Source organism: Derxia lacustris (assembly GCF_002105195.1).
GTDB classification, from domain to species: Bacteria; Pseudomonadota; Gammaproteobacteria; order Burkholderiales; family Burkholderiaceae_E; genus Derxia; species Derxia lacustris.
On the sequence record NZ_MUHU01000002.1, the window covers coordinates 115,344 to 170,241 of the forward strand.

Below are 54,898 nucleotides of genomic sequence, written 5' to 3' on the forward strand. Positions count from 1 at the left end.
TCACCTGGCAATACCTCGATCTGCATGAAAAGCCGGTGGCGCTGCTCAATCTCGACGGCTTCTACGATCCGCTGCTCGACTTTCTGCGCAACTGCGTCGAGCGCGGTTTTCTGGCCGCCGACACGCTGGCGCGGCTGGTCGTGCACACCGATCCGCAGGCGCTGGCCGACTGGCTCGCGCAGCAATTGCGCGATGCCGACACCGCGCCGCAAGCCGTCGACCGGCTCTGACGCGCAGCCCGCCGCAGCGCGCCGAAACAACCTGAAACACCGTGCTATGCTCCGCGCCCCTTGCGGCGCGGCCCCCTCCGAAGCGGCCGCTTCCGCCGTCGCAATCACGCCTCCGGGAGCATCCATGACCGCCCAACTCATCGACGGCAAGGCCCTCAGTGTCAGGCTGCGCGCCGACATCGCCGGCGCCGCTGCCGCACTCGCCGAACGCGGTCATCGCCCCGGCCTCGCCGTCATCCTGGTCGGCGACGACCCGGCCAGCGCCGTCTATGTGCGCAACAAGGTCAAGGCCTGCGAGGAAGCCGGCTTCCATTCGGTGCTCGAACGCTACGACGCCGCGCTCAGCGAAGCCGCGCTGCTGGCGCGCATCGCCGCGCTCAATGCCGACGCCTCGATCCACGGCATCCTGGTGCAGATGCCGCTGCCGAAGCACATCGACGCCGGCAAGGTGGTCGAGGCGATTTCGGTGGCCAAGGATGTGGATGGCTATTCGGTGGCCAGCGCCGGCGAGCTGGTCGCAGGCCTGCCCGGCTTTCGGCCCTGCACGCCCTACGGCTGCATGAAGATGCTGGAAAGCATCGGCGCCGAGCTGCGCGGCAAGCATGCCGTCGTCATCGGCCGCAGCGCGACCGTGGGCAAGCCGATGGCGCTACTGCTGCTCGCCGCCAACGCCACCGTCACCGTCTGCCACAGCGCCACGCCCGACCTCGGCCGCCACACGCGCGAGGCCGACATCGTCGTGGCCGCCGTGGGCCGGCGCAACGTGCTCACGGCCGACATGGTCAAGCCCGGCGCCATCGTCATCGACGTCGGCATCAACCGCGACGACGCCGGCAAGCTCTGCGGCGACGTGGACTTTGAAGCGGTGAAGGAAGTGGCCGGCTGGATCTCGCCCGTGCCCGGCGGCGTCGGCCCGATGACCATTGCCATGCTGTTGCAGAACACGCTCGAATCGGCCCAGCGCACGGCCGGCTGAGCACCCGCAGCGGGCGTGCAACGCGCCTGCCGCCCGCCTGCACGACGACACCTCGGCACCTGGCATCGGCGCCCGGAAGCGCGAAGCGGCCGCTCTATACTGGCCCGATCGCAATTCCCCAGAGGCGCTCGTCCATGTCGATCACGAATCCCCTGCTCGATTTCTCCGGTCTGCCGCGCTTTGGCGACATCAGGCCCGAGCACATCACGCCCGCCATCGAGGCGCTGCTGGCCGAATGCAAGGCCACCGTCGAGACGCTCGAAGCGCCCGGGCTGCCGGCCAGCTGGGACAGCTTCGTCACCCCGCTCGACGACGCCACCGAACGCCTCGGCCGCGCCTGGGGCATCGTCGGTCATCTCAACTCGGTGGTCGACACGCCCGAGCAGCGCGCCGCCTACAACGAGAACCTGCCGCGCGTCACCGAGTTCTGGACCGCGCTGTCGCAGAACGAGGCGCTCTACGCCAAGTACAAGGCGCTGCGCGCGTCGCCCGAGTTCGACACGCTGGCGCCCGCGCGCAAGAAGATCGTCGAGAACTCGCTGCGCGATTTCCGCCTGGGTGGCGCCGAGCTGACCGATGCCGCGAAGGAACGCTTCGCCGCGATCCAGGAACGCCAGGCCGAGCTGTCGCAGAAGTTTTCCGAGCATGTGCTCGACGCGACCAATGCCTGGTCGCTGCTGATCGAGGACGAAGCCGAACTCGCCGGCCTGCCCGACGACGCCAAGCAGGCCGCGCGCGAACGCGCCGAGCAGGACGGCAAGCCCGGCTACAAGTTCACGCTGCATTTCCCGTCCTATTTCCCGGTGCTGCAATACGCCGACAAGCGCGAGCTGCGCGAGCAGATCTACCGCGCCAACGCCACCCGCGCGTCGGAATTCGGCCCGGCCGAACTCGACAACACGCCGCTCATGAAGGAGCTGCTCGCGCTGCGCGCCGAAGAGGCCGCGCTGCTCGGCTATGCCAGCTTCGCCGAGGTGTCGCTGGTGCCCAAGATGGCCGAGACGCCGGCCGAGGTTGAGGGCTTTCTGCGCGATCTGGCCGCGCGCGCCAAGCCCTATGCCCAGCGCGACGTGCAGGAGCTGCAAGCCTTTGCAAAAGTCGAGCTGGGCCTCGACGAGCTCAAGCCCTGGGACGTGGCCTATGCCTCCGAAAAGCTGCGCGAGAAGCGCTACTCGTTCTCGGAGCAGGAGCTGAAGCAGTACTTCCCCGAGCCCAAGGCGCTCGGCGGCCTGTTCCGCGTGATCGAGACGCTGTTCGGCGTGCGCGTGAAGCCCGACGAGGCGCCGGTGTGGCATCCCGACGTGCGCTTCCACCGCATCGAGGCGCTCGACGGCCGGCTGCTCGGCCAGTTCTACATCGACCTGTATGCGCGCGAAGGCAAGCGCTCCGGCGCCTGGATGGACGACGCGCGCGGCCGCCGCCTGCGCCCGGACGGCAGCCTGCAAACGCCGGTCACCTATCTCACCTGCAACTTCTCGGCGCCGGTCGGCGGCAAGCCGGCGGTGTTCACACACGACGAGGTGCTGACGCTGTTCCACGAGTTCGGCCACGGCCTGCATCACATGCTCACGCGGGTCGAGGAGCTGGGCGTGGCCGGCATCAACGGCGTGGAATGGGACGCCGTCGAGCTGCCGTCGCAGTTCATGGAGAACTTCTGCTGGGAGTGGGAAGTGCTGTCGCACATGACCGGCCATGTCGACACCGGCGCGCCGCTGCCGCGCGCGCTCTACGACAAGATGATCGCCGCCAAGAACTTCCAGGCCGGCATGCAGACGGTGCGTCAGATCGAGTTCTCGCTGTTCGACATGCTGCTGCACGGCAGCTTCGATCCGGCCGGCGAAGTGACCATCCAGCAGCTGCTCGACGCGGTGCGCGAGGAAGTGGCGGTGCTGGTGCCGCCGCCGTTCAACCGGTTCCAGAACAGCTTCTCGCACATCTTTGCCGGCGGTTATGCGGCCGGCTACTACAGCTACAAGTGGGCCGAGGTGCTGTCCGCCGACGCCTACGGCAAGTTCGAGGAACACGGCGGGCTCAATCCCGCGACCGGCGCCGAGTTCCTCGAAACCATCCTGTCGGTAGGTGGCAGCCGGCCGGCGCTCGACTCCTTCGTGGCCTTCCGTGGCCGCAAGCCGAGCATCGATGCGCTGCTGCGCCACAACGGCATGGCCGAGCCGGTCGCGGCTTGAACGCGATGAAGCCGCACCGCTCTTCCGCGACCGGCCCCGGTCGGCGCCCGCTGGCCGCACCGCATCGGCTCGGCGCCGGGCTGCTGCTCGCGGCACTCGCCGCGGCCACGCCGGCGCTGGCCCAGTTCAAGTACGTGGACGAGAAGGGCGTGACGGTCTACAGCGACCGCCCGCCGCCCGCGAACGCGCGCACCTCCCAGCCGATCGAGCTGGGCAAGGGTGCCCAGCCGGCGGATGCCGGCGCCGGCCTGCCCTATGCGCTGGCCCAGGCGGTGCGCAAGGCGCCGGTCACGCTCTATACCCAGGCCAGCTGCGCGCCCTGCGACCAGGGCCGCAGCCTGCTGCTGGCGCGCGGCGTGCCGTTCACCGAGCGCACGCTGTCCACGCGCGACGATCTCGACGCCTTCCGCAAGCTCGGCTTCGACGACTTCCTGCCCGCCGTCATGATCGGCGCGACCCGGCTGGTCAACATCGCGCCCGAGCAATGGCAGGCCGCGCTCGACTCGGCCGGTTATCCGAAGACCTCGCAGCTGCCGCGCAGCTGGCGCAATCCCGCGCCCGCGCCGCTGGTCGAAGCGCGCGCCCAGCCGGTCGAACCGGCCGCGGCGCCAGCCGCCGCCACGCCCGAGCCGGCGCCGGCGACACCTGCCGCGGCCGTCCCCGCGACGCCGCCCGGTTTCCGTTTCTGATGCGCCGGACGCCGCATCGCGTCCCTCCTCTCCCTCGGCCGTGACCCCCACCGACACCACGCCATCGCCCCCCACCGCCGAAACCGCGCCGCCCTCGACTCCACCGGCCAGCGCCGCGCCGCCGCCCGCGAGCGCCGGCGGCCAGCAGCGCCGCATCGCCCAGCTCCAGGCCGCCGTCGCGCAATGGCGCGAGCAGTTTCGCGTCGCCCGCGATGCCCGCAATGCCGCGCTCGGCGAGCTCGCCGGCGAACGCCGGGCGCTGAAGCAGGCCGCCACGCGCGAGCGCAATCTCGCGGCCCAGCTCGAACAGGCGCGGCGCCAGAACGAACAGCTGCGCAGCCAGCTGCGCGACACGCGCCACACCGTCGCCGGCCTGCGCGCGCGGATCGAATCGGCGGCGCCGGCCGGCCGGCACCGCAACGCCAACGGCGCCGAGGCCGGCGATCGCGCGGAGCTGGTGCATCGGGTGGCGCGCGGCGCCAGCCTGGTCGAAGCCAGCGTGGCGCTGATCCGGGCCCAGCTCGGCGACGGCGCGCGCATCGAGGCGCGGGCCTTCGCCCATGGCCTGATGCACGATGAAACCGCAGCCGAGATCGGTCGGCTGTGCGCGGCGATCCAGGCCCAGGCCGACGGCTTTCCACGGCTGGTCCGGCATCTGCTCGCGCAGGTGCGGCCGGACTGGGTCCGGCGCCATGCCCCGGTCGAGCACATCGGCGCCGAGCTCTGGGCCTCGGTCGAGACCGGACTGGCCGTCTGCGACGCCTGGCTGGCCGCGCTGCCGGACCGGCTCGACGCGATGCAGGCCGAGCAGCTGCGCCTGGTCGCCCAGCGGCTGGTGGCCAGCGAGCGCCACGACCGCGCGCTCGCCGCGCTCGACCGGCTGCGTCCGGCCATCGACCTGCTCGACGCCGGCGCGCAACGGCGCCTGCGCTGGCTCGATGCCCAGCTGCAGCGCTGGCAGGCCGCCCGCGCCGCCGCCCTGGCGTCGCCTCCGGTGCCGCAGCGGCTGCGGCTCGGCATCCTCGACTACAAGCTGCTCGACTTCGACAAGGCTTCGTCGAATCTCGGCGACTACGTGCAGACGCTCGCCTTCCTGTCCAACCTGCTGCGGTTTCGCAATCTGCGCTTCGTCAGCGCTGAACCCGGGCTCGCCGAGCGGATGGACGAACTGCGCGCGCGCATCGATCCGGCCCGAAGCCTCGACGGCCCGGCGACCGAGGTCGAGCTCACGCTGGTCGACCGCGACTTCGCCACCAGCCGCCACTATCCGGCGCCGACCTGGCTGGTGGCCTTCGGCTGGTACATGCATCCGAGCTTCGGCGACCACTTCGACTTCCCGTTCCCGGCGCCGCTGCTGCCGATCTATCTGTCCTTCCACATCAACCGCGCGGCGATGCTCTCGCCGGCTGCGGTGCAGCACCTGCGCGCGCATGCGCCGATCGGCTGCCGCGACTGGAGCACCGTCTACCTGCTGCGCGACTACGGCATCGAAGCCTTCTTCTCCGGCTGCATGACGACGACGCTCGGCAAGCTGTTCGCGCCGCTGGCGCCGGCCGCCGAGCGCGGACGGATCGCGCTGGTGGATTACCGGCCGCAGGACGGCGAGTTCGACGATGCCGAGATCGAGCGCTTCACCCAGGCCGGACTCGACGTGCGCGAGGGCGACTTCCTCACCAACCTCGGCAATGCGGTCGATCTGCTGGAGCGCTATCGCGGCTTCGGCGGGATCGCCACCTCGCGGCTGCACTGCTATCTGCCCTGCCGCGCGCTCGGACTCGATGTGCGCTTTCGGCCAGGCCGGCTGTCCGATCTGCGCTTCGAAGGGTTGCTCGACCTCGACGCCGCCGCCTTTGCCCGCATCCGCGACGGCATCGAGGACAAGCTCGCCGCCGTGCTCGGCAGCCTGCTGGCCGGCGCGGACGAAGCCGAGGTGCGCCGCGTCTGGCGTGCCGCCTGCGCCGCCGATCTGGCCCTGGCCGACGACTACTGCCGGCGCGCCATCGACCTCGGGCCGGCCTCGTTCGATCCGGCCACGGTGGCCGCCGGGCTGCGCGCCCGCGTGCTGGACGGCGGCCGCGCGGCCGAGCCGGGGCAGATTCCGGTCGCCTTCGCAGTCGATGCCCGGCTCGGCGAACAGCTGGCGGTCACGGTCGAATCGGCCATCGCCAACAGCAGCCGCATGCTGCATCTGCATGTGATGACACGCGGCCTCGGCCCCGACTGGCAGCGCCGCTTCCTGGCCGACTTCGGTGCGCTCGCGCGAATCAGCCTGTACGACTTCGACGCCGTGAGCTACGGCGACGCCCTGCACATGCTGGCCCACACCACCGTCTCGACGATGGACCGGCTGATGCTGCCCGACCTGCTGCCCGGCTGCGGCAAGGTCATCTATCTCGATGTCGACACGCTGGTGCTCGGCGACCTCGCCGAACTGTGGTCGATCGACCTCGGCACGGCGCCGATCGCCGGCAAGTCGAGCACCTTTGCGCTCTGGCGCAGCGGCTACAACCTCGTCTATCACGCGGCCCGCTCGCTGCCGCACGAGCAGGCCTGGCAGCTGCGCCGCGCCATGCATGCGCGCGGCCCGCTGATGTTCGACGCCTTCAACGCCGGCGTCGTCGTCATGAACCTCGACCGCATGCGCGCCGACGACTTCGCGGCGCGCTACCTCCCGCTGGTCGAGCGCTACGGCTGCAACGATCAGGACGCGCTCAACGTCTATGCGCGCACCGAGCGCATTCCGCTCGGCGTCGAATGGAATGCCGTGCCGGCCCAGGACGTGACCGACGGCGCCAAGATCCTGCACTTCGCGGGCGGCGTGAAGCCCTGGGACGAACGCTTCATCGCGCGCGCCGACGAATACCGCGACTGGCAGCGCCGCTTCCTGCTGCGCGCGGGCCCGCGCCCCGCCGCCGATGCCGGTGCCGATCCGGCCTTCGTGCCGCGCCAGCAGATCGCGACCGCCACCCATGCGCGCCGGCACATCGCCGAATTGCAGGTGCTGCGCGAGCTGCTCCAGCCGCGTGCCGCCGCCGCGCCGCTGCGCATCCTGTCGTTCGGCTGCTCGCTCGGCTATGAATGCCTGGACATCGTCGAAGTCTTCCCCGAGGCGAAGGTGATCGGCTGCGACATCAATCCGGCCGCGCTCGCCGAGGCGCGCGAGCGTTGCGCCGGCGTGGCCGAGATCGTCGAATCGCGGCCCGAGCTGCTGCGCCAGCTCGGGCCCTTCGATCTGGTCGTGGCCTTCAATGTGCTGTGCCGCTATCCGGCCACCGAGGGTCAGGCCGACATCGGCGCCATCTACCCGATCGCGCTGATGGACGAGGCGCTCGCGGCAATCGACGCGGTGGTGGCGGTCGGCGGCATCCTGGCCGTCTACAACGCCCCCTATCTGTTCGAGACCACCACGCTCGCCACGCGCTACCGGCCGAGCGGCGCCGCCGGCTTCACCGGCAACGGCTGGCAGGAAAAATACGCGGCCGACGGTCGTCAGCTGACCCGCGCGCTCTACCGGCTCGACGGGCAGACGCTGACGCGGCGCGCCTGCGCCGATGCGCTGGCGCAGCAGGCCGGGCCGGCGCAGGTCTTCCCCCAGGCGCTTCCCTATCACCACCAGCCGCTGCACGACAGAGCGCTGCCGGGCTCGCTCACCGAAGTCGCCTGGATCAAGCAGCGGTCGGCCTGACCCCGCCGCGCCCGACTCCCGCTACCCTGTTCCGTCCTCCTTCGCTATCGCCGCCGCCGTGCAAATCGCCACCTGGAACGTCAACAGCCTCGGCGTGCGCCTGCCGCACGTCCTCGCCTGGCTGCAAGCCAATCCCGTCGATGCCCTGTGCCTGCAGGAAACCAAGCTCACCGACGACAAGTTCCCCGCCGCCGCCTTCAGCGAGCTGGGCTACCACTCGACCTTCATCGGCCAGAAGACCTACAACGGCGTCGCCATCCTCAGCCGCACGCCAGCCGAGGACGTGATCGCCAACCTGCCCGGCTTCGAGGACGAGCAGAAGCGCGTGCTGACCGCCACGGTCGACGGCCTGCGCCTCGTCTGCGCCTACTTCCCCAACGGCCAGGCGCTCGACAGCGACAAGTACCCGTACAAGCTCGCCTGGTGCGACGCGATGCTGCGCCACGTCGGCGAGCAGCTCGCGGCCCATCCGCGGCTGGCGCTGCTCGGCGACTACAACATCGCGCCCGAAGACCGCGATGTGCACGACCCGGCCGCCTGGGCCGGCCAGGTGCTGGTATCCGAGCCCGAGCGCGAACGCTTCCGCGCGCTGCTCGCGCTCGGGCTGGTCGACAGCTACCGGCTGTTCGACCAGCCCGAGCGCTCGTTCTCGTGGTGGGACTACCGCCAGCTCGGCTTCCAGAAGAATCGCGGGCTGCGCATCGACCACATCCTGCTGTCGCCGGCGCTGCGCGAAGCGTGCAGCGCCTGCGTCATCGACCGCGCCGAGCGCAAGAAGCCGCAACCGTCGGATCACGCGCCGGTGGTGGCCACGCTCGCATGAGCGGCAGCAACGCCGAAGCCGGCGACGCGGCGCTGATCGAGGCGATCCAGCAAGTCCTGCCGCAGACGCAATGCGGCCAGTGCGGCCACGCGGGCTGCGCGCCCTATGCCGTCGCCATCGTGCACGACCGCGCGCCGATCAATCGCTGCCCGCCCGGCGGCACGGCCGGCATCGAACGACTGGCCGCGCTCACCGCGCGCGCGCCGCTGCCGCTCGATCCGGCCTGCGGCAGCGCCGCACCGCGCGGCGTTGCCGTCATCGACGAAGCCCGCTGCATCGGCTGCACGCTGTGCATCCGCGCCTGCCCGGTCGACGCCATCGTCGGCGCCCCCAGGCGCATGCACGACGTCATCGCTGAGCTCTGCACCGGCTGCGCGCTCTGTCTGCCGCCCTGCCCGGTCGACTGCATCTCGATGAGCCCGCAGCTGCCCGACGGCCACGCCGTGCCCGCCTGGACCGCTGCCGACGCAAGCGACGCGCGCCTGCGCTTCGAGGCGCGCAGCCTGCGCCTGCAACGCGAAAGCGCCGAAAACGAACGCCGGCTCGCCGGCCTGCAAAGGCTTGCATCCCAGCGCGCCAGCACCGCCGAATCCGCCCCGCCGGCGCCGGAAATTGCCGCCTCCGGCGACGACGCCCGCAAACGCAGCGTCGTCAATGCCGCCATCGAGCGCGCGCGCCAGAAGGCCGCGCTGCGGGCTGCCGCCCAGGCCGGCGCGGCGCCGACCTCGGCCAGCCTCGAAACCTCGCCGCCACCTTCCGCCTGACCGACATGCGCGCCGACAAGATCGAACAACTCTTCACCCGCTTCGAGCAGGCCAATCCGCTGCCCGTCACCGAGCTGGAATTCACCACGCCGTTCGAACTGCTGATCGCAGTGCTGCTCTCGGCCCAAGCCACCGACGTGAGCGTCAACAAGGCCACGCGCAAGCTCTTCCCCGTGGCCGGCACGCCTGCCGCCATGCTCGCGCTCGGCGAGGAAGGACTGGCCGACTACATCCGCACCATCGGGCTGTTTCGCAGCAAGGCCAAACACGCCATCGAAACCTGCCGGCTGCTCATCGAGAAGCACGGCGGCCGCGTCCCGCGTTCGCGCGAAGCGCTGGAGGCGCTGCCGGGCGTCGGCCGCAAAACCGCGAATGTGGTGCTGAACGTGGTTTTCGGCGAGCCGACGATGGCCGTCGACACGCACATCTTCCGGCTCGGCAATCGCATCGGGCTGGCGCCCGGAAAGACGCCGCTCGATGTCGAACGCGGCCTGGTCAAGGCGATCCCGGCGCGCTTCATGGTCGATGCGCACCACTGGCTCATCCTGCACGGTCGCTACATCTGCAAGGCGCGCACCCCGGAATGCTGGCGTTGCGCCATCGCCGATCTGTGCGAGTTCGAACCGAAGACCGCCTTGCCCCGCTAGCCGTGGCAGCGAAAACGGCCGACCAAATGAAAAACCCGGCAAATCCTGAAGGACTTGCCGGGTTTCGCTATTTTGGTGGGGTGGCGAATGGGGCTCGAACCCACGACCACCGGAATCACAATCCGGGACTCTACCAACTGAGCTATCGCCACCACCGAAGACCGCGATTATGCCAATACTTTTGCCTGACTGACAAGCCGAAATGCATTTGGCCTGCCCGGAGGGAATCGAACCCCCGACCCACAGCTTAGAAGGCTGTTGCTCTATCCGACTGAGCTACGGGCAGCCGTCGCGAGGCGCGCGATCATAGCACCGCCCTCGACCGCATTTGCCACGCAAATCCAGGCGCCAGCCGCAGGGCTAGCGCGGTGCGCCACCCTCACGGCTCAGCCGATCAAGCAAGGCGGCCGAAGGAAGAATCGGATTCACGAAGCAGACCGAATACTCGCTGCAAACGCTGCACGACGGCGCGCGGCAGACCGACACTTCGGCCCTGTCGCACAACTGCTTGTAGAAGAACTTCTTCCAGCGCATGTCCTGCGAATTGGCAGCGCGCAGACGGGGAAAGCAGTCGGCCATCAGGCGCGTGAGCTCGGGACGCTCCGGCAGACCGAGGTCTTCCCAGAGATGCCCTTCGCCCATGCATGAATAGGCAAGCCAGCGCGCCAGCGCCGCACCGCCCTCACCGGGCAACACCACCGCATCGAGCAGCAGTTCGAGAAGATCGGCGTACTCCTCATGCCGATCCGGGATCGACATGAGTTCGCCGCGCTCGCCCGGCACCAGATCGAAGGTCTGGCACCAGCGGGCTTCGATGCGATCCGCCTCGGCCGTGCCGAAGCGATCCGCCAGCAACCGGGCGAGCGCGGCTTCCATCGCTCAGACCGTGGCCGGGCCGTGCGTGTAGCACTTCTTCGGGCAGACCTTGGAGCAGGCCGTGCAGCCGATGCACATCTCCTGATGCGCGATCGTCATGACCTTCTTTTCGTACTCGTCGTCATCGTCGTCATCGCCGGTCAGCGAGAGCTTCTCGCCGTCCTCGTTGACGCCATAGAGCTCGAGCACGCCGCGCGGGCAGACCTTGAAGCAGCGGCCGCAGCCGATGCAGGTGTCCTCGTTCAGTTCCTGGACGAACTGGGGAGTCCAGCTTTCGCCGCTGGGGAGCGTGATAGAGAAGTTGCTCATCAAATACTCCTTCAGGTGGCGGAAGCGGCGGCCTGGGCCTTGCGGGCTTCGGTCAGGGCGACATGAGCGTCATAAGCACGCTGCGCGACTTCGAGAATCTTTTCCCAGCCGGTCGGAAGATCCTCGCTCAGGTCGTGGAGATCCATCTTGGCCTGAGTGGCCTGCGCGTTGAGCTTCTTGATCTTTGCCTTGAGTTCTTCGGCGCTTTCCATCTTCAGCCTCCGTAGTTCACGACTTCCGGATACTTCCGGATCATTTCGACGGCTTCGCTCACGAACTTGCCGCCCTGGTCGGACAGCTTGGCGAGCGAGGCAAAACCGAAGCGATGCACGTCGCGCAACTGCTTGTTCACGACGATGAGACGACCGGCGATCAGCACCATGCGGCCGAAGCCTTCGTGGCTCATCTTCATCATCGGGGTGACGATGTTGCCCGTCTCGCGTTCGATGGCGACCGCGATCGCGTTGTAGAACAGTTCCAGGCGCCAGAGCACTTCAGGGTCCGGATCGCCGATGATCGGCAGTTCCTTGCGCTTCTCGGCCGTGATGATGAACGGGTCGAGCAGGTCGAGGTCGGTCTTGTTGTCCCAGGTGCCATGCATGTCCTGGGCGCGCAGCATCTTGATCATTTGCTGCACAAAGGGCGTTCCGAGGAGAGCCTCGTCGCTACCTGCTTCAATCGTGGCTTCAGCCATGTTCCACCTCATCGTCTTCAAAGTCGGGGGCCTTGTCCTGGCCCTTGGTGAGTACCTTGCGCAGCCACGGCGGCGGCGTGCCCTTGAGCACTTCCTGGAGCTTGCCGATGATCTCGGCGATCGACTCGGGCTGCGGCACCTTGATCGGATGGATCTTGGCGGCCACGATGCGCGCCGCGCCCGATCCGCCGATGGCGGCGACGTAGAGAATCGCGCAGTCCTTGACCGCCTCGATCTTGGGCGCGAGCTTGTCCTCGTCGCCGTCTTCTTCGAGCTTGCCGCCGAATTCATGCGACTCGACAAGTTCGCTGCCGTCTGCGGTCACTTCGTAAATGAGAATGTTCTTGGCCCAGCCGAAGTGCGCATCGACGCGCAGCTTGTCCTGGGTGGAGAAGGCGACCTTCATGACGCAGCTCCTGTAGTGGTGAGTGTTTGGTCCTGATCGGCGACATCGTTCGACACCGCCGTTGCGCAACCGCAGCCCGAGCCGCAACCGCCGCCCTCGCTGTCCGACACGACGATCGGCGCGCCACGCTGGGCCGCAGCAAGCGACTCCTCGGGGAGCGGCCAGGAATCGGGGTCGCCGTGCCAGATGTGTTCCATCAGCAAGTTGCCGATGTCGAAGATGAGATTCATCGTGCCGCGATAGCCGACCGACACGCGATGCGAATTGCCGATGCGATCGAACATCGGGATGCCCATGCGATAGAACGGAATGTTCAGCCGCGCGGCGGTCTGGCGACCATGCGAATGCGTGATCATCAGATCGCATTCCTTGGCCCCGATCTCCAGGTCCTCGATGTCGCCGATGACGACCTTCTCGGTCGGCACGCGCTCAAGCACCGGCGAATGCGTGGTCGTGATGCAGGTGTGCAGGATCGCGCCCATCTCATGCAGCAGCGAGGCCGTTGCAAACAGCAGATCGGGCTCGGCACCGATGGCGACCTTCTTGCCACCGAAATGGAAGTGACCGTCGAGCATGGCATCGAGCAGCTGGCCGCGCTCGCGGCGATACTTCTGCGGCACCGGCTTGCCACTGATCTTTGCAATGGTTTGCAAGAACTGGTCGCAGGGCTCGAGCCCGGTCAGCCGGTCGAACACGTAGTAGGGAACCCCGGCGCGCATTTCCAGTTCGATGGCGGCCGAACGCATCTGCTCGCCGATCGCGATGGTGGCGATCGAACCGCCCATCGTGGCCATTTCGTCGAGCGTCGTGCCGCCGATGGTCGTGCCGCGCCAGTCTTCGGGAATATGCCCGTCGAGCGAGCGCGCCACGTTCGGCAGCACCAGCGTGTTGAGGCCGAAGCCTTCGAGGATTTCGCAGATTTCCTCGATGTCGCCCGGCGTGACATGGGCACCCGGCAGCAGATTCACCTGGCGTTCGATGCGCGCACCGAACGGCGTGACGAACTGCTTGACCATCGTGAGCACGGCCTTGGCGAAGCCATCCTCGAATGCGCCGACATAGTCGGGCGTCGACACGTACATCAGCGCAGTGTCGTCAAGCTCGGGCTTGCGCTTGCGCGCGAGTTCCAGATAGCCGTCGACGTCGTCGCCCTTGGTTTCGGTGAGGCCAGTGGAGCAGACCGCGATGATCTGCGGCTTGGCGCGATTGCGGATGTTGAGCAGCGCGGTCTCGAGGTTTTCGTAGCCGCCGAGGATGGTCGTGACCTCGTTCATCGCCGTGGTCTGGAGCGGGATCGCCTCCTTGAAGTGGCGCACCAGCAGCACCAGCCCGAACGATGTGCAGCCCTGCGAGCCATGCATCACCGGCATGCAGGCATCGAGACCCATGAAGGCGTAGGCCGCACCGAGCGGCTGGCTCATCTTGAGCGGATTGACCGAGCAGGCCTTGCGGGATTCGACGACGGTTGCCATGTCGCTTCAGTCCCGCTCAGTGCGCCGCGTGGGCATGAGCATGCGCGTCGGCCTCGCGGCCTTCGTTCAGCTCGTGCTCGCGCGCGATGATGGCTGCCTCGCGGATCGGCTGCGGCATGTCGATTTCGAGCGACGTGTCGGCCGGGATCATTTCCACGCCGTCCCAGGGAGCGGGCAGACGCACGGCCTTCCACACGGGATTGGCCAGTGCCTTGTCGATCTCGTTGACCAGCGTGACCATGCCTTCGTAACCACCGTAGGCGTAGTGACGTTCCTGGTTGATGTCGAGCCAGGGCATCTTGGCCTTCAGCGCGATGAACTGCGACCGGCCACCCGACAGCATGATGTCGGCGCGCGCGTCCTTGAGCATCTTGTACATCTCGCGCGGCGACATGTCGTCGATCATGTGGGCGTCCTCGCCCATGATCTCCTTGATGCGGTCCTTGTCTTCCTTGGTCGACTTCTTGACGCTGGTACCGACCACTTCCATGCCGGCTTCCTGCAGCGCCGCGACCACCGACCACGACTTCACGCCGCCGGTAATCAGCAGCACGCGCTTGCCTTGCAGCCGCGGGCGATAGGACTGGATGCGCTCATACGCACGCTTCTCTTCCACCGCGATCAGCGCCTCGGTGCGGTCGAGCAGTTCGGCGTCGGCACCTTGCTTGACCAGCAGCTTGGAGATCTGGCGCAGCGTGTCGCTCATGTCGCCGATGCCGTAGAAGGAGCCTTCGAAATACGGGATTCCGTAGTTCTTCTCCATCTTGGTGGCGACGTTGATCATCGACTTCGAGCACACCATCATGTTGACCTTCGCGCGATGGCTGCTCGCCACCTCGTGATAGCGGCCATCGCCCGAAATGCACGACAGGATGCGGATGCCGAGCGCGTCGAGCAGCGGCTTGATCTGCCAGAGCTCGCCCGACAGGTTGTATTCGCCAATGATGTTGATGTCGTACTGCGTGGTGTATTCCGGCTCTTCGGTGCCGATCACGTAGTCGAGCAGCGCCTCGGCGCCAAGCTTGTTGCCAAGGTTCTTGGGGCCCGCAAAGCCCGGAGCGTTCACCGGAATGACCGGCTTGCCGAACTTCTCGCTCGCACGCTTGCAGACCGCCTCGATGTCGTCACCGATCAGCGCAGTGACGCAGGTCTGGTAGACGAAGATCGCCGGCGGGTTGTACTTCTCGATGATCTCGCGGCAGCTCTTGAACAGCCGCTTCTCGCCGCCGTACACGACGTCGAGCTCATTGATGTCGGTCGTGAAGCCGGTGCGATAAGTATCGGCACCCGACGAGAAACTGTGCCGGTTGTCCCAGCTGTTGCCTTCGCAGGCGATCGGACCGTGCACGAGATGCGCAACATCGACGATCGGCTGAAGCGCGATCTTGGCGCCGTCGAAAGCGCAGCCGCCGGCGGCGGCACCTGGCGAAAGCTGCTTCGTGCAGCCCTTCTTGCGCTCCTTCTCCGACTTGCCCTGGTTCTTGTCGCATCCAGGTTCATCGAATACTTCAGCGATCTTTGCCTTGAGTGACACGCCCATTGCAGCCTCCGTAAGGTTTGCTGCAATGGATTCAGCACGAACGGTGCCAGTCAAACAAGCCCTTTTAAATCAACAAGTTAACCAAACAAGCACAGAAATTGGCGACTTGTCTCCGGGGTTTGAAGGGTTTGCTACAAGCGCTTTTGTCGTGAACTGCCCAGCCACAAAAAAAGGCCACCCGAGGGTGGCCTTCTGAAACACGCCGGCAACCCGGCATGCGTTCGAATCAGCGAATGATGTCGTACGAGTAGTCGGTCTTGCCCGGGATGATCGTGTTCGTATCCAGGGTTTCGAAGAACTCGTCAAGGAAGGTGACGAGAACGCGCATGCCGCCTTCGTAGCCCCAGATCGGGTAACGATGGTAGTGGTGGCGATCGAAGATCGGGAACACCAGACGGATCAGCGGGGTGCCCGTGTCACGTTCGAGGTACTTGCCGTAGGTGTTGCCGATCAGGAAGTCGACCGGCTCCGTGAACAGCAGCGAACGCATGTGCCACAGGTCGCGCTTCGGGTAAGCCTTGCAGCTCGAACCGTAGGGCGAGGCATCGAAGATGCCTTGCAGCTTGGCTTCCCAGTCGCTGTCGCCGTTGGTGGCCAGGACGTGAACCGGTTCCGCGCCCAGTTCCAGCAGGAACTGCGTGAGGCCGATCATCTGATCCGGGTCGCCGTAGAGGGCGAAACGCTTGCCGTGCAGGTGAGCCTGGCTGTCGGCCATGGCGTCGACCAGCAGACCGCGCTCGTTTTCGAGTTCGGCGGGAATCGGCTTGCCCGTCAGGCGCGAGATTTCCATCAGGAACGCATCGGTACCGGCAACACCGACCGGGCTGTTCAGCACGACGACTTCCTGGCCCTTTTCGCGGATGTACTTGGCGGTACGGGCAGAGCTGAACTCCTGGAACACGATCGTGGCCTTGGCGTTGAGCGCCTTTTCCACTTGTTCCTTGGTCGTGCCGCCGTTGTACATGCGGAACTCGCCATCCGTGGGCGTGGCCCAGGCTTCCGACGGGTCGCAGATGATCGTGTAGTCGATGCCGAACAGGCCGAAGATGCGCTTGATTTCCTTCATGTTGCCGACGACGAAACCGTCGAAGCCACCGATGAAGTTGATCGATTCGTTCGGCTGACGAACCAGCGGTTCGGTCGTGCCCGACTTGCCATCCCAGAAGTGCTGCAGGATGCCCAGGAGCGCATTGTCGTAGCCGGTGATGTGGCTGCCGACGAAGGCCGGGGTATGAGCGTAGGGAACGTCGTATTCGGCCGGGATGCTGCCCTTGTCCTTGGACGTCTTGATGAAGGCGTTCAAGTCATCGCCGATAACTTCGGCCATGCAGGTGGTCGAGACCGCGATCATGTCGGGCTTGTACAGGTTGTACGAGTTCGCCAGACCGTCGATCATGTTGTTCAGGCCACCGAACACGGCGGCGTCTTCCGTCATCGACGAAGACACGCAGCTGGTCGGTTCCTTGAAGTGACGCGAGAAGTGCGAACGGTAATAGGCAACGCAGCCTTGCGAACCGTGCACGAACGACAGCGTCTTGTGGAAGCCGTTGGCCACGAACACGGCGCCGAGCGGCTGGCAGGCCTTGGCGGGGTTCACGGTCAGCGCTTCACGCGCGAAATTCTTCTGCTTGTAGTCTTCGGTCTTCGTCCACTGCACGATTTCCTGGATCTTGGAATCGGCGTGATTGAATTCGAAGTCCTTCTTCTTCGCGAGCATCTCTTGATACTCGGGCTCGCGGAAAAGCAATTCGTGGTCGAGGACCTTGTCTGCGCTTTGCGGCATGGTTGTGCTCCTTGCAGGTATGACGTGAACCGGGTGACTTGGATGGGGTGGTTTTTCGTATAGGGCCCGTCAGCGTTGGGGACGGGCGTGTTGCCACGCCCATCACCCGATCCGCTTGCTTACTTCTTCCAGGGCGCCTTCGTCAGGCCCCAGACGGGGCTGCTGATCGCCATGTCCATGTCACGCGCAAAGATCGCGAAACCGTCATAGCCGTGGTACGGACCCGAGTAGTCCCAGCTGTGCATCTGACGGAACGGCACGCCCATCTTCTGGAACACGTACTTTTCCTTGATGCCCGAGCCGACGAGGTCAGGCTGAACCTTCTCGACGAACTTCTCGAATTCGTAGCCGGTCACGTCGTCATAGATGAGCGTGCCATCCTTGACGTAGTGGGTCGTGCGTTGGTAGTCGTCGTTGTGGCCGAATTCGTAGCCGGTACCGACCACTTCCATGCCCAGGTCTTCATAGGCGCCGATCACGTGACGGGGACGCAGACCGCCCACGAACAGCATGACCTTCTTGCCTTGCAGACGCGGCTTGAACTTGGCGATGACGGCGTCAACCAGCGGACGGTACTTCTCGATGACCTTCTCGGCGTTCGCCTTGATGGTGTCGTCGAAGTGCGAAGCGATTTCGCGCAGCGACTTCTCGATCATCGTCGGGCCGAAGAAGTTGTACTCGACCCAGGGCACCCCGTACTTTTCTTCCATGTGCCGGCTGATGTAGTTCATCGAGCGGTAGCAGTGAAGAACGTTGAGCTTCGCCTTCGGGGTGTTTTCGAGTTCGGCGATCGTGCCGTCACCCGACCACTGAGCCGTGACGCGCAGGCCCATTTCTTCCAGCAGGATGCGCGACGACCAGGCGTCACCACCGATGTTGTAGTCGCCGATGATCGCGACGTCATACGGGGTCGAGACGAACTCGGGGCGCTTGTTGGGATCGGTCTTGTCGAACACCCAGTCACGGATCGCGTCATTGGCGATGTGGTGGCCGAGCGATTGCGACACGCCGCGGAAACCTTCGCAGCGAACCGGAACGATCGTGTGACCGTTGAATTGCTTCGTCTTCTTCTTGGAGACGGCTTCGATGTCGTCGCCGATCAGGCCGATCGGGCATTCCGACTGAACCGAGATCCCCTTGTTGAGGGGGAACAGTTCCTGAATTTCGTCGATGATCTTTTCCAGCTTCTTGTCGCCGCCGAAAACGATATCTTTTTCTTGGAAATCCGACGTGAACTGCATCGTCACGAAGGTATCCACACCGGTCACGCCGATGTAGTAGTTGCGACGGGCAGCCCAGCTGTATTGACCGCAGCCGACCGGACCGTGCGAGATGTGGATCATGTCCTTGATCGGGCCCCAGACCACGCCCTTGGAACCGGCGTAGGCACAGCCACGAATCGTCATCACGCCCGGGAGGGACTTGATGTTCGACTTGACGCCGCAATCGGGCTTGCCTTCCTCGTATTGACCGAGGTGCTTGGCACGCTTCTTGGCCATCTTTTCGGGATAGGCCTTCAGAACTTCATCGATGAGGGCCTTGTTGGCGGCCTTCTTGTCATCAACGGTAATGCTCATGGTTGCGCTCCGTTCGTTGGGGAAATGCGAGAGTGGAGAGAGCAGAGTCGGGCGTGAGAAACAGCCGACCGGGAGCGGGGGGCACTACCGGCCGAGCCGGCGCGGTAGACGCAAGATCCCCGCGCCCGGCTCTCGACCCTCGACTCTCGTCTTAGGCGGCGAGGTCGGCAGCGGTCTTGCCGACTTGCGATTCGTCGATTTGCTTCATGATGCCGTGTTCCATCAGCAGATCTTCGAGCTGATCCATCGTGATGGGGGTCGGGATCGTGCCGTTGCCGGCGTTGTTGTGCACCTTGCTGGCGAGCTGGCGATATTCGCCGGCTTGCTTGCTGTCCGGGGCGTATTCGATGACGGTCATGCGACGCAGTTCGGCGTGTTGCACGATGTTGTCACGGGGAACGAAGTGGATCAGCTTCGAGCCGAGCATCTTGGCCAGCGATTCGGCCAGTTCCAGTTCCTTGTCGGTCTGGCGCTCGTTGCAAACCAGGCCGCCCAGACGCACGCCACCCGAATTGGCGTACTTCAGAATGCCCTTCGAGATGTTGTTGGCGGCGTACATGGCCATCATTTCGCCGGACATGACGATGTAGATTTCTTGCGCCTTGTTTTCGCGGATGGGCATGGCGAAACCGCCGCACACCACGTCGCCCAGCACGTCATACGAGACGTAGTCCACGCCTTCGTACGCGCCGTTTTCTTCCAGGAAGTTGATCGAGGTGATAACACCGCGACCGGCGCAGCCGACGCCCGGTTCCGGACCACCGGACTCCACGCAACGGATGTCCTTGTAGCCGATCTTCATGACGTCTTCGAGCTCCAGATCCTCGACCGAGCCAGCTTCGGCGGCGAGCGACAGGATGGTGTCTTGCGCCTTGGCGTGCAGGATCAGGCGGGTCGAGTCAGCCTTCGGGTCGCAGCCCACGATCAGGATCTTCTGGCCCAGCTCGGTCAGAGCGGCCAGGGTGTTTTGGGAGGTGGTGGACTTGCCGATACCACCCTTGCCATAGAAGGCGATTTGACGAAGTGAGGCCATTACAGTTCTCCGGTAAAGCTTCGGTTGAAAATGCGAGTTGCGGTGTCGCGACCTCGATGCAGCCTCTGGTGCCTTTATCGGTCTTGTTGTTCAGCCACTTGTCGGCAAGTCATGGTCCGCGCAGGCCAACTATCGCAACGGCCGTGCCACCGATGTGGTTTTTATTCAAGCCATTGATTTTTAAATAGAAATTGCCAGCTATCGGCGCGATAGAAAGCTGCGTGTGGTTTGTGTGAAACCTGACAAAAGCCGGTTCCGGCGTAACGAAGGGCACAGCACGACAAACCGCCCGACAACTTGTCGCATTGCGCCGCATGGCAGCGCGATCGCGACTGGCGCCTGCCCGCTTCCCTAGTGCCAACGCCCGCGCGCGTTGGCGCGCACGCGTATGCGCGCGCGTCCGTTGTTCATGAAACGGGCCGGCATTGCAGACGTGGCAGCGCTTGGTACGGACGTTGCTGGGTCCGGTCATGGAACCCAGGACTGCACCCTCGCTCAATCCGCATTTCGCGCTCGTCGGCGGCCAAGAGGCCGTGGACCGAATCGTCGATGAGTTCTACCGGCTGATGGACACGCTGCCCGAAGCCGCCGCCATCCGTGCGATGCATGAGCCCGACCTGGGGCCAACGAAAGCAGTACTGAAAAAGTATCTTTCGGAATGGCTCGGCGGACCGAAGACGTACAGCGCGGAGCGTGGTCATCCACGCCTGCGCATGCGGCACGCCGCCTTCGGCATAGGACCGGCGGAGCGCGACGCCTGGCTTCTCTGCATGAAGGGCGCACTGGAGAGCGTTGTGACAGACGGCGTTCTTCGTGCCCAGCTGATGCAGGCCTTTTTCAAAACGGCGGACTGGCTCCGCAACGACCCCCAAGGAAATCCTCATGACAACCATCGATAAGACTGCGTTCGCGCGCCTTGAATCCGAGAACCGGCTTCTGAACCCGGTGCTGAAGGCCCCCACCAAGAAGGAAGGCCGCTTCGGCTTCCGCGGCGAACTCGCCCTGGTCTTCGACACGCAGCTCGCCGACGAAGCCCGTCCGCCGCTCCTGACCTGCGACCAGGTCATGGCCACCGCCGAAGACAGCGAGGGCTACATCAGCTTCTTCGCCGGCTATCTGCTGTCGTTCGAATGGCTGAAGAACGTCGCCGAAGTGCTGGGCGACTCGGTCAAGCCGACCGGCAAGTACTTCCTGTTCTGCAACAACGTCGACCTCTCGTCGAAGTACCAGGTCACCTACAACGGCATCCCGTTCTACGTGCTGCCGATCGACGAATCGACGGTGAACAACGAGCTGCTGCAGATGCTCTACATCGAGAAGAACGACATCAAGAAGCTCGATACCGCCGGCAAGACCGACGCCATCGCCAACGCTGCGCTCAAGTTCAACACCAAGTACGAAGAGATCAGCTACGAAGAAGGCGTGAAGCGCCAAGGTCCGGTGCGCAACCCGAACGAGAACCGTCCGGTCTGATGCAATGACCCAGGCCCGCACCATCCCCATCGCGAGCGTCGCCCAGCGCGACCCCGCCGTGCCCGCGCCGGAGCGGGTGCGGGCCTATCACGAGCGGACCAAGCATCGCCTCGACGGCTATGCGCGCGGTCCGGAGACGATCGACTGGTCGTCGCCGCCGGATCCGTTCCGGCATTACGAAGGTTGCAGCCGCGTGCTGCTGCCGCTGTCGGCCGATGGGCTGACAGTGCATTTCGACGAACTCGGGCATGTGCCGCCTGCTGCGCCCACGCTGGCTGCGATCGGCGCGCTGCTTGAGCTGTCGTTTGCGCTCGCCGCATGGAAGGAAGCCGGACCCGATCGCTGGTCGCTGCGTTGCGCGCCGTCGAGCGGCAACCTGCATCCGACCGAAACCTATCTCGTCGCGCGCGGCATCGATGGCCTCGCCGACGGCGTGTGGCATTACCTGCCGCGCGAACATGCGCTCGAACAACGCGCCCAGTTCCAGCCCGCGCATGAAGGCGCGCCGCTGTTGCAGCTCGGCCTGACCAGCATTCACTGGCGCGAAGCCTGGAAGTACGGCGAACGCGCCTTCCGCTATTGCCAGCTCGACATGGGCCATGCGCTCGGCACGTTGCGCTATGCCGCCGCCTGCCTGGGCTGGACCGCCAAGCTCAACGAGACGCTGTCGAGCGAGAGCGTCGCATCGCGCGTCGGCGTCGACCGCGAACAGGATTTCAAGGGCGTCGAGCATGAGGACGCCGAAGGGCTGGTCGACATCGGCTTCGGTAGCTACTCGGGCGATGCGCGCGAGGCGGCCGAGCCCGCCTTCATCGAATGGATCGGCAGCGCGACGCGCGTCGACCGCTGGCCGATGTACAAGTGGCCGGTCATCGACGACGTTGCAAGCGCCACTCAGCGCCCGCCGCTCGCGCGCCAGCCCGACACCGATGCCGGCGGTCAGCGCAGCCTGCCCGCGCCCGCTGGCGTCCCGGCCGCAGCCCTCATCCGCAACCGCCGCAGCGCCCAGCAGTTCGACCGCAAGCACAGCATGAGCGCCGCCCAGCTCTGGCCAATGCTCGATGCGCTCGTCAGCCCGGCGTCGGTGCCGCTCGATGTCTGGGGCCCGCATGCGCGCGTGCATCCGGTGCTGTTCGTGCATCGCGTCGACGGGCTGGAGCCGGGCGTGTATGCGCTGCCGCGCAGCTCGCTCGCGCATGCGCTGCTGCGCATGGGGCTCGACGAAAAATTCGCGTGGACCCGCGTCGAAGGCGCGCCCGAGCATCTGCCGCTCTACCGCCTCAACGATGTGGCGGTGCAGTTCATCGCGCGCCGCCTGAGCTGCGGTCAGGCCATCGCCGGCGACTGCTGCGTGGCCATGGCCTTCGTGGCCGAATACGACGACACGCTCGACGAAGCGCCGTGGCGCTACCGCGAGCTGCACTGGGAAGCCGGACTGCTCGGCCAGGTGCTCTATCTCGAAGCCGAAGCCGTGGGCCTGCGCGGCACCGGCATCGGCTGCTTCTTCGACGACGCCGTGCATGAGGCGCTGGGCATCACCGGCACGCGCCTGCAAACGGTCTATCACTTCAGCCTCGGCCTGCCGATGGTCGATGCGCGCATCCGCAGCGAAGCGCCCTATGCCCATCGCGACGCCGCCGCGAACCCGCAAGAACGGAGCGAAACATGAGCCTGCCCTTCCGCCGCCTGACCGCCGACGCCGCCGCCAGCTTCATCAAGCAGGACGGCGTGCGCATCCTCGACTGCCGCGATCCGCGCGCCTATGCCGCCGCCCACATCGAAGGCGCCGAGCGACTCGACGACCGCAGCTTCGGCGGCTACGTGGGCCAGCTGCCGCGCGACACGCCGCTGTTCATCTACTGCTACCACGGCAATGCGAGCCAGACCTTCGCGAGCATGTTTGCCGACTTCCGCTTCACCAACGTGCACGACCTGGTCGGCGGCTACGAAGCCTGGGAACAGTACGAACGCATCATGGTCAAGCCGGCCGCCAAGGCCGCCGGCCCGATCCCGGCCGATCTGGCCGACTGGCTCGAAGCGCAGGGCTTTGCGCGCGACGACGTGAACGGCACGATCGAGAACAAGACCACGCCGGTCATGCGCGCTGCCCGCCTCGGCGATGCCGCGATGACCGCTGCGCTGGTCAATGCCGGCGCAGATCTCGACGCCCGCAATGCCGACGGCAACAACGCGCTGTGGCTGGCCTGCTTCGCCAACGACCCGGCCACCATCGAGGTGCTGGTCGAGGGCGGCGTCGACGTGGACAACCAGAACGACAACGGCGCCACCTGCCTGATGTACGCCGCCTCGGCCGGCAAGACCGAAGCCGTGGTGCAGCTGCTCAAGGCCGGCGCCGACGTGCTGCTCAAGTCGGCCGACGACTACACCGCGCTCGACATGGTCGCCAACGAGGAATGCTTGCACCTGCTGCGCGCCGTCGAGAAGGCAGTCAAGGCCGAGCAGCAGAAGGCGGCCTGACATGACGCACATCGTCTTCTTCGAGAAGCCGGGCTGCGGCGGCAATGCCAAGCAGAAGGCCATGCTCAGCGCCGCCGGCCACACGCTCGATGTGCGCAGCCTGCTGGCCGAACCGTGGACGCGTGAATCGCTGCTGGCCTTCCTCGATCCGCTGCCGGTCGACCAATGGTTCAACCGCGCGGCACCCAAGGTGCGCGACCACGAAATCGTTCCCGAAGAGCTCGACCGCGATCAGGCGCTGGCACTGATGCTGGCCGAGCCGCTGCTCATCCGCCGCCCGCTGATGCAGGTGGGCGAGGTGCGCATGGTCGGCTTCGATGCTGAGGCGGTCGACGGCTTCGTGGGCCTCGCGCCACGCGCCGATGGCGCCGCGCCCAAGGGCAATCTCGAAGGTTGCGCGGCCGCAAGCGTCAAGAGCTGCGACCCCGCCTAAGCTGGCGGCCCGCGCGCGCAGCGACTGCGCGCGCCTCTCGGTCGCCTTCATGCCCCACATCCCCCCTCATCACGACCGCGACCTGCCGCATGCCTGGGCCACGACCAATGTGGTCGGCGTGTCGGCCGAATGGATCGGCGCGGTCGGCTTCAACGACAAGCCGGCGCATCTGAGCATTGCCGGCGCACGCTCGTCGGCGCGCGGGCTGTTCGACCAGCTCGACCGCGTCGGCGACCTGGGCGAAGCCGCCGACGTGTTCCGCCAGTACATGCGCATGGCCTTCGGCCTCGTCGCCGATCACGCGGCGCGCGAGCGCTCGGAACGGCTGCGCTGGAAGTCGAGCTATCTCAAGCTGCTCGAAGGCTGGGGCTTCGATTCGAACGGGCCGCAGGGCGCGGTGCTCAAGGGCTGGGTCGAGAGCCGCTTCGGGCTGGTGCCGACCTGGCATCACGGCGCGCTCGGCCGCTTTCCGTCCGACGCCTGGGTGCGCTACATCGAAGAGAAGATGACCAGTCGCTTCCACGGCAACTGCATCAACATGCAGCTCGATCTGCTGTTCGAGTACTGCCAGTGGGCGATCCGGCGCTTTCATCTGCCGGCGCGGCCGCAGGGCGCGCACACGGTGCGCGCGTGGCGCTGCGTCAACGGGCTGGGCGAGCATCGCTTTGTCGAAGGCAGCCTGCGCGAGCGGCAGGGTGTCGTGCATCTCAACAATCTGGTCTCGTTCAGCCTGTCGCGCGCGCATGCCGAGGCCTTTGGCGACTGGATGCTCGAGACCGAGGTAGCGGTCGAAAAGCTGCTGTTCTTTCCGGGGCTGCTCGGCCAGTCCCTGCTGGCCGGCGAGGGCGAGGTGATCGCGCTCGGCGGCGAATACCGTGTGAAGGCGAGCTATGTCTGACCTGCACCCTGCCCTGCTCGACCGGGCGCTCGGCGCCTATCTGGGCCTCGCCATCGGCGATGCGCTCGGCGCCACCGTCGAGTTCATGACGCCGCGCGAGATCGCCGCCAACCTCGGCGTGCATCGCGACATCACCGGCGGTGGCTGGCTCAAGCTGCGCGCCGGTCAGGTGACCGACGACACGACCATGTCGCTGGCGCTCGGCGATGCGCTGGTGGCGCACAACGGCTTCGACGCCCGCGCGGTGGCCGACGCCTTTGCCGGCTGGCTGCGCGGCAAGCCAGTGGACTGCGGCAACGCCTGCCGACGCGGCATCCGGCGCTATCTGGCCGACGGCTCGCTCGCCGGCCCGTACAACGAGGGCGACGGCGGCAATGGCGCGGCGATGCGCAATCTGCCGGTGGTCATCGCGGCGCTGCACGACGACGCCGCCTTCGAGGCCTGGACGCTGGCGCAGGCGCGCATCACGCACAACCATGCGCTGTCCGATGCCGGCACGCTCGGGCTCGGCCGCATCGCGCGCCGCTTGCTGCGCGGTGACGGCGATGCCGGGCTGCGCGCCGAGGCCGATGCCCTCGTCACGCGCTGGCCGGCGTTCAGGCACACGCCGTGGCCGGGGCGCGCGAGCGGCTATGTGGTCGACACGGTGCAGACCGTGCTGCACCACGTACTCGCCATCGACGACTTCGAGGCCTGCCTGATCGCGGTGGTGAACTGCGGCGACGATGCCGACACCACCGGCGCGCTGGCCGGCATGCTGGCCGGCGCCCGCTGCGGCGCGCAGGCGCTGCCGACGCGCTGGCTCAACCGGCTCGATGCGGAAGTGCTGCGGCAGATTCGCGCGCAGACGCTCGGCCTGCTGCGCATCGCCGGCCACGGCTGAGCCGGCTCAGCGCTCGCGGTTGGCCTCGACCGCCACGAGAAAGGTGTCGGCCACGCGCCGCGCGCGCTCGATGGCGAAGGCGGCGGCCGCCTCGCCGAGCGTCTCGCGCGCGGTGGCCGAGAACAGCTCCAGCCAGCGCGCGAAGTGCTTCGCATCGACCGGCAAGTCCACATGCCGGGGCAGCGGCCGGCCCTGATAGCGGCCGGTGCGCCGCAGCAGATGCGACCAGAAATCCTGCAACACCGCGAAGTGCTGTTCCCAGTCGTGCACATGGGCGTCGAACACCGGGCCGAGCAGCTCGTCGTTGCGCGCGGCCTCGTAGAAGCGGCGCACCAGCTGCTCGACCTGCGCCTCGGTCGCATCGGTGGCGGGCAGAAAGACGGGCGGTGCGTGGTCGTGCGACATGGCGGCGGGCGATGAGCGGAGGGAAGCCGCGAGTATCGGTCAGAGCGCGGCGCGCATCGTGCGCAGCATGGCTTCGCCCAGCTCGTCGATGGCATCGCAGACATGCGTGCCGCCGAACTCGTTGAGCCAGACCCGCTCGGCATCGCTGTGTGCCGCGACCACGATGGCCAGCCGCGGATTGAGCTTTCGCGCCAGCAGGCAGAGCGCCATCTTCGAGTCGAGCGTGCCGTCGGCCACGACGAACAGCCGCGCCTGGGCGATGCCCGCGCCTTCGAGCACGCCGGGCGCCTGCGGATCGCCTTGCACCGCGCGCAGGCCGGCGCGGCGCAGCGGATCGAGCACGCCGGCGTCCTCGCCGATCACGCCGAGCGGCATGCCGACCGTGGCGCAGCGCTGGGCCACGCGCCGGCCGAGCGCGCCCAGGCCCACCAGCAGCACGGTGTCGGCGCCGGTACGCGCGATGTCCTGCGTGAGCTCGCGGCTGGCTTCGGCAAACTCGGGCGCTGCGGGCTCGGCATCGGGTTCGTCGGCCGCGCCACCGGCGGCCAGCCGGCGCGCCTCGTAGCCGGCTTCCCAGCGGAACAGCAGCGGATTGATGGCGATGGAGACGATGGCGGCGAACACCAGCACGTCGAAGCCCTGGTCGGGCAGCATGCCTTCCGACCGGCCGAGCGCCGCGAGAATGAAGGAGAACTCGCCGATCTGCGCCAGCCCCACGGCAACGATGCGACCGGTGCGCGCGCTGCTCTTGAGCAGGCGCACGATCACCAGCGCCACCAGCGGCTTGACGATCAGCACCACCACCAGCGCCGCCGCCACCAGCACTGGCGCCTCGACCACCACCGCCGGGTTGAACAGCATGCCGACCGACACGAAGAACAGCGCCGAGAACACGTCGCGGAAGGTCGACATGTCGGCCGCCGCGCGCGGCCCGATGCGCGACTGGCCGATCGCCAGCCCGGCCAGGAAGGCGCCCAGCGCGACCGACACATGGAACACCTCGGCCGCGATCAGTGCCACGCCGAGCGCCACCACGAACACCGCCAGCGTGAACAGCTCGCCGGCCTGCGAGCGCGCGATGCGCTCCAGCCCGTAGCCGACCAGCCGCGTGCCCACCAGCCACACCAGCGCGCCGAACAGCGCCGCCTTGCCGAAGGCCAGCGCCAGATCGCCGGCGAGCTGGCCCGGCGTGGTCTGCGGCGCGGCCAGCGCCGGCAGCACCACCAGCGCGATGACGGTGAACAGGTCTTCCACGATCAGCCAGCCGACCGCCACATGGCCGGCATGGGTGCCGAGCCGGTCGCGCTCGACCAGCATGCGCATCAGCACCACCGTGCTGGCCACCGCCAGCGCCATGCCGAACACCAGCGCGCCGGCGTTCTCCCAGCCGCAGGCACGCGCCACGCCCCAGCCGACCGCCGTCGCCACCACGCTTTGCGCCACCGCGCCGGGCACCGCGATGCGCCGCACCTGGAGCAGCTCGCCGGGATGGAAATGCAGGCCGACGCCGAACATCAGCAGGATCACGCCGATCTCCGACATCTGCGCCGCGAGCTGGCCGTCGGCCACGAAGCCTGGCGTGTACGGCCCGACCACCACGCCGGCCAGCATGTAGCCGACCAGGGTCGACAGGCCCGCGCGCCGGGTGATCCAGCCGAAGACGAGGGCGACGGCGAGGGCGCCGGCCAGGGTGGCAATGAGGGACAGGTCGTGCATGGGCGAGATGGGCTGCGGCGGAGGGCGGTGGAGGGGCGCGCGCGGGCCCGGCGCGACATTGCCTGCGCACCTCGACCGGCCCCGCACCGGCAAGCCAACGAGTCTGGCGGCTGGCTCAAGCCGGGAAAAATCGTTACTCGTCGCGCCAAATCGACCGTCGCTCAGCAAGCCCGCGCTATGAAAGCAAGTGCGGGTCTTTCCCGAGTCGATCGTGCTACCTGTTTCAGCCTTTGAAACGCAGGCAGGGAGCGACGACATGGAAAGGCAATGGAAAAAGCGGCACCGACGACCGCGCATCGGTTGGCTGACGGCATTGGCGCTTGCACTCGGCGGCTGTGGCGGCGGTTCGGGCAACGCGCCCGAGCCGCACGTCGCGCCGGCCAACATCCATGTCGATCCGGCGAGCAACGATGTGCCGGAAGGCGGCGCGACCGCGGTTGCCGAGCCGGCCGCCTCCACCGCCAGCACCGCGCGCGCCGGCATCGCGGCCGCGAGCGGCGCGACCCAGCCCGACTACCTGGCGGCCGCCAGTCTCTGGCGCCCGCTGGTCGATGTGGAACTCGCGGTCCAGCCCGGCAGCGCGCTCGACCTGTCCGACGTGCTCGCGCCCTATGCCAGGCGCGACCGCGCGCTGTGCGCCAACTGGACCATGACCACGCTGATCCTGCCCGACACCGATGCCGGCATGACCGCGCTGGTGGCCGAGGTGCGCCGGCGCGGCTACAACCTGGTGCGACTGCATTACCTCGACCAGGCGCTGCTCAACAAGCCCCGCGCGGTCGACCGCGATTTCGACCCGGTGAAGCTCGACCGCTTCTACCGGCTCACGGCGGCGCTGGCGGCGGCCGGCATCGGCTATGCGCTCGACGTGTACTCGGGCGATGCCAGCTTCATGAGCACCGCCACGCTCAATGCCATCGGCTGGGATCGCGGCAAGCTGCGGCTGCATTACGACAGCCGCTACATCGCCGACTGGAAGGCCGCCGTCGACCGCATGCTCGCCAGCGTCAATCCCTATACCGGCCGCACGCTGCTGCGCGATCCGGCGCTCAAGCTGGTGATCGGCGTCAACGAGGGCGGCATCGTCTTCAAGGCCGGCTTCAAGCAGGCCTTCGAGCCCGAGCTGGCGGCGCCGTGGAATCGCTGGCTGCTCGACCGCTACGGCAGCACCGCCGCCTGGCGCGCCGCCTGGGCCGCCAGCCCGCCCGCCAGCACCGAAGACCCGGCCGCCGGCAGCGTGGCCCTGCCGGCCTACGCCGCGCGCAGCGATGCCCGCAGCCAGGATTTCGCGCGCTTCATGATCGCCACCGAAAGCGCGCTCGCCACCTGGATGCGCGACTACCTGGCCGAGCGCGGCTACACCGGCGTGTTCAGCAACATGAATGTGCGCAACAGCTGGGAGGAGGACTTCGCGCGCGAACCCGCGACCGCGATGACCTACAACGTCTATCACGACCATCCCAACAGCTATGGCCTCGGCGGCAGCATCCGCGACGACAGCGCGCTCGACAATGCGCTGAGCTATCTGCGCATCGCCGCCCAGCACCGCTATCTCGACCGGCCCTTCTATCTCACCGAGGCCTCGCAGGTGTTCTGGAACCGCTACCGGCGCGAATTCGCGCTGGCCGGCGCCTTCGCCTCGCATCAGGGCTGGCAGGGGCTGTGTTCGTTCGGCGCCCAGCACGACGCACTGCGCTACGACCCGGCCACGCCCTATGCCTCGCGCCAGCGCATCGAGACCTTCCAGATCTGGGGCGATCCGATCCTGACCGCAGTCGACCGCATCAACGCCTTCTTGTACCGGCGCGGCGACGTGGCCGAAGGCAAGAGCGCGCTCGGCTACGTGATGCGCCAGCCCGAGGCGCTGGCCATCACCACCGCCTCACCCTGGACCATGAATCTGGCGCCGTTCGCCAGCAAGCGATCCCTGCTCTACAAGATCGGCATCGTGCCGGGCAGCAAGGTCGACGATGCCGGCAACTGGATCGGCCCCGGCAGCAAGCCGGCCTATGCCTATTTCCGCGAGCCCTTCCGCGTGAAGGAGGAATACGCGCCGACCGTGCGGCCCGGCTATTCGAGCGTCGAGACCAGCATCGGCCAGTGGTACGAGGTGGCGGCGCGCGCGCGCGAATACGGCGGCCTGCCGGCCGGCAACATCACCGACGCCACCGCCGACATCCTGCAGAACGACAGCAACCAGATCACCTACGACCTGCGCAAGCGCACCGCCCGCATCATCACGCCCAAGTCGGAGCTGGTGACCTATGGCGAGCTGCCGACCGGCGGCCGCACCTTCTGGATGGTGTCGCCCAGCACGCCCAACGCCACCGCCTCGGCGCACAGCCTCGACGACCTGCCGCTGACCATCTCCAACCATGTGCTGCTGGTGCATCTGACCGACGCCCGCAACACCGGGATGAAGTTCTCGGACACGGCCGAGAAGACCATTGCCGACTGGGGCAAGCTGCCCGTGACCATCCGCGGCTCGATCATCACCGCGCGCTTCATCCGCACCGGCAACTGGAAGCTCTATGCGCTCGATCTGCAGGGCAATCGCATCGAGGAGCGGCCGCTGGTCATGACCGGCACGCGGCTCGAGTTCAAGCTCGACAACACCGTCGGCGACCGGCCGGTGCTGTATTACGAACTGGTCAAGCAATAACGGCAATAGCGCCGCCGCAAACGAAGAAACGGCGTGCCGGATCGCTCCGGGCACGCCGTTTCCTCTGCCGGTCGCGCGAGCCTTGTGCTCCCGCGCGACCCGCGTATGCGATCGATCAGAGCTTGAGCAGCTCGACCGTCACGTTTTCCTCGCCGAGCGTGACCTGGCAGGCCAGACGCGACTTCGAACCCACACCGACGAGTTCGTCGAGCTTGGCGTTCTCGGCCGGCGTGGTCTTGGTCACGCTCTTGCGGCCTTCGGTCAGGAACAGGTGGCAGGAACCGCACTTGGCGTTGCCTTCGCACTTGTGGCCGATGACGGCGCCGGCCGCCAGCAGGGCCGACAGCAGGGTCTGGCCAGCGGTGAATTCGAACGTGGAACCGGCGGGATTGATGGTGAGGGTGGCCATGGCAGTTACTCCTGTTGTGATGTGATGGCTCGTGGGTGGACCCGTTGCGGGGCTTGGTGCGCGGATTGCGCAGGCTTGCCGCAGGGCCGTTGTGCGCCGGCCCTGGTCAAGCTCGTCAGGCCGCAGCGGTTTCGCCGATCGCGGCAGCCAGCTCGGCGGCAAACACATCGAGCGGCATGTCGATGCGCGTGATGTTCTGTTCCTCCATGAAGCGCTGTTCCATGCGGGTCGGCGCTTCGGGCAGCACGGCCCAGTGGCGGTCCGACGAACGCTTCATGATCTGGCGCGCGAAGGCACGCGGCAGCTGGTCGTTGAAGCGGGTGCCGATGAACAGGAAGCTGCGGCCGGTGCGGATGGCCTGCACTTCGGCGGGGATCGGGGTCTGGATGTCGATCTCGGTCAGCACTTCCACATAGTCGGAATCGGACACCAGGAAGTTGCCCGCCGGCGCATGGCCGCCGATCGGCTGGTAGACGATGGTCTTCCACGCCGGCGAGACGGCTTCGGCGATGGCGCCGGTGGCGTCGTAGGCGCCGGTCCAGGTGCCGAAATGCTCGGACTGCGACAGCCCCTGCACCTGGCCCCAGGCCGCGTCGGCGGCGGTGCCGCGCTCGCGCACGAAGGCTTCGCGCAGCGCATCGTCATACCAGGCCGCCACCACCACCGGCGCCGCGCTGCGGGCCAGCGCCAGATGCAGCGCCGACGGTTCCGGCGTCGCCGCATAGGCGTCGTTCATCAGCGTGACGATGGTCTTGCGGTGCTTGAAGTTCTCGATGAACTGCGCCGCCTGCGTCAGCCGCTTGCGGATCTTGTGCGGCACGGTGACCTTCGAGGTCAGCAGCTCGGCCAGCGCTTCCGGCGTCGGCGGCACGGTGGCGCCGGGGCACAGCGACAGCGTGCTCGGGCCAAGATAGGGAATCACTTCACCCGCGTTGAGGGCGGCGGCAATGTCGGAGACGGAGGCAGTCATGGCAGTCCTTCTTGTGCAAGAGGTTCAGTAGATGGCGACGCCCGCGCCGATGTTGATGGACGTTTCCTTGAGCGTCTTCACGATGAAGCGCACCTGGTCTTCCTCCACATGGCCGTGCAGCGGCAGCGCCAGTGCCCGGTCGCCGATGCGTTCGGTATCGGGCAGCAGGCCGCGCTTCCAGCCGAGCGTCTGGTAGTGGAACTGCTGGTGCAGCGGATGGCAGTAGGCCGCGCATTCCACCGCCTGGGTTTCCATGTCTTCCACGATCTGCGCGCGCGCGCTGGCCGTGAAGCGCTTGCCCAGGTGCACCACGTAGAGCATCCAGTGCACCTCGTCCACATCGGGGCCGAGATAGGGCGGCTTGATGCCCTCGAAGGCTTCCATGTGCTGCTGGTACCAGCCCTCGACCGCCTTGCGGCGCGCCAGGATCTCGTCGACCCGCTCGATCTGCGCCGCGCCGATGGCGGCCGTGACTTCGCTGATGCCGGCCTGGAGCGGCACGCGGCTGCCGACCGACACCGAGCTGCGATCCTTCACCCGGCGTTCGCGCAGATAGTTCAGCTCGGTCGCCAGCGTCGGATCGTCGGTGACGATCATGCCGCCCGAGCCGGCGCACAGCGCCGACGGCTGCGAGAAGTCGAATACCGCCGCATCGCCGAAGGTGCCGACCATCTTGCCGAGGTAGCGCGAGCCGATGGCTTCGGTCGAGTCCTCGATCAGCTTGAGGCCGTGCTTGTCGGCCAGCTCGCGCAGCTCCTTCCAGGCAGCCGGATGGCCGTTGGTGTTGCTCGCCAGAATGGCCTTGGTGCGCGGGCCGATCTTCAGCTCGGCCTTGGCCGGCGCCAGGCAGCCCGACCAGTAGTCGATGTCGGCAAACACCGGCGTGGCACCGACCAGCGTGATGGCATGCGCCACCTGGTGCCAGCCGTAGGCCGGCGCGATCACTTCGTCGCCCGGGCCGATTTCCATCGCCCGCAGCACCAGCCAGATGCCGATGGTGCCGCTGGCCACGCCGATGCCGTACTGGCGACCGAGCCAGTCGGCCATGGTCGCTTCGAAGGCCTCGACGATCGGGCCGCTGGACAGTTGCGGCGACTGCATGGTCGCCAGCACCAGCTCAAGTTCGCGCTGGCTCAGGTCAGGATCGGACAGTGGGATCCAGTCGCCTTCGGTTGCCATGGTCGCTCCGAATCTAGGGGGTGGGCAGGAGGAGGAGAGGCGCGGTTCAGACGCCGGTCAGCACGAAAGCCGAGGCACGCGCCGGGTCCTGGGTGATGGACCAGCAGTGACCTTCGTTTTCCATGAGGTAGAGCGCCCGTTCGCCGGTCTTGACCGCCGGCGTTTCGTTCTTCATGTCGTAGGCGTCGACGACCGAGGCCGCCACGCCGGGAAAGCGCGCGCGCAGTTGCGCGGCGGCAGTCCGCACGGTTTCGGCCACGGTCAGGATCGCGCCGGCTTCCTGGAGCTGTTCGAGGGTCAGTGCCATGGCTCGCCTCCTCAGTCTTCGTCGCTGCTGGCCAGCTTCTTGGCTTCGACGGTGACGGGCAGCGTCGTGCCTTCGGGCATTTCGGGGATGGCCAGTTGCCAGCCGTTGGCCAGCGTCACCAGGCCGCCGAAGATGCCTTCCTTCTCCTGCGAGACGATCGGTTCTTCGAGGTCCTTCTTGGGCACGTAGGCGGACAGGACGCCGTTGCCAGCTCTGCGGATCATGACTTTCATTTGAGGCTCCGGATGGGTTGGAACTTGGGGATCGGTTCAGGCGGCAAGCTGCTTGCCGTCGGGATCGGATTGCTCGCCCAGCAAGGGCGCGAGCGCGGCCGGAATGACCTCGATGACGCGCGCGATCTCCGCATCGGTCGTGGCGTCGGAAAGCGACAGACGGATGGCGCACAACGCAAGATCGCGCGGTACGCCCATGGCGACCAGCAGGGCCGACGGCTCGCTGCCGCCGGCCGAACAGGCCGACCCGGATGAAGCGATGACGCCAAGCTTCTCGATGCGGTTGAGCACCACGTCGGCATCGAGGGCGCCGAAGCGCAGGTACAACGTGTTGGGCAGCCGCGGCGCGCCATCCGCGAAAACAACCGTGCCCGGCAGCGCGGCCTTGAGGCCGGCTTCGAGGCGGTCGCGCAACGCGGCGATGCGTGCGGCCGTCTCTGGAATCTTTTCTGCGCCGTTCATCAGGCGCTCGGCCGCGGCCGCGAAGCCGGCGATGCCCGGCAGGTTCTCGGTACCGCCGCGCCGGTTGCGCTCCTGCGAACCCGCGAACAGCGCCGGCCAGGCCAGGCCCGAGCGCATCAGCAGCACGCCGACGCCCTTGGGGCCGTGCAGCTTGTGCGCCGACACCGACACCAGATCGGCGCCACTCTCGGCGAAGTTGAACGGCAGCTTGCCGACCGACTGGGTCGCATCGACATGCAGCGGCACGCCCGCCGCCTTGCACAGCGCAGCGATCTCGGCCACCGGCATCAGCACGCCGGTTTCATTGTTGGCCGACATCACCGACACCAGCGCCGCATCGTCGCGGATGAGCTGGGCGGCGGCGGCCAGGTCGAGCGTGCCCTGCGGCGTGACCGGAATGAAATCGACCTGCACCGCATGGCCGCCGTAACCGCCCGCCGCGAGCTGCCTTGCAAGCTTTTGCATGCTCGCGTGCTCGCCGGCGCTCAGCACCAGCCGTTTCTTTTCCCCACGCGCCAGCGAGCCGAGGATGGCCATGTGGTTCGACTCGGTCGCGCCGCTGGTGAACACCGCCTCGGCCGGCTTGCAGCCGAGAAACTTGGCGATCGCGCCGCGCGCGGCCACCAGCTTCTGCTTGGAAATCTGGCCGACCGCATGCGACGACGAGGCATTGCCCCAGCTGTTCAGCAGGCAGTCGTTGACCGCGGCGACCACCTCGGGCGCAGGCGCCGTGGTCGCATTGTTGTCGAGGTAGATCCAGTTCGCATCCATGGCTGGGCTCGCTCGTCAGGGCCAGAACACGCGCTGCGGATCGAGCTTGATCGCTTCGAGCAGCGCGTCGATGCGGAGCGAATCCTGCTGGGCGACCCAGGCCTGCTTCGCATGGTCGCGCGAATGCAGGCGCCAGCCGCCCGCCTTGAGCGGCTCGATCCAGGCGATGTCGATGACGCCGCCGTCCGGATCGACGTTGCGCGAGCAACAGGGGCTGACGATGCGCCAGCCCGGCTCGGCCGGCAGCACTTCGGGATGCACGTACTTGTAGCGCACGCGATCCTTGATGGCGCGCTCGATGCGCTTGCGGTCAAGCGACGAGGCGCGGGGGCCAGAGTGCGTCATGGGCACCTCCATGCGAGCAATTGCGAGTGCGGCTGGGGGGCTCATGACAGGCGATCAGGCCGCTGGCGCGAGCCCGCGCTCGGGCACGGCAATCTCTTCTTCCAGGCAGCCGACGACGAGTCCGTTGAACTCGACGAGGTAGACCGGAATGTTCGCGTCGACATGGTGGCCGACCTGGACGATCTCGCCGATGTCGCCGGCGCGCGCCAGCAGCGCATCGACCGGATGGTCGGGGAAGCTGCCGTCGTTGATCAGGTCGTCCAGTGCCACAACCCGCTGGCCCCATTGGTACTTGGCGTCTCTCGGCTCGATCATTGTTCTTCCTCTTCTTCAACTTGCTTCTTGCCGGCGTCACGGATGAAGGCCTGGGCTTCCGGACTGAGCTGATCGATGACTTCGTCGGGCAGACCGTCGAGCGTGCACATCTCCTTGGCACGCATGCCCACCTGATAGCCGTGCTCGACGAACTCCACGGCGTAGATGTAGTACTGCTGCAGGAAGGTGCCGATCGACCGGACGTAGCCGAGATCGCCCTTCTGCACGAGGACCACGCCAACGTCGAGACCGTTGAAGGTCCCGTCGTTGCGGATCACGCTGCGAGCCATCACGCGCTCGCCGAAGCCGAAACGCGGCGGTTCGGTGATTTCGACGACTTCACTGTCGCGAACGATGTCACCCATGGTTCTGCTCCTTTCCGTGGCTGTCGTGAGAAACGCCAGCGGCCGCAGCCGCCGCTTCCGCGAGACGCGACCGGGCAGCCGATCGCACTTCCTCGTCCTCGTCTTCGGCCAGCCGTGCCAGCAGTGCCGGGCCCGCGCGCTGCGCGACCTCCCAGCGCACCAGCCATTCGACATCGCCGGCAAGCCGGTCGAGCAGCCCGACCGGCAGGCGGCGCGCAACGATGCGGCGCACTTCCAGCGTCCGGTCGGCAACAAGCATGAGCAGTGCCGGCATGTCGATGCGCTCGGCCACCTCGCAACGCACCTGCTCGTCACGATCATTGACCATGGTGGCGAGCAGTGCCAGCGGGAGCCGACGAGCGACCAGCGCGCGCACGTGATAGTCCACGTCGCGGATCATGCCGGGCAGATATTCGGGATCGAGCCGCGCGGCGACGCGGATGCGCACCTCGCGGTACTCGTCGTCCTTCATGCGCTGGAGCAGCCGCTGCGGCAGGCGCATGGCGATCGACAGACGCACGGTTTCGTCGGGATCGTCGATCAGCGCCGGCAGGCGGAACACATCGGCGTTCTTGCAGGCCAGCGAGCGCACCTCGAAGTAGGGATGCGCGAGATTGTCGTTCGACGTTTCCGGGTTGAAGCGGAAGAAGCGGTCGATGCGGCGCGCATAACGATCGTTGATGCAAGCGTATGCAAGCTCGCAACGGCCTTCTTCGAGCAGCGCCTTGTAGTTGCAGCTGGCGCAGTCGACCGGCTGCTCCTGCCAGTCGATCGCGGGAATGCGGTCCTCGGCATCCATCGCCGCGCGCGATTCGCGGCGCTGCCGCTTGGCGGCGATGCTGGCGGTATCCAGACGAGCGTTCATGCCGTGGGCTCCGTGGTGGCCCAGCCATAGGGCTTGCGCAGCGGTGCCGGAGCGGGCGCGTCCTCGTACTCGTCGTCACCCGACTCGTAGCGGCGCAGCACCAGGGCCAGCAGCGAGCCACCGACGCAATCCTGCGGATCGAGGCGGCGCAGTTCATCGAGCGCGGTACGCGCTGCATCGAATTCACCGAGCCGCAGATTGAGGTAGGCATGCCCCTTGAGGCAGAACAGATAGAAGCGCGCGGCCGTGTTGCCCTTCGCGTCCTCGATCGGATCGTAGTTGCTCCCGACCGCGTACCTGCTGGTCGCGAGCGCAATGTCGGCAATGTCGCGGCACTCCGCCAGCCGATGGCTGTAGAAGTAGAAGCGGTACAGCGCAATCAGTGTTGCGGGATGGTCCGGCGCAAGCGCCCGGGCCTGGATCAGCAAGGCGTGGGCGCGCTCTGGCTGCTGCCAGAGCCGACCGCCCTCCGCGATGAGTTCCTCGACATCCTTCGGCAGGCCACCGCCAAGCACGGCGAGATCGAAGTCGCCGTCGAATCCGCCGCTGCCGGGATCGAACCCGGCGAGCGCGTTGGCGCCTTCTTGCGTGCTCATGGCGATGCCCTGTCCGAAGTGAATATCAGGAAACGCTGGCCGGCTTGCGGACGATCGAGGAGATCTCGACGGTCTGCATGGTCGGCGCGGCGCTCGATTCGCCCGAGCTGCTGCACGCGCAAGGCGCCGCATTCGGGTTGACGAAGGTCAGGCCGCTCTTGGTCGGCGTTTCTTCGAAGCCGATCGTCACGCCTTCGAGAATCAGCCGGCTTTCGGCGGGCAGGAAGATCTTGACGCCGTTCAGCTCAAGCACTTCATCGCCGTCCAGCGGCTTGGGCTCGACCGTGAACTCCGAGTTGTAGCCCGAACAGCCACCGGCCGTGACCGTGAGGCGGAAGCCGGCGTCGGCGGGCAGACCGGAGAAACGGACCACGCGCGAGATGAACTTCGTCGCGGAGGCATCGAGGATTACGTTCGGAAGCATGACGTTGGCTCTCCAGGGGGGTGGCAAGAGCGGAAGCTCAGGCCTTGACGATGCAGTCGTCGACCGGGCACACGGCGACGCACTGGGGCGCGTCGAACTGGCCTTCGCACTCGGTGCACTTGTTGGGATCGATCACGAACACGCCGCCCTTTTCGCGGATGGCAACGTTCGGGCATTCGGGTTCACAGGCCGAGCAGCCGGTGCACATGGAGCCTTTGATCTTCAGGGACATGACGTTTCTCCTCGTCGGATGAAGGTTGAAAGATGAATTTCGGAGTCCGGTTCGCGCCATGCAACCCGGACTCCATGCGCCTGCCGCTTAGGCAGCGGCTTCCGCGGTGTAGGCACCTTGGCGGATGGAAGCGTCGCCGCGCTCCTTGTGTTCGATCTCACCCTTGGCGATGCGAGCGCGGTAGTCGGCAAACCAGCTGAGCGCCGCCTTCTCGATGAACTCGCCGGCGAACTCGTCGATCGGCTCGATGCCGGCCGTCTTGAGTTCGTCCTTCGGGCAGGCGCCGATCTTGGCCACCAAAACCGCGTGGCAGTCGTTGATGGCGCGCACGATCGACGGCAGTTGCTCGTCTTCGCCGAAGCCGCCCTGGCAGAACAGGTCGACGCGACGGTGACCGACGAACAGCGCTTCGGTGTTCGAGACTTCGAAGACCTGGAACTCGGTGACGTGACCGAAGTGTTCGTTGACGCGGCCGCCGCCCTTGGTGGCGACAGCGACGAGCACCTTCATGCCGTCATCGGCAGCAGCGGCGGCAGCGGCTTCGGCCAGAGCGGCTTCCTTCGCGTCGTGCTGGGCCTTGCGTTCGATCTCGACCTTGTCCTGATACGACTTGCGCTTGTCGAGGTCGTACACGACTTCCATTTCCTCGATCTTGTCGAGGGTGAACTCTTCCGAGCGGTCTTCGCCCAGCAGGCCCACGGCGTCGGCACGGCACTGACGGCAGTGACGCATCAGGTGCGCGCCGCCCATGCAGGCGTCCTGCACGGCCTTCAGCTCTTGCGCCGACGGGCCACGTTGGCCGTTGAGGCCGAAGTAGGTGCCGTGTTCGGGCTCGGAGATGAGCGGCATGATGTTGTGCAGGAAGGCACCACGCTTCTTCACTTCCTGGTTCACCTGGATCAGGTGCTCGTCGTTGATGCCCGGGATCAGCACCGAGTTGATCTTGGTGAGCACGCCGCGCGCCGTCAGCATTTCGAGGCCGAGCATCTGCTGTTCGTGCAGGATGCGGGCGGCTTCGATGCCGGTCACGCGCTTGTGTTCCCAGAAGATCCACGGGTAGATCTTGGCGCCGACTTCCGGATCGACCATGTTGATCGTGATAGTCACATGGTCGATGTTGTACTTGCAGATTTCATCGACGTACTTGGGCAGCGACAGGCCGTTGGTCGACAGGCACAGCTTGATGTCCGGGGCCTTTTCCGCGAGCTGGCGGAAGGTCTCGAAGGTCTTGGCCGGGCTGGCGAGCGAGTCGCCGGGACCGGCGATGCCGAGCACCGTCATCTGCGGGATTTCGCTGGCGACCGCGAGCACCTTCTTGACGGCCTGGTCGGGCGTCAGCTTTTGCGACACCACGCCGGGGCGCGATTCGTTCGAGCAGTCGTACTTGCGATTGCAGTAGTTGCACTGGATGTTGCAGGCCGGGGCCACGGCAACGTGCATGCGCGCGTAGTGGTGGTGGGCTTCTTCCGAGTAGCAGGGATGGTTCTTGACCTTGTCCCAGACTTCCTGGGGCATGTCGTCCGGGCCGTCGGACGTACCGCAACTGGCCTTTCCGGAGCCGCCGGTGGTGCCGCAGCCAGCTGCGATGGCGGGGACTTCAGCGGCTTCGGACAGGGCACTGCCTGTCTTCAACGCGTCGATCTGAATGTACGAGGTGGACTGCGGGGAGGTCGTGGCTTGCGTGGGTTGCATCGCTGCTCCTTTCAGATCGGTCAATGGGGTGCCGGGCTTGGCGTATTGACCATTCAGCGATTTCTATGCCACTCAATTTAATGTTTTAAATCAATTGCTTAGGCTTATTTTCAGCTTGTCGGCCTTGTCGCGGTCACGACAAAGCCGACAAGCCTGCGCGGGTTAGAACTTGCGCACTTCGATCTGGTATTTCTGCAGCGCGTAACCCATCTGGCGCGGCGTGATGTTGAGCAGTCGCGCAGCCTTGGCCTGCACCCAGCCGCTGCGCTCCATGGCCCAGATCAGACGCTCGCGCTCGCCCTGCGGCTTCTCGTCCTGCGGCTCGGCGCGGCTCGGCGCCGGACGCGACGAGAAGGCCCGGCCATCGAACTCGGGCATGCCGCCTTCGGTGACCGGCTCGCGCGGCATCGGCGGGAAAGCCGGCATCGGCGCACCGCCGCCGGAATAGCTGCCCGAATAGCCACCGCCGCCCGCATGGCCGATGTCGGCCGGCGGCTGGGCATGGCGCGATACCGGCGGCGCGATGACCGCCTCGGCCGGCAGGCGGGCCGCGGCGACCGCATCGTCCTTGTCGACGTTGTGCAGCATCTGCGTCAGACATCGATCGCTGCAACAGGGGAAGTTCATCGCCTCGATGACCTTGCCCTGCGTCATCGTCGCGGTGCGCTCGACGCAGTTTTCCAGCTCGCGCACATTGCCCGGCCAGTAGCAGTTGTAGAGCACGCGCATGGCATCGGGCGACACGCGCAGCTCGCGCTTGTTGTCCTTGTTGTAGCGCTCGAGGATGTGGGTGACCAGCGGCGGAATGTCCTCGCGCCGCTCGCGCAGCGGCGGCAGGAAGATGCTGACCACGTTGATCCGGTAGTACAGGTCGGCGCGGAAGGTGCCGGCCGCCACCATCTTTTCGAGATTGCGGTTGGTCGCGCAGATCAGCCGCACATCGACCTTGATCGCCTTGATGCCGCCCACGCGCTCGAACTCGCGCTCCTGCAGCACGCGCAGCAGCTTGGCCTGGAAGGCCGGCGAGATGTCGCCGATTTCATCGAGGAAGAGCGTGCCGCCGTTGGCCAGCTCGAAGCGGCCCTTGCGGTCGCCGACCGCGCCGGTGAACGCGCCCTTCTCGTGACCGAACAGTTCCGACTCCAGCAGGCTTTCGGTCAGCGCGGCGCAATTCACCTTCACGAAGGCGGCGCCGGCGCGCGGCGACAGCTCATGCACCGCCCGCGCGATGACTTCCTTGCCGGTACCGCTCTCGCCGCGCAACAGCACCGTGCTGCGCGACGGCCCGACCTGATGCACCTCGGCAAACACTTCCTGCATGCGCTTGGAATGGCCGATGGCGTTGTCGATGTTGAAACGTCCCTTCAGCTCGCGCTTGAGGCGACGCGTCTCGCTCATCCACTGGTCGCGCTCGGCGGTGACATTGCGGTTGAGCACGATGGTCTGGCTCATCAGCGTCGCCACCATCGTCAGCAGCGGCAGGTCGTCGCGGAAGCCGCCGACGCCGGTCGTGACCCGGTCGATCGCCAGCACGCCCAGCACGCCGCGGCTCGACTTGATGGGCACGGCGGCAAAACCGATGCGCTGGCCCGGCTCGGGCGGCTGCGTGCCCTTGGCGAACTCGGGCTCTTCGGTGATGTCGGGCACCACGACCGGCACGCCGTTGGAATACACCCGGCCGATCACGCCTTCACCCGCCTGGTAATGGCCCAGCTCGCGCTCTTCGAGCGACATGCCGACCGAGCTTGTGAGCATCAGCCCGCCATCCGGATCTTCGAGCACGACCATGCCGCGCCTGAAGTCCATGTGTGTCGTGAGTACGTTCAGTGCCTCGCGGAATGTTCGCGAGAGGTCGAGCGATGAACTGAGAATCCGGCTGATCGCGTAGATCGTGACCAGCTCGACACGAGCCCTGGAAGTGGACTTCGACTCTTCCTGCATGTGCACATCCCCTTGATGAACGATCCGGCCAATAGGAGGGCCGCAAACCCCGCCAAGTGCTCTCGTTCAGCAATGCCCTGGGGCTTCGAATTCTTCTGTATTGCTGATTTCGCCCAATTGCCGGCCACAGATTTCTGATAGGAGGCCGATCTGGTGCAGGCAGCCCATTGAGCAAGGAGCGAACCAAGAGGCGATCAAGCCACGAACCAAGGGACATCCCTAGGCCAATGATTTGATCGAGCGCAAGTTCCACCCCATTAACCCGCAATTGCGAACCGATCCCGAATGATCCCGGAGATTGGTTCGGGCAGCATGTTGCGCCGGTTTTTCGAAGCCGCGCTCGCGGCCTCTCATCGGCGCACCCATACGGCCAATCCCGGAATCGAAATGGGGCAACTTCGCCCCATGCCGTACCGCGACGGCAGCGCAGGCCGCGCGTCGACCGTGGTTTGCCGAGCCGTCCCGAATGTCGCGGGACCGGGCCGGGCTTGTCCCATACGCGACAAACACGACATCGCGTTTTTCGCCTCGCCTCATGCCCGCAAAGTTCGCAAGCACTTGATTTAGCTCAGATTTTTTGAGGCCGGGAACGGTGGCACACCGATTGCGGTAGGCAGTCCATCCACGACTTGCCAGCCTACGGAGCCACCCCATGATCGAGCGTCCGATTTATCTCGATTACGCAGCCACCACTCCGGTCGATCCGCGCGTCGTCGCGAAGATGGTGCCCTTCCTGTACGAGCAATTCGGCAACCCCGCTTCACGCAGCCACGCCTACGGCTGGGCCGCTGAAGAAGCCGTCGAGATTGCCCGCGAACATGTGGCGCAACTGCTTGGCGCCGACCCCCGCGAAATCGTCTGGACCTCGGGTGCGACCGAGTCCAACAACCTCGCCATCAAGGGCGCCGCGCAATTCCACGGCGGCCGTGGCAAGCACATGATCACCGTGAAGACCGAGCACAAGGCCGTGCTCGACACCATGCGTGAACTTGAGCGCAGCGGCTTCGAGGTGACCTACCTCGACGTGCTCGAAAACGGCCTGCTCGATTTCGAAGCCTTCAAGGCGGCCATCCGCCCCGACACCATCCTCGCCTCGGTCATGCTCGTGAACAACGAGATCGGCGTGGTGCAGGACGTGGTCAAGCTTGGCAATCTGTGCCGCGAAAAGGGCGTGTTGTTCCATGTGGACGCCGCGCAAGGCTCGGGCAAGGTCGACATCGACCTGTCGAAGTGGCCGGTCGACATGATGTCGCTCTCGGCGCACAAGACCTACGGCCCCAAGGGCATTGGCGCGCTGTACGTGCGTCGCAAGCCGCGTGTGCGCATCGAGGCGCAAATGCACGGTGGCGGTCATGAACGCGGCTTCCGCTCGGGCACGCTGGCCGTGCACCAGATCGTCGGCATGGGCGAGGCCTATCGCCTGGCACATCAGCACATGGCCGAGGAAAACCAGCGCATCCGCGCCCTGCGCGACCGCCTCTGGGCCGGCCTGAGCACCATGGAAGAAGTCTTCCTCAACGGCGACATGGAACAGCGTGTGCCGCACAACCTGAACGTCAGCTTCAACTTCGTCGAGGGCGAGTCGCTGCTGATGGGCATCAAGGGCGTCGCCGTCTCGTCGGGCTCGGCCTGCACCTCGGCCAGCCTCGAACCGTCTTACGTCCTGCGCGCCCTGGGCCGCAGCGACGAGCTGGCTCACAGCTCCATCCGCTTCTCGATCGGCCGTTTCACGACCGAGGACGAAGTCGACCGCACGATCGAACAGGTCACCACCGCGGTCGCAAAACTCCGCGCGCTCAGCCCCCTTTGGGACATGCATCGCGAAGGCATCGACCTGTCCACCGTCCAGTGGGCTGAACACTGAAATCCGCATCACAAATGCACCTTCGGGAGTAGGAACATGGCTTACAGCGACAAGGTTCTCGACCACTACGACAATCCGCGCAACGTTGGCGCGCTGGAAGCCGGCGACGACACCGTCGGCACCGGCATGGTCGGCGCGCCCGCCTGCGGCGACGTGATGCGCCTCCAGATCAAGGTCAACGACCAGGGCGTGATCGAGGACGCGAAGTTCAAGACCTACGGCTGCGGCTCGGCCATCGCCTCCAGCTCGCTCGTGACCGAATGGGTCAAGGGCAAGACGCTCGACGAAGCGCTCGCGATCAAGAACACCGACATCGCCGAAGAACTCGCGCTGCCGCCGGTCAAGATCCACTGCTCGATCCTCGCCGAAGACGCCATCAAGGCTGCCGTCGCCGATTACCGCACCAAGATCACCATCGCCGGCGCCGGCGAAGCCACCACCGTGGAGACCCAGCAATGAGCACCGATACCCTCGAAGCGCCCGTCGAAACGCCGCAAGTCCCGGTGAACATGTCGGACTCGGCCGCGGCCAAGATCCAGGAACTGATTACCGAGGAAGGCAACCCCGAACTCAAGCTGCGCATCTATGTGACGGGCGGCGGCTGCTCGGGCTTCCAGTACGGCTTCGCGTTCGAAGAAACGATGAACGAAGACGACCTGCGCGTCGAGCGCAACGGCGTGTCGATCATCGTCGACGCGATGAGCCTGCAATACCTGGCCGGCGCCAACATCGAATACGAAGACAGCCTCGAAGGCTCGCGTTTCGTGATCAAGAACCCCAACGCCACCAGCACCTGCGGCTGCGGCAGCTCGTTCTCGGTCTGAGGCTGGACATGGGTATCACCGTCACCGAACCGGCAGCACGCCAGATCACCAAGTCGCTCGTCAAGCGCGGCAAGGGCGTGGGCCTGCGGCTCGCGGTCAAGACCAGCGGCTGCTCGGGCTTTGCGTATGCGCTCGAATTCGTCGATGAAACCGAGCCGACCGACCTGATCTTCGAGAACTTCGGCGTCAAGGTCGTCATCGACCCCAAGAGCCTGACGATGCTCGAAGGCACGGAGCTCGACTTCGTGCGCGAAGGCCTCAACGAGGGCTTCAAGTTCAACAACCCGAACGTCACGGCCGCCTGCGGCTGCGGCGAAAGCTTCGCGGTCTGAGATCGCACGGGGCTTTCTGCAAGCCCTTGCAATCCTGGCCCGAGCATCCGGACACCCGCAGCGGCGTCCGGAGGGTTTGCTGTCCGCCCTCCCCTGGCGGACGGACACCAAACCGGATTCACCTCTCCCCTCCCCACCCTAAATCGCGAACCGACCATGGCCCTGATGCAAATTGCCGAACCCGGCCTGAGTACCGCGCCGCACCAGCATCGTCTGGCGGTCGGCATCGATCTTGGAACCACCAACTCGCTGGTCGCCTCGGTGATGAGCGGCGAAGCCCGCGTGCTGCGCGATGCCGAGGGCCGCGCGCTGCTGCCGTCGGTGGTTCGCTACACGCCGCCGGCCGAAGTCGCCGCGCCGGTCGCTGCCGATCCGAATGCGCCGAGCTTCGATCTGCCGTCCGAAGCCACCGCCTATCGTCCCGTCGTCGGCCATGACGCCCAGGCCGCGCAAAGCCTTGATCCGCTCAACACCATCGTGTCGGTCAAGCGCTTCATGGGCCGCAAGCTGGCCGATCTGGCCGAAGGCGAAAGCGCCACCTACAAGCTGGTCGACGGTGCCGGCATGGTCAGCGCCGAAACCGTTGCCGGCGTGAAGACGCCGGTCGAAGTCTCGGCCGAGATCCTGAAGGTGCTGCGCGAACGCGGCGAAGCCTCGCTCGGCGGCGACATCACTGGCGCGGTCATCACCGTGCCGGCCTACTTCGACGACGCGCAACGCCAGGCCACCAAGGACGCCGCGCGCCTCGCCGGCATCCATGTGCTGCGCCTGCTCAACGAACCGACCGCGGCCGCGATCGCCTATGGCCTCGACAACGGCTCCGAAGGCGTGTTCGCCATCTACGACCTGGGCGGCGGCACGTTCGACATCTCGATCCTGCGCTTTGCGCGCGGCGTGTTCGAAGTGCTGGCCACCAATGGCGATTCGGCGCTCGGCGGCGACGACTTCGACCGCGCCATCGCCGTGTGGCTGAGCGGCGGCTGCGCGCTCGATGGCCGCGCGCCGTCGGATGTGCGCCTGCTGCTCACGCATGCCCGCGCCGCCAAGGAAGCGCTGACCGATGCCGAATCGGTCGAGATCAACTGCACGCTCTGCGACAGCTGCGCGGTCAACAAGGTGCTGACGCGCGAAACCTTCAACGCGCTGGCCGCCCCGCTGGTCGCCCGCACGATGAAGCCGGTGCGCAAGGCCATGCGCGACGCCGGCGTCGAACTCGCCGACATCAGCGGCGTGGTGATGGTCGGCGGCTCGACCCGCATGCCGATCGTGCGCCGTGCCGCGAAGGAATTCTTCGGCAAGGAACCGCTGATCAACCTCGATCCGGACCAGGTGGTTGCCATCGGCGCCGCGATCCAGGCCGACGTGCTCGCCGGCAATCGCGGTGGCGACGACTGGCTGCTGCTCGACGTGTGTCCGCTGTCGCTCGGCCTCGAAACCATGGGCGGTCTGGCCGAGAAGATCATCCCGCGCAACTCGGTCATCCCGACCGCGCGCGCCCAGGACTTCACCACCTTCAAGGACGGCCAGACGGCGATGATGATTCACGTCGTCCAGGGCGAACGCGAGCTGGTGTCCGAATGCCGCTCGCTCGCGCAATTCGTGCTGCGCGGCATTCCGCCGATGTCGGCCGGCGCGGCGCGCATTCGCGTGACCTTCCAGATCGATGCCGACGGCCTGCTCAGCGTCACCGCCAAGGAAACCGTCAGCGGCGTCGAAGCGCACGTTGAAGTGAAGCCGGCCTACGGCCTCGCCGACGACGACGTGGCCCGCATGCTGATGGACGCCTTCGGCCAGTCCGAGGCGGATGCCAAGGCCCGCATGCTGCGCGAGGCCCAGGTCGATGCGCGCCGCCTGCTCGACGCGACCGAAGCTGCGCTCGCCATCGATGGCGAAGCCCTGCTCAGCCCGCCCGAGCGCGTGCAGATCCGCAATGCCCTGCACGCCCTGGCCGACGCGCTCGAAACCTCGACCGAAGGCAAGGCGCTGCGCGAAGCCACCGATGTGTGCAACAAGGCCACCGAGCCGTTCGCCGGCAAGCGCATGAATGCCAGCATCCAGAAGGCCCTCGCAGGCCGTTCCGTCGAGACCATCTGAAGCACTGAAGCCCATCATGCCCATCGTCAAGGTTCTGCCCCACCCACAGCTCTGTCCCGAAGGCCTGAGCTTCGAAGCCAAGAAGGGCAAGTCGCTCGTCGACGCGATGCTCGCCAACGGCATCGAGATCGAGCATGCCTGCGAGAAGGTCTGCGCCTGCGCCACCTGCCATGTGCATCTGCGCGAAGGCCGCAACTCGGTCAAGCCGGCCGATGACGAGGAAGAAGACCAGCTCGACAACGCCTGGGGCCTTGATCCCGACTCGCGTCTGGCCTGCTGCGTCAAGCTCGGCGAAGTCGATCTGGTGGTCGAGCTGCCCAAGCACACGCGCAATCTGGCGCGCGAACATTGACGACAAAACGCCAATGAGGCGTGGGCTGGCGCTCATGCCCTTTCGGTCCGACAAAGGCGCCACTTCTGAATAAGAGGTGGCGCCTTTACTTCTTTCAAGGGCCGGTTTTGCGGTCTGGCGCGGGCACGGCTTGAGCCAGATCAAGGCGCGCCGCAGCACGATTGGAACCGGCTCCGACGCCACCCTCGCATGGCCTGCGATCGCACCGTCTGAAGCCAGCCGAACCCTGCCGCGACCCGCTTGCCACCGCTCCGCTCAGGCCCGCCGGCTGTCCCAAAGCCGACAAACGCGACAAGCTCTCATTGGAATAATTTAATCAATTAAATCAATGACTTATAGATGGCAAACGCGTGGCACACCGCTTGCTGATCAGCGTGCAACCAGGGAGCCAGAATCCATGAGCCCGATCATCAACGACACGACCTTGCGCGACGGCGAGCAGACCGCCGGCGTCGCATTCACGGCCGACGAGAAGCGCGCGATTGCGCTTGCACTCGACGCCGCCGGCGTGCCCGAGTTGGAGATCGGCATCCCCGCGATGGGCGCGACCGAACTCGATGTCATCCACTCGATCGCGGGTCTCGGGCTCGATGCCAAGCTCATGGTCTGGGGCCGCATGTGCGAGAGCGACCTGAAGGCCGCGCTGTCCTGCCCGATCGACATCTGTCATCTGTCCATCCCCGTGTCCGACGTGCAGATCGAGCGCAAGCTGCGCCGCTCGCGCGACTGGGTGCTGGACCAGATCCGCTACTGGGTCGCCAAGGGCCGCGATGCCGGCGTGGACGTCAGCGTCGGCTTCGAGGACGCCTCGCGCGCCGACCAGTCCTTTCTGGCCCAGGCCGGCGAAGCGGCCCAGGCCGCCGGTGCGCGCCGCGTGCGCTATGCCGACACGCTCGGCGTGCTCGACCCGTTCACGACCTTCGAGCATGTGCGCAACCTGCGCAGCGCGCTCGACATCGAAATCGAAATTCACGCCCACAACGATCTGGGGCTGGCGACGTCGAACACGCTCGCCGCCCTGCTCGCGGGCGCAACCCATGCCAATACCACTGTCAACGGCCTTGGCGAGCGAGCCGGTAACGCGGCGCTCGAAGAGGTGGTGATGGGGCTCCGGCATCTCTACGCGATCGACTGTCATGTCGATACCCGCGCCATGCCCACGATCTCGCGCCTGGTGGCGCAGGCGTCGGGCCGGCCGGTGGCGGCCAACAAGAGCATCGTCGGCGACGCCGTCTTCACTCACGAAGCCGGCATCCATGTCGACGGCCTGCTCAAGGACCGCGCCAACTACGAAGGCTTCGACCCTGCCGAGGTCGGTCGCGAACACCGCACCGTTCTCGGCAAGCACTCGGGCTCCAGCGCCGTGACCGCCGCCTATGCGCGACTCGGCCTGCTGCTCAGCTCGGTCGAGGCCACCGAATTGCTCGGCCGCATTCGCCAGCACGTGATGCTGACGAAGCGGGAGCCGACGAGCGATGAACTCAAGCGCTTCTACATCGAGGCTGAGTTCCCCGAAGTGACGCTGCATCGGGCCTGAGATCCAGGCCGTCCAATCCACGCCCACCTTCCATCGGAGAACCGCCATGGACGAACTGACTCGCCGTCTTTCCCAGATGTCGGCTGCTGAAGACTTCCTCAACTTCTTCGGCGTCCGCTACGACCAGGCGGTCGTCAACGTCAACCGCCTGCACATCCTCAAGCGCTTCTATCAGTACCTGCGCAAGGCGGATCTCGAAGGTCTCGATGAAGTGGCGATGTTCGCGCGCTATCGCGAGCTCCTGACCCAGGCCTACGAAGACTTCGTCAATTCGTCGGCCGCGCAGGAGAAGGTGTTCAAGGTGTTCCAGGAAGCCGATGGCAACCAGCACGTCACGCTCGACAGCCTCAAGTCGAGCCTGCCGGCCAAGCGTGCGGCCAGCGGTGAAGGCGGCGTCCCGCCGGGTGCCCAGGCGGCAACCCAGGGCGCCTGAGGCCGATAGAGCCGACTAGATAAAAAGCCAAGGAGTTACGACATGCACATCGTCGTCTGCATCAAGCAAGTCCCGGATTCGGCGCAGATCCGCGTCCATCCGGTCACCAACACGATCATGCGTCAGGGCGTGCCTGCGATCGTGAATCCCTACGACCTGTTCGCCGTCGAAGAGGCCCTGCGCCTCAAGGACAAGTTCGGCGGCCGCGTGACCGTGCTCTGCATGGGCCCGCCCCAGGCCGAGGATTCGCTGCGCAAGTGCATTTCCTTCGGTGCAGACGACGCCATCCTCGTGACCGACCGCGCGTTTGCGGGTGCCGACACGCTGGCCACCTCGTATGCGCTCGCGTCGGCCATCACGACGATCAGCAAGGAACAGAAGGTCGACCTCGTGTTCACCGGCAAGCAGACCATCGACGGCGACACCGCCCAGGTCGGCCCCGGCATCGCGAAGCGCCTGAACCTCCAGCTGCTCACCTATGTGTCGCGCATCGTCGATGTCGACCTCACGAACCGCACCATCACCATCGAGCGCCGTGCCGAAGGTGGCGTGCAGGTGCTGAAGACCGCGCTGCCGAGCCTCATCACCATGCTCGAGAACACCAACACGATGCGCTTCGCGAACATGGACAACATGATTCGCGCCGCCCGCTACCAGATGAAGCTCTGGAACAAGGACGCGGCCGGCATCGAGGACGTGAGCAAGATCGGCCTGAAGGGCTCGCCGACCATCGTCAGCAAGGTGTTCGTGCCGAGCCCGCGCAGCGAGAAGGCCGACACCATCCTGCTCGACGAAACCACGCCGCGCGACGCCGCACTGAACGTGCTGCAGAAGATCTTCACCGCGCATCCGCTGCTCGAGCAAGACCTCGTCGAGCGCGGTTCCGTCTAATCCCACACGCCTGGAGAACACCATGAGCGAAGCACCAAAGAAGGCTGCGCCCGCCGGACGTGCGGGCCGCAACACCGAACTGCCCGAACACCTCAAGGCCTACAAGGGCGTCTGGGTGTTCATCGAGCATGACCGCGGCGTCGTGCACCCCGTGTCGTGGGAGCTGATCGGCGAAGGCCGCAAGCTGGCCGACAAGCTCGGCTGCACGCTGTCGGGCGTGCTGATGGGCGGCCCGGACGAAACGCTCGACGCGTTCGCCGACGAGGCCTACACCTTCGGCGCCGACAAGTGCTACATCATCCGCGACCCGATCCTGAAGGGGTATCGCAACGAGCCCTTCACCAAGGGGCTGACCAAGCTGGTCAACGAATTCCAGCCCGAGATCATGCTGCTCGGCGCCTCGACCATGGGCCGCGACCTGGCCGGCTCGGTTGCCACCACGCTGCAAACCGGCCTGACCGCCGACTGCACCGAGCTGAACATCGACGGCAACCGCGCGCTGGCCGCCACGCGCCCGACCTTCGGCGGCTCGCTGCTGTGCACGATCGTCACGCTGGCCTATCGCCCGCAGATGGCCACGATCCGTCCGCGCGTGATGCAGATGCCGCGCGCCCAGACCGACCGTGAAGGCAAGATCGAGATCATCGAATCGACGCTCGGCCTGATCGAGACCGACATCGTCACCAAGCTGCTCGACTTCATCCCCGACGCGGCCAGCAACAAGCCCAAGCTCGAATACGCCGACGTCATCATCTCGGGCGGCAAGGGCCTGAAGAACGCCGACAACTTCAAGCTGGTGTTCGACCTGGCCAAGCTGCTCGGCGGCGAAGTGGGTTGCACCCGCCCCATCGTGCAATCGGGTTGGCTCGAAGCCGAGCGCCAAGTGGGCCAGACCGGCAAGACCGTGCGCCCCAAGCTGTACATCGCCGCCGGCATCTCGGGCGCGATCCAGCATCGCGTGGGCATGGAAGGCGCCGACTGCATCATCGCCATCAACACCGATCCGAACGCGCCGATCTTCGACTTTGCCCACTACGGCATCGTCGGCAACGCGATGCAGGTGCTGCCCGCGCTGACCGAAGCCTTCAAGACCCACATCGCGCAGCGTGCGCGCATCGCGGCCTGAGCCCGGAGAACCGATCATGATGAACGAACGATTTGACGCGATCGTCGTCGGCGCCGGCCCCTCGGGCAACGCCGCGGCGTACACGCTGGCCAAGCAGGGCCTCAAGGTGCTGCAGATCGAACGCGGCGAGACGCCGGGCTCGAAGAACGTGCAGGGCGCCATCCTGTATTCCGATGCGCTCGAACGCATCATTCCCGACTTCCGCGACGACGCGCCGCTCGAACGCCACATCATCGAGCAGCGCATGTGGGTGCTCGACGACAACTCCTTCGTCGGCTCGCACTTCCGGTCCGAGGACTACAACAAGCCGCCGTACAACCGCTACACGATCATCCGTGCGCAGTTCGACAAGTGGTTCAGCAGCAAGGTGCGTGAAACCGGCGCCCTGGTCATCTGCGAAACCACCGTCGAACAGCTGCTGATGGACGGCGACCGCGTGGTCGGCGTGCGCTGCGACCGCGAAGGCGGCGACGTGTTTGCCGACGTGGTCGTGCTGGCCGATGGCGTGAACTCGACGCTGGCGCGCAAGGCCGGCTTCCATCCCGACATCAAGGCCAAGAACGTCGCGCTCGCGGTGAAGGAAATCCTCTTCATGCCCGAAGAGAAGATCCAGGAGCGCTTCAACATCAAGGAAGAAGAAGGCGTCGTGATCGAGCTGGTCGGCACCGTGACCGAAGGCATGGTCGGTACCGGCTTCATCTACACGAACAAGGAATCGGTGACGATCGGCATCGGCTGCATCCTCGACGATTTCAAGAAGAATCCGAAGCGCACCTCGCCCTACACGCTGCTCGAAAACCTCAAGAAGCATCCCTCGGTCGCCCCGCTGATCGAAGGCGGCGAGATGAAGGAATACACGGCGCACCTGATCCCCGAAGGCGGCTTCTTCGCCCTGCCCCAGCTCTACGGCAACGGCTGGCTGATCGTCGGCGACTCGGCCGGTTTCGTGAACGCGGCGCACCGCGAAGGCTCGAATCTGGCGATGACCTCGGGCCGTCTGGCCGGTGAAGCCATCGGCGAGCTGAAGAAGGCCGGCAAGGACACGTCCGCCGCCAACCTCAAGCTCTACAAGGACAAGCTCGACGCGAGCTTCGTGATGAAGGACCTGCACAAGTACCGGCACATGCCGGAGGTCCTGCACAACAACAACCAGTTCTTCACGGCCTATCCGGAGCTTGTCGCCAAGGCCGCCAAGACCCTGTTCACGGTCGACAACGTCGACAAGCTGACCAAGGAAAAGGAAATCCGGACCAGCTTCCGGTCGAGCCGTTCGCTCGTCGGTCTCATGAAAGACGCCTACAAACTCTGGAGGGCAACGCGATGAGCCTCGTCGTCAACGTCGAAGAAAAGCTTTATCAGAACCGCTACAAGGTCGACCACGGCCGTCCGCACATCAAGATCAAGGATGCGGACCTGTGCAAGAACGACTGCCAGACGCAGTCGTGCACCTTCGTCTGCCCGGCGTCCTGCTACAAGGCCGAAGGCAATGGCGCGGTCACCCTCATCACCGACGGCTGCCTCGAATGCGGCTCCTGCCGCGTGATCTGCACCGAGCTGTCGAACGTGCAGTGGGAGTACCCGCGCGGCGGCCACGGCGTGCTGTTCAAGTTCGGCTGAGCACTGTCTGACCGGGAGCCGGCGCGGCGCGCACCGGCTCCCGCTGGCTCGTTGTCCATCCTCCATAAACTCCAACAATCGACCGACAAGGAGTCCGCCATGTCCCGTCCCGCCCGGCACGTCTTCGTTTGCACCCAGCAACGCCCGCCCGGTCATCCGCGCGGCAGCTGCGCAGCCAAGGGCTCCACGCAGGTGCTGCAAACCTTCTGGGCCGAGCTGCAGAAGCGCAATGCCTACGAGAAGGTCGCCATCACGTATTCGGGCTGCCTGGGCCCCTGCGACTCCGGCGCGAACGTTCTCGTGTATCCGGAAGGCACGATGTACAGCAACGTGACTGCCGCCGACGTGCCCGAGATCTTCAACGAGCATCTCGAAAACGGTAAGACGGTCGAGCGGCTGCTGGCGCCGCCGGAACTCTGGAGCTGAGTCCGGACCGCCGCCGGCCGCGTGCCGGTGGCGCCGGGCGATTCGCCGATCCTTCCACGGGACGCATGCGATGAACCTCTTCACCGGTGATTCTTCCGACGAGTACTTCGGCAGCGATACGCCGCCGTCGGTACGCCGTCTGCTCGAACAGGCCGCTGGCGCGCCGCCTCAGCAGATCGAGGCGCTGCTCTGGACCGCCCAGGCCTCGGCGCCCGAGTGCCTGGCCACCTACTACCTGCTCTACAAGTTCCATGCGAGCCGGCGCCAGTTCGCGCTGGCCGAGCGCGCCGCGCGCAAGGGACTGCACATGGCGGCCGAGCAGGCCGGTCTGAATGCCGACTGGCAGCTGGTACAGCCGGGCGACGCGGTATTCACAGAGACCGGGCCGGCGCGCTTCTGGCTGTTCACGCTCAAGGCGCTGGCCTTCATCTCGCTGCGCGCCGGACGCGAGGACGAGGCGCGCAAGTTCCTCGCCCATGTCCAGCTGATCGATCCGCAAGGTGGTGCCGGCGGCGAAGTGATTGCCGCGCTGCTGGCGGCTGCGGCCGGTGGCGACAACCGCTGAACGCGATTGTTGCAGCGCAATGAAAAACGCGCCTGGTGTCGATGAAGACAACAGGCGCGTTACCGAACTGGTCGGGGTGGAGGGATTCGAACCCCCGACATCCTGGTCCCAAACCAGGCGCGCTACCGGACTGCGCTACACCCCGCAAAGAGGGCGGATTCTAACGACCCGGGCGAGTTCTACCAAACGCTAGTTCACTCGCCGACGAATCGCTTCCGGACCGTACCGCCGATGTCAGCGCTTGAGACGCTGGCGCACGATGACCAGCATGCTCACGAAACCGGCAGCCAGCAGCGCGGCGGCCGACGGTTCGCGCAACGCTTCGGGCACGTTGACAAGGTCGGCTTCGAGCAGTGCGTCCTGGCTGGCAGCCTCGCTGCCGATGGCGGTGGCAACCGCCAGTGCATGCGTGACACGACGCGCATCGTCGACAGCCGTGTTCATCCGGGTGGAGATCGCGGCGATCGATCCAACATGGCGCGCACTTGCGACGACCGAGCGGCCTTCGCTGCCGCCCAGCGCCGGCAGCGCGGCGGCATTGGCCATGACCAGCGGCTGCTCGGCCAACTGGACCTGCGACTTGGAATCGGCACCGGCGATGGCGAAACCGGCGCCTGCGGTACCGCAGACCACCAGAATCGGAACGAGAAACTTTCGGACGAGACGGGATTGAGTCATTACGGCCTCCGGAGGTGGAGCTGTAGGGCGGCGTTCAATGTTTTTCATTTGTTGCGCTGATTCTAGTCAGCTCTTGCGCGCCGCACAATTTTTCATCGCACATTGCGAGAAAAAGCTCTCACTGATTGAAATGCGAGTACTTGTTTTTCTCGCAGCCATCTGGTTAGTAAGTCGGCGCTTCCGTCATGCAATCGGACGAAATCGCTAGAATCCGGCGCTCCGTCCGCTGGCATGCCTGCCGGCTCAAGGCCCCCTTTCAACCAGGAACTCCCTTGAAACCGTTTCGAATCCTGCTCGCCGTGGCCGCGCTCGCGGTCAGCTTTGGCATCGCTGCCGCCAACCGGCGCATTCCCGACGACGCACGCCGCGCGCGGGTCGCGCCCGCCGACATCAGCCATCTGGCGGTGTACGGCAC

59 protein-coding genes and 3 tRNA genes (2 of these 62 only partly in view) are annotated in these 54,898 nt (G+C 66.2%); 31 read left to right on the forward strand and 31 right to left on the reverse strand.

Going from position 1 to position 54,898, the window contains the following annotated elements; genetic code table 11:
- From B9P64_RS02340 to nth, 8 genes are all read left to right on the forward strand, one after another.
- A protein-coding gene (locus B9P64_RS02340) for an LOG family protein (protein WP_085314670.1) crosses the window boundary here: on the forward strand, positions 1–230 show its 3' end. 364 nt of this gene lie to the left of the window's left edge; the window shows 230 of its 594 coding nt (coding positions 365–594); its start codon lies beyond the left edge, outside the window; the stop codon is at positions 228–230.
- A gap of 124 nt (positions 231–354) precedes the next feature.
- Positions 355–1,206 carry a bifunctional methylenetetrahydrofolate dehydrogenase/methenyltetrahydrofolate cyclohydrolase FolD gene (gene folD / locus B9P64_RS02345; RefSeq protein WP_085314671.1) on the forward strand — a complete coding sequence of 284 codons (852 nt, stop codon included), beginning with the start codon at positions 355–357 and terminating at the stop codon, positions 1,204–1,206.
- Positions 1,207–1,340: 134 nt separating this feature from the next.
- A complete protein-coding gene (locus B9P64_RS02350) occupies positions 1,341–3,392 on the forward strand; it encodes a M3 family metallopeptidase (protein ID WP_085314672.1) in 2,052 nt (683 codons plus the stop codon).
- Between the two features lie 5 nt (positions 3,393–3,397).
- Positions 3,398–4,081: a DUF4124 domain-containing protein gene (locus tag B9P64_RS02355; RefSeq protein WP_085314673.1), complete on the forward strand. Its 684-nt coding sequence runs from the start codon at positions 3,398–3,400 to the stop codon at positions 4,079–4,081.
- Between the two features lie 40 nt (positions 4,082–4,121).
- On the forward strand, positions 4,122–7,766 hold the full coding sequence (locus tag B9P64_RS02360) for a glycosyltransferase (RefSeq protein WP_085314674.1): 3,645 nt from the start codon (positions 4,122–4,124) through the stop codon (positions 7,764–7,766).
- 58 nt (positions 7,767–7,824) lie between these two features.
- Entirely contained in the window at positions 7,825–8,589 is a 765-nt protein-coding gene (locus B9P64_RS02365) for an exodeoxyribonuclease III (protein ID WP_085314675.1), read from the forward strand.
- Entirely contained in the window at positions 8,586–9,353 is a 768-nt protein-coding gene (gene rsxB, locus B9P64_RS02370; RefSeq protein ID WP_085314676.1) for an electron transport complex subunit RsxB, read from the forward strand. The genes B9P64_RS02365 and rsxB overlap by 4 nt, the downstream gene beginning before the upstream one ends.
- A gap of 5 nt (positions 9,354–9,358) precedes the next feature.
- Complete coding sequence (nth, locus tag B9P64_RS02375) at positions 9,359–10,000, forward strand: endonuclease III (RefSeq protein ID WP_085314677.1); 642 nt, start codon at positions 9,359–9,361, stop codon at positions 9,998–10,000.
- A gap of 76 nt (positions 10,001–10,076) precedes the next feature.
- Here nth and B9P64_RS02380 read toward each other — a convergent pair.
- The 12 genes from B9P64_RS02380 to nifH form a co-directional block, all read right to left on the reverse strand.
- Positions 10,077–10,152 (reverse strand) — tRNA-His (locus B9P64_RS02380).
- A 57-nt stretch (positions 10,153–10,209) separates the two neighbouring features.
- A tRNA-Arg gene (locus B9P64_RS02385) sits at positions 10,210–10,286 on the reverse strand.
- Positions 10,287–10,360: 74 nt separating this feature from the next.
- Positions 10,361–10,876 (reverse strand): nitrogen fixation protein NifQ, encoded by a 516-nt coding sequence (locus B9P64_RS02390; protein ID WP_235839875.1) that lies wholly within the window; start codon positions 10,874–10,876, stop codon positions 10,361–10,363.
- A gap of 3 nt (positions 10,877–10,879) precedes the next feature.
- On the reverse strand, positions 10,880–11,185 hold the full coding sequence (gene fdxB, locus B9P64_RS02395; protein ID WP_085314678.1) for a ferredoxin III, nif-specific: 306 nt from the start codon (positions 11,183–11,185) through the stop codon (positions 10,880–10,882).
- 11 nt (positions 11,186–11,196) lie between these two features.
- A complete protein-coding gene (locus B9P64_RS02400) occupies positions 11,197–11,397 on the reverse strand; it encodes a CCE_0567 family metalloprotein (protein ID WP_085314679.1) in 201 nt (66 codons plus the stop codon).
- 2 nt (positions 11,398–11,399) lie between these two features.
- The gene (locus B9P64_RS02405; protein ID WP_085314680.1) at positions 11,400–11,879 is read right to left on the reverse strand and encodes a NifX-associated nitrogen fixation protein; all 480 of its coding nucleotides are present in this window, start codon (positions 11,877–11,879) and stop codon (positions 11,400–11,402) included.
- Complete coding sequence (gene nifX / locus B9P64_RS02410) at positions 11,872–12,285, reverse strand: nitrogen fixation protein NifX (protein WP_085314681.1); 414 nt, start codon at positions 12,283–12,285, stop codon at positions 11,872–11,874. The genes B9P64_RS02405 and nifX overlap by 8 nt, the downstream gene beginning before the upstream one ends.
- Positions 12,282–13,757: a nitrogenase iron-molybdenum cofactor biosynthesis protein NifN gene (gene nifN / locus B9P64_RS02415; RefSeq protein WP_085314682.1), complete on the reverse strand. Its 1,476-nt coding sequence runs from the start codon at positions 13,755–13,757 to the stop codon at positions 12,282–12,284. Before nifN ends, nifX begins: the two co-directional genes overlap by 4 nt.
- Positions 13,758–13,773: 16 nt before the next feature.
- Complete coding sequence (gene nifE / locus B9P64_RS02420) at positions 13,774–15,297, reverse strand: nitrogenase iron-molybdenum cofactor biosynthesis protein NifE (protein WP_085314683.1); 1,524 nt, start codon at positions 15,295–15,297, stop codon at positions 13,774–13,776.
- 226 nt (positions 15,298–15,523) lie between these two features.
- Positions 15,524–17,080, reverse strand: coding sequence for a nitrogenase molybdenum-iron protein subunit beta (gene nifK / locus B9P64_RS02425; protein ID WP_085314684.1), 1,557 nt, complete (start codon positions 17,078–17,080; stop codon positions 15,524–15,526).
- Positions 17,081–17,199: 119 nt separating this feature from the next.
- Positions 17,200–18,657 (reverse strand): nitrogenase molybdenum-iron protein alpha chain, encoded by a 1,458-nt coding sequence (gene nifD / locus B9P64_RS02430; protein ID WP_085314685.1) that lies wholly within the window; start codon positions 18,655–18,657, stop codon positions 17,200–17,202.
- 151 nt (positions 18,658–18,808) lie between these two features.
- Positions 18,809–19,690 carry a nitrogenase iron protein gene (nifH, locus tag B9P64_RS02435; RefSeq protein WP_085314686.1) on the reverse strand — a complete coding sequence of 294 codons (882 nt, stop codon included), beginning with the start codon at positions 19,688–19,690 and terminating at the stop codon, positions 18,809–18,811.
- A gap of 470 nt (positions 19,691–20,160) precedes the next feature.
- Between nifH and B9P64_RS02440 the strand changes: the two genes are divergently transcribed.
- From B9P64_RS02440 to draG, 7 genes are read left to right on the forward strand one after another with little or no spacing between them, the layout of a single operon-like run.
- The gene (locus B9P64_RS02440; protein ID WP_085315079.1) at positions 20,161–20,589 is read left to right on the forward strand and encodes a group II truncated hemoglobin; all 429 of its coding nucleotides are present in this window, start codon (positions 20,161–20,163) and stop codon (positions 20,587–20,589) included.
- Positions 20,573–21,163, forward strand: coding sequence for a hypothetical protein (locus B9P64_RS02445; RefSeq protein ID WP_085314687.1), 591 nt, complete (start codon positions 20,573–20,575; stop codon positions 21,161–21,163). Before B9P64_RS02440 ends, B9P64_RS02445 begins: the two co-directional genes overlap by 17 nt.
- Positions 21,164–21,167: 4 nt before the next feature.
- Positions 21,168–22,832: a nitroreductase family protein gene (locus tag B9P64_RS02450; protein WP_085314688.1), complete on the forward strand. Its 1,665-nt coding sequence runs from the start codon at positions 21,168–21,170 to the stop codon at positions 22,830–22,832.
- The gene (locus tag B9P64_RS02455; protein WP_085314689.1) at positions 22,829–23,641 is read left to right on the forward strand and encodes an ankyrin repeat domain-containing protein; all 813 of its coding nucleotides are present in this window, start codon (positions 22,829–22,831) and stop codon (positions 23,639–23,641) included. The genes B9P64_RS02450 and B9P64_RS02455 overlap by 4 nt, the downstream gene beginning before the upstream one ends.
- Position 23,642: 1 nt before the next feature.
- Positions 23,643–24,074 (forward strand): ArsC/Spx/MgsR family protein, encoded by a 432-nt coding sequence (locus tag B9P64_RS02460; RefSeq protein WP_085314690.1) that lies wholly within the window; start codon positions 23,643–23,645, stop codon positions 24,072–24,074.
- Positions 24,075–24,123: 49 nt separating this feature from the next.
- Entirely contained in the window at positions 24,124–24,972 is an 849-nt protein-coding gene (locus B9P64_RS02465) for an NAD(+)--dinitrogen-reductase ADP-D-ribosyltransferase (RefSeq protein WP_085314691.1), read from the forward strand.
- Positions 24,965–25,855 carry an ADP-ribosyl-[dinitrogen reductase] hydrolase gene (draG, locus tag B9P64_RS02470; protein ID WP_085314692.1) on the forward strand — a complete coding sequence of 297 codons (891 nt, stop codon included), beginning with the start codon at positions 24,965–24,967 and terminating at the stop codon, positions 25,853–25,855. Before B9P64_RS02465 ends, draG begins: the two co-directional genes overlap by 8 nt.
- Before the next feature lie 6 nt (positions 25,856–25,861).
- On the opposite strand, the gene B9P64_RS02475 is transcribed toward draG, so the two are convergent.
- Positions 25,862–26,260: a group III truncated hemoglobin gene (locus B9P64_RS02475; protein ID WP_085314693.1), complete on the reverse strand. Its 399-nt coding sequence runs from the start codon at positions 26,258–26,260 to the stop codon at positions 25,862–25,864.
- A 39-nt stretch (positions 26,261–26,299) separates the two neighbouring features.
- Positions 26,300–27,976 (reverse strand): cation:proton antiporter, encoded by a 1,677-nt coding sequence (locus B9P64_RS02480; RefSeq protein WP_176256693.1) that lies wholly within the window; start codon positions 27,974–27,976, stop codon positions 26,300–26,302.
- A 256-nt stretch (positions 27,977–28,232) separates the two neighbouring features.
- Between B9P64_RS02480 and B9P64_RS02485 the strand changes: the two genes are divergently transcribed.
- Entirely contained in the window at positions 28,233–30,638 is a 2,406-nt protein-coding gene (locus tag B9P64_RS02485; RefSeq protein ID WP_176256694.1) for a hypothetical protein, read from the forward strand.
- A 115-nt stretch (positions 30,639–30,753) separates the two neighbouring features.
- Here the strand turns inward: B9P64_RS02485 and B9P64_RS02490 are convergent, their stop codons facing one another.
- From B9P64_RS02490 to nifA, 15 genes are all read right to left on the reverse strand, one after another.
- Complete coding sequence (locus B9P64_RS02490) at positions 30,754–31,047, reverse strand: 2Fe-2S iron-sulfur cluster-binding protein (RefSeq protein WP_085314696.1); 294 nt, start codon at positions 31,045–31,047, stop codon at positions 30,754–30,756.
- A 115-nt stretch (positions 31,048–31,162) separates the two neighbouring features.
- Positions 31,163–32,017, reverse strand: coding sequence for an SIR2 family NAD-dependent protein deacylase (locus tag B9P64_RS02495; RefSeq protein ID WP_085314697.1), 855 nt, complete (start codon positions 32,015–32,017; stop codon positions 31,163–31,165).
- A gap of 24 nt (positions 32,018–32,041) precedes the next feature.
- A complete protein-coding gene (locus B9P64_RS02500) occupies positions 32,042–33,196 on the reverse strand; it encodes a DegT/DnrJ/EryC1/StrS family aminotransferase (protein WP_085314698.1) in 1,155 nt (384 codons plus the stop codon).
- A gap of 46 nt (positions 33,197–33,242) precedes the next feature.
- Positions 33,243–33,503 (reverse strand): hypothetical protein, encoded by a 261-nt coding sequence (locus tag B9P64_RS02505; RefSeq protein WP_085314699.1) that lies wholly within the window; start codon positions 33,501–33,503, stop codon positions 33,243–33,245.
- 11 nt (positions 33,504–33,514) lie between these two features.
- Entirely contained in the window at positions 33,515–33,736 is a 222-nt protein-coding gene (gene nifT / locus B9P64_RS02510; RefSeq protein ID WP_085314700.1) for a putative nitrogen fixation protein NifT, read from the reverse strand.
- A 36-nt stretch (positions 33,737–33,772) separates the two neighbouring features.
- A complete protein-coding gene (locus B9P64_RS02515) occupies positions 33,773–34,969 on the reverse strand; it encodes a cysteine desulfurase family protein (RefSeq protein WP_085314701.1) in 1,197 nt (398 codons plus the stop codon).
- 15 nt (positions 34,970–34,984) lie between these two features.
- Positions 34,985–35,314 (reverse strand): DUF3024 domain-containing protein, encoded by a 330-nt coding sequence (locus B9P64_RS02520; RefSeq protein WP_085315080.1) that lies wholly within the window; start codon positions 35,312–35,314, stop codon positions 34,985–34,987.
- Between the two features lie 54 nt (positions 35,315–35,368).
- Positions 35,369–35,629, reverse strand: coding sequence for a nitrogen fixation protein NifZ (locus B9P64_RS02525; RefSeq protein ID WP_085314702.1), 261 nt, complete (start codon positions 35,627–35,629; stop codon positions 35,369–35,371).
- The gene (locus B9P64_RS02530; protein ID WP_085314703.1) at positions 35,626–35,994 is read right to left on the reverse strand and encodes a nitrogen fixation protein NifZ; all 369 of its coding nucleotides are present in this window, start codon (positions 35,992–35,994) and stop codon (positions 35,626–35,628) included. The genes B9P64_RS02525 and B9P64_RS02530 overlap by 4 nt, the downstream gene beginning before the upstream one ends.
- Positions 35,987–36,859, reverse strand: a complete 873-nt coding sequence (locus B9P64_RS02535) for a 4Fe4S-binding leucine-rich repeat protein (RefSeq protein ID WP_235839876.1) — start codon at positions 36,857–36,859, stop codon at positions 35,987–35,989. The genes B9P64_RS02530 and B9P64_RS02535 overlap by 8 nt, the downstream gene beginning before the upstream one ends.
- A complete protein-coding gene (locus tag B9P64_RS02540; protein ID WP_235839877.1) occupies positions 36,856–37,455 on the reverse strand; it encodes a tetratricopeptide repeat protein in 600 nt (199 codons plus the stop codon). The genes B9P64_RS02535 and B9P64_RS02540 overlap by 4 nt, the downstream gene beginning before the upstream one ends.
- Before the next feature lie 25 nt (positions 37,456–37,480).
- Entirely contained in the window at positions 37,481–37,879 is a 399-nt protein-coding gene (locus B9P64_RS02545; RefSeq protein ID WP_085314704.1) for a HesB/IscA family protein, read from the reverse strand.
- A gap of 37 nt (positions 37,880–37,916) precedes the next feature.
- Positions 37,917–38,111: a 4Fe-4S binding protein gene (locus tag B9P64_RS02550; RefSeq protein ID WP_085314705.1), complete on the reverse strand. Its 195-nt coding sequence runs from the start codon at positions 38,109–38,111 to the stop codon at positions 37,917–37,919.
- Between the two features lie 87 nt (positions 38,112–38,198).
- Positions 38,199–39,803: a nitrogenase cofactor biosynthesis protein NifB gene (gene nifB / locus B9P64_RS02555; protein WP_085314706.1), complete on the reverse strand. Its 1,605-nt coding sequence runs from the start codon at positions 39,801–39,803 to the stop codon at positions 38,199–38,201.
- 162 nt (positions 39,804–39,965) lie between these two features.
- Complete coding sequence (gene nifA, locus B9P64_RS02560) at positions 39,966–41,744, reverse strand: nif-specific transcriptional activator NifA (RefSeq protein WP_085314707.1); 1,779 nt, start codon at positions 41,742–41,744, stop codon at positions 39,966–39,968.
- A 652-nt stretch (positions 41,745–42,396) separates the two neighbouring features.
- On the opposite strand from nifA, the gene B9P64_RS02565 reads away from it, so the two are divergent.
- The 14 genes from B9P64_RS02565 to B9P64_RS02630 all read left to right on the forward strand — a co-directional run bounded on the left by B9P64_RS02565 (position 42,397) and on the right by B9P64_RS02630 (position 53,805).
- Positions 42,397–43,608: an IscS subfamily cysteine desulfurase gene (locus tag B9P64_RS02565; RefSeq protein WP_085314708.1), complete on the forward strand. Its 1,212-nt coding sequence runs from the start codon at positions 42,397–42,399 to the stop codon at positions 43,606–43,608.
- 36 nt (positions 43,609–43,644) lie between these two features.
- Positions 43,645–44,067 (forward strand): Fe-S cluster assembly scaffold IscU, encoded by a 423-nt coding sequence (iscU, locus tag B9P64_RS02570; RefSeq protein WP_085314709.1) that lies wholly within the window; start codon positions 43,645–43,647, stop codon positions 44,065–44,067.
- Positions 44,064–44,432 (forward strand): iron-sulfur cluster insertion protein ErpA, encoded by a 369-nt coding sequence (gene erpA, locus B9P64_RS02575; RefSeq protein WP_085314710.1) that lies wholly within the window; start codon positions 44,064–44,066, stop codon positions 44,430–44,432. The genes iscU and erpA overlap by 4 nt, the downstream gene beginning before the upstream one ends.
- 8 nt (positions 44,433–44,440) lie before the next feature.
- Positions 44,441–44,764, forward strand: coding sequence for an iron-sulfur cluster assembly protein IscA (gene iscA, locus B9P64_RS02580; RefSeq protein WP_085314711.1), 324 nt, complete (start codon positions 44,441–44,443; stop codon positions 44,762–44,764).
- 156 nt (positions 44,765–44,920) lie between these two features.
- Positions 44,921–46,858, forward strand: coding sequence for a Fe-S protein assembly chaperone HscA (gene hscA / locus B9P64_RS02585; RefSeq protein WP_085314712.1), 1,938 nt, complete (start codon positions 44,921–44,923; stop codon positions 46,856–46,858).
- A 16-nt stretch (positions 46,859–46,874) separates the two neighbouring features.
- Positions 46,875–47,210 carry an ISC system 2Fe-2S type ferredoxin gene (fdx, locus tag B9P64_RS02590; RefSeq protein WP_085314713.1) on the forward strand — a complete coding sequence of 112 codons (336 nt, stop codon included), beginning with the start codon at positions 46,875–46,877 and terminating at the stop codon, positions 47,208–47,210.
- Between the two features lie 397 nt (positions 47,211–47,607).
- On the forward strand, positions 47,608–48,747 hold the full coding sequence (gene nifV / locus B9P64_RS02595; RefSeq protein WP_085314714.1) for a homocitrate synthase: 1,140 nt from the start codon (positions 47,608–47,610) through the stop codon (positions 48,745–48,747).
- Positions 48,748–48,793: 46 nt separating this feature from the next.
- Positions 48,794–49,180 (forward strand): nitrogenase stabilizing/protective protein NifW, encoded by a 387-nt coding sequence (gene nifW / locus B9P64_RS02600; RefSeq protein ID WP_085314715.1) that lies wholly within the window; start codon positions 48,794–48,796, stop codon positions 49,178–49,180.
- A gap of 42 nt (positions 49,181–49,222) precedes the next feature.
- Positions 49,223–50,071, forward strand: a complete 849-nt coding sequence (locus B9P64_RS02605) for an electron transfer flavoprotein subunit beta/FixA family protein (protein WP_085314716.1) — start codon at positions 49,223–49,225, stop codon at positions 50,069–50,071.
- Between the two features lie 22 nt (positions 50,072–50,093).
- Entirely contained in the window at positions 50,094–51,197 is a 1,104-nt protein-coding gene (locus B9P64_RS02610; RefSeq protein ID WP_085314717.1) for an electron transfer flavoprotein subunit alpha/FixB family protein, read from the forward strand.
- A 19-nt stretch (positions 51,198–51,216) separates the two neighbouring features.
- A complete protein-coding gene (locus B9P64_RS02615; RefSeq protein ID WP_217808635.1) occupies positions 51,217–52,521 on the forward strand; it encodes an FAD-dependent monooxygenase in 1,305 nt (434 codons plus the stop codon).
- Positions 52,518–52,814: a ferredoxin family protein gene (locus tag B9P64_RS02620; protein WP_085314719.1), complete on the forward strand. Its 297-nt coding sequence runs from the start codon at positions 52,518–52,520 to the stop codon at positions 52,812–52,814. Before B9P64_RS02615 ends, B9P64_RS02620 begins: the two co-directional genes overlap by 4 nt.
- Before the next feature lie 99 nt (positions 52,815–52,913).
- Entirely contained in the window at positions 52,914–53,240 is a 327-nt protein-coding gene (locus B9P64_RS02625; protein ID WP_085314720.1) for a (2Fe-2S) ferredoxin domain-containing protein, read from the forward strand.
- 70 nt (positions 53,241–53,310) lie between these two features.
- Entirely contained in the window at positions 53,311–53,805 is a 495-nt protein-coding gene (locus tag B9P64_RS02630; RefSeq protein ID WP_085314721.1) for a hypothetical protein, read from the forward strand.
- A gap of 68 nt (positions 53,806–53,873) precedes the next feature.
- Here B9P64_RS02630 and B9P64_RS02635 read toward each other — a convergent pair.
- Together B9P64_RS02635 and B9P64_RS02640 are read right to left on the reverse strand one after the other, a co-directional pair.
- Positions 53,874–53,950 (reverse strand) — tRNA-Pro (locus tag B9P64_RS02635).
- A gap of 89 nt (positions 53,951–54,039) precedes the next feature.
- On the reverse strand, positions 54,040–54,531 hold the full coding sequence (locus B9P64_RS02640) for a hypothetical protein (protein ID WP_139826105.1): 492 nt from the start codon (positions 54,529–54,531) through the stop codon (positions 54,040–54,042).
- 224 nt (positions 54,532–54,755) lie between these two features.
- Between B9P64_RS02640 and B9P64_RS02645 the strand changes: the two genes are divergently transcribed.
- On the forward strand, positions 54,756–54,898 hold the 5' portion of the coding sequence (locus tag B9P64_RS02645) for a hypothetical protein (protein ID WP_139826106.1). Its footprint extends 190 nt past the window's final position; 143 of the gene's 333 nt are visible here — the first part of the coding sequence; the start codon lies at positions 54,756–54,758; its stop codon lies beyond the right edge, outside the window.

Excerpts from the sequence above, each read along its gene's own strand:
- folD (WP_085314671.1), top strand. The coding sequence starts at position 355 with ATGACCGCCCAACTCATCGACGGCAAGGCCCTCAGTGTCAGGCTGCGC.
- B9P64_RS02350 (WP_085314672.1), top strand. The coding sequence starts at position 1,341 with ATGTCGATCACGAATCCCCTGCTCGATTTCTCCGGTCTGCCGCGCTTT.
- B9P64_RS02355 (WP_085314673.1), top strand. The coding sequence starts at position 3,398 with ATGAAGCCGCACCGCTCTTCCGCGACCGGCCCCGGTCGGCGCCCGCTG.
- rsxB (WP_085314676.1), top strand. The coding sequence starts at position 8,586 with ATGAGCGGCAGCAACGCCGAAGCCGGCGACGCGGCGCTGATCGAGGCG.
- nth (WP_085314677.1), top strand. The coding sequence starts at position 9,359 with ATGCGCGCCGACAAGATCGAACAACTCTTCACCCGCTTCGAGCAGGCC.
- B9P64_RS02390 (WP_235839875.1), bottom strand. The coding sequence starts at position 10,876 with ATGGAAGCCGCGCTCGCCCGGTTGCTGGCGGATCGCTTCGGCACGGCC.
- fdxB (WP_085314678.1), bottom strand. The coding sequence starts at position 11,185 with ATGAGCAACTTCTCTATCACGCTCCCCAGCGGCGAAAGCTGGACTCCC.
- B9P64_RS02400 (WP_085314679.1), bottom strand. The coding sequence starts at position 11,397 with ATGGAAAGCGCCGAAGAACTCAAGGCAAAGATCAAGAAGCTCAACGCG.
- B9P64_RS02405 (WP_085314680.1), bottom strand. The coding sequence starts at position 11,879 with ATGGCTGAAGCCACGATTGAAGCAGGTAGCGACGAGGCTCTCCTCGGA.
- nifX (WP_085314681.1), bottom strand. The coding sequence starts at position 12,285 with ATGAAGGTCGCCTTCTCCACCCAGGACAAGCTGCGCGTCGATGCGCAC.
- nifN (WP_085314682.1), bottom strand. The coding sequence starts at position 13,757 with ATGGCAACCGTCGTCGAATCCCGCAAGGCCTGCTCGGTCAATCCGCTC.
- nifE (WP_085314683.1), bottom strand. The coding sequence starts at position 15,297 with ATGGGCGTGTCACTCAAGGCAAAGATCGCTGAAGTATTCGATGAACCT.
- nifK (WP_085314684.1), bottom strand. The coding sequence starts at position 17,080 with ATGCCGCAAAGCGCAGACAAGGTCCTCGACCACGAATTGCTTTTCCGC.
- nifD (WP_085314685.1), bottom strand. The coding sequence starts at position 18,657 with ATGAGCATTACCGTTGATGACAAGAAGGCCGCCAACAAGGCCCTCATC.
- nifH (WP_085314686.1), bottom strand. The coding sequence starts at position 19,690 with ATGGCCTCACTTCGTCAAATCGCCTTCTATGGCAAGGGTGGTATCGGC.
- B9P64_RS02440 (WP_085315079.1), top strand. The coding sequence starts at position 20,161 with ATGGAACCCAGGACTGCACCCTCGCTCAATCCGCATTTCGCGCTCGTC.
- B9P64_RS02445 (WP_085314687.1), top strand. The coding sequence starts at position 20,573 with ATGACAACCATCGATAAGACTGCGTTCGCGCGCCTTGAATCCGAGAAC.
- B9P64_RS02450 (WP_085314688.1), top strand. The coding sequence starts at position 21,168 with ATGACCCAGGCCCGCACCATCCCCATCGCGAGCGTCGCCCAGCGCGAC.
- B9P64_RS02455 (WP_085314689.1), top strand. The coding sequence starts at position 22,829 with ATGAGCCTGCCCTTCCGCCGCCTGACCGCCGACGCCGCCGCCAGCTTC.
- B9P64_RS02460 (WP_085314690.1), top strand. The coding sequence starts at position 23,643 with ATGACGCACATCGTCTTCTTCGAGAAGCCGGGCTGCGGCGGCAATGCC.
- B9P64_RS02465 (WP_085314691.1), top strand. The coding sequence starts at position 24,124 with ATGCCCCACATCCCCCCTCATCACGACCGCGACCTGCCGCATGCCTGG.
- draG (WP_085314692.1), top strand. The coding sequence starts at position 24,965 with ATGTCTGACCTGCACCCTGCCCTGCTCGACCGGGCGCTCGGCGCCTAT.
- B9P64_RS02475 (WP_085314693.1), bottom strand. The coding sequence starts at position 26,260 with ATGTCGCACGACCACGCACCGCCCGTCTTTCTGCCCGCCACCGATGCG.
- B9P64_RS02480 (WP_176256693.1), bottom strand. The coding sequence starts at position 27,976 with ATGCACGACCTGTCCCTCATTGCCACCCTGGCCGGCGCCCTCGCCGTC.
- B9P64_RS02485 (WP_176256694.1), top strand. The coding sequence starts at position 28,233 with ATGGAAAGGCAATGGAAAAAGCGGCACCGACGACCGCGCATCGGTTGG.
- B9P64_RS02490 (WP_085314696.1), bottom strand. The coding sequence starts at position 31,047 with ATGGCCACCCTCACCATCAATCCCGCCGGTTCCACGTTCGAATTCACC.
- B9P64_RS02495 (WP_085314697.1), bottom strand. The coding sequence starts at position 32,017 with ATGACTGCCTCCGTCTCCGACATTGCCGCCGCCCTCAACGCGGGTGAA.
- B9P64_RS02500 (WP_085314698.1), bottom strand. The coding sequence starts at position 33,196 with ATGGCAACCGAAGGCGACTGGATCCCACTGTCCGATCCTGACCTGAGC.
- B9P64_RS02505 (WP_085314699.1), bottom strand. The coding sequence starts at position 33,503 with ATGGCACTGACCCTCGAACAGCTCCAGGAAGCCGGCGCGATCCTGACC.
- nifT (WP_085314700.1), bottom strand. The coding sequence starts at position 33,736 with ATGAAAGTCATGATCCGCAGAGCTGGCAACGGCGTCCTGTCCGCCTAC.
- B9P64_RS02515 (WP_085314701.1), bottom strand. The coding sequence starts at position 34,969 with ATGGATGCGAACTGGATCTACCTCGACAACAATGCGACCACGGCGCCT.
- B9P64_RS02520 (WP_085315080.1), bottom strand. The coding sequence starts at position 35,314 with ATGACGCACTCTGGCCCCCGCGCCTCGTCGCTTGACCGCAAGCGCATC.
- B9P64_RS02525 (WP_085314702.1), bottom strand. The coding sequence starts at position 35,629 with ATGATCGAGCCGAGAGACGCCAAGTACCAATGGGGCCAGCGGGTTGTG.
- B9P64_RS02530 (WP_085314703.1), bottom strand. The coding sequence starts at position 35,994 with ATGGGTGACATCGTTCGCGACAGTGAAGTCGTCGAAATCACCGAACCG.
- B9P64_RS02535 (WP_235839876.1), bottom strand. The coding sequence starts at position 36,859 with ATGAACGCTCGTCTGGATACCGCCAGCATCGCCGCCAAGCGGCAGCGC.
- B9P64_RS02540 (WP_235839877.1), bottom strand. The coding sequence starts at position 37,455 with ATGAGCACGCAAGAAGGCGCCAACGCGCTCGCCGGGTTCGATCCCGGC.
- B9P64_RS02545 (WP_085314704.1), bottom strand. The coding sequence starts at position 37,879 with ATGCTTCCGAACGTAATCCTCGATGCCTCCGCGACGAAGTTCATCTCG.
- B9P64_RS02550 (WP_085314705.1), bottom strand. The coding sequence starts at position 38,111 with ATGTCCCTGAAGATCAAAGGCTCCATGTGCACCGGCTGCTCGGCCTGT.
- nifB (WP_085314706.1), bottom strand. The coding sequence starts at position 39,803 with ATGCAACCCACGCAAGCCACGACCTCCCCGCAGTCCACCTCGTACATT.
- nifA (WP_085314707.1), bottom strand. The coding sequence starts at position 41,744 with ATGCAGGAAGAGTCGAAGTCCACTTCCAGGGCTCGTGTCGAGCTGGTC.
- B9P64_RS02565 (WP_085314708.1), top strand. The coding sequence starts at position 42,397 with ATGATCGAGCGTCCGATTTATCTCGATTACGCAGCCACCACTCCGGTC.
- iscU (WP_085314709.1), top strand. The coding sequence starts at position 43,645 with ATGGCTTACAGCGACAAGGTTCTCGACCACTACGACAATCCGCGCAAC.
- erpA (WP_085314710.1), top strand. The coding sequence starts at position 44,064 with ATGAGCACCGATACCCTCGAAGCGCCCGTCGAAACGCCGCAAGTCCCG.
- iscA (WP_085314711.1), top strand. The coding sequence starts at position 44,441 with ATGGGTATCACCGTCACCGAACCGGCAGCACGCCAGATCACCAAGTCG.
- hscA (WP_085314712.1), top strand. The coding sequence starts at position 44,921 with ATGGCCCTGATGCAAATTGCCGAACCCGGCCTGAGTACCGCGCCGCAC.
- fdx (WP_085314713.1), top strand. The coding sequence starts at position 46,875 with ATGCCCATCGTCAAGGTTCTGCCCCACCCACAGCTCTGTCCCGAAGGC.
- nifV (WP_085314714.1), top strand. The coding sequence starts at position 47,608 with ATGAGCCCGATCATCAACGACACGACCTTGCGCGACGGCGAGCAGACC.
- nifW (WP_085314715.1), top strand. The coding sequence starts at position 48,794 with ATGGACGAACTGACTCGCCGTCTTTCCCAGATGTCGGCTGCTGAAGAC.
- B9P64_RS02605 (WP_085314716.1), top strand. The coding sequence starts at position 49,223 with ATGCACATCGTCGTCTGCATCAAGCAAGTCCCGGATTCGGCGCAGATC.
- B9P64_RS02610 (WP_085314717.1), top strand. The coding sequence starts at position 50,094 with ATGAGCGAAGCACCAAAGAAGGCTGCGCCCGCCGGACGTGCGGGCCGC.
- B9P64_RS02615 (WP_217808635.1), top strand. The coding sequence starts at position 51,217 with ATGAACGAACGATTTGACGCGATCGTCGTCGGCGCCGGCCCCTCGGGC.
- B9P64_RS02620 (WP_085314719.1), top strand. The coding sequence starts at position 52,518 with ATGAGCCTCGTCGTCAACGTCGAAGAAAAGCTTTATCAGAACCGCTAC.
- B9P64_RS02625 (WP_085314720.1), top strand. The coding sequence starts at position 52,914 with ATGTCCCGTCCCGCCCGGCACGTCTTCGTTTGCACCCAGCAACGCCCG.
- B9P64_RS02630 (WP_085314721.1), top strand. The coding sequence starts at position 53,311 with ATGAACCTCTTCACCGGTGATTCTTCCGACGAGTACTTCGGCAGCGAT.
- B9P64_RS02640 (WP_139826105.1), bottom strand. The coding sequence starts at position 54,531 with ATGAAAAACATTGAACGCCGCCCTACAGCTCCACCTCCGGAGGCCGTA.